The organism is Halobacillus massiliensis (assembly GCF_900166625.1).
GTDB classification, from domain to species: domain Bacteria; phylum Bacillota; class Bacilli; order Bacillales; family Halobacillaceae; genus Halobacillus_A; species Halobacillus_A massiliensis.
On sequence record NZ_LT800499.1, the window covers coordinates 3,036,209 to 3,091,216 of the forward strand.

The following is a 55,008-nucleotide window of genomic DNA, read 5'->3' on the forward strand; positions in this document are numbered from 1 at the left end:
CATTTATTTTATGCGATAGGAAATGCTATCAAAGAAAGGAGATGAACGAATGTTCTACGCATATTTAACTCCATTGCTATTATTACTTTTCTTTTTCTTATCGATATATTTTTTATTTGATGTCCTGGCTAAGATCATTTTAGTTGTCTATATTATTGTCGTTGTCTTCCTTCCTTTTGTGTTGATCCTGAAAGAAGAAAACAGAGATTCTTCAAAACCTGGACAAAAAAATTAGAAAGCACCCAGTCAGTAGGCTGGATGCTTTTCCACAAAGGGTTCACTTGCTATTACAGTGAGCTTATACTTTTCGGAACCATACCCTTGCTCTATGCTCCGATAAGGACTTCTTTCATTCACAGAAATATGAGAATTCCGTTCCATTTGCCTGAATAAAGAGAAACATAAGTAACCTGCTCCGTTTGCCTGAATATAGAGAACCGGGCCTGGGGAAAGACTCGCTTTCCATGGGCGAACGGTGAGCTTCCTCGGGCTTTTAGCCCTCCGGGATCTCACCCTGTTCTATCCTCCCATAGGAGTCTCGCCGTTTCCCCTGGCCCTTTATGTTTTTTTGAGTAACGGAACATTTAAGAAGATAGAATCGTTCTCATTAGAGTGCTTACTAAGATTACAGCGTTCCGTTTTCCCCATTAAATTTAAAGAGGCTGGGAAATGGTGAGACTCCTGCAGGGAGATAGAGCCATGGTGAGATCCGCGAGTGCAACGAGCTAGCTCACCGGCTCCCCGCGGAAAGCGAGCTATTTCCCAGCCGCTTTTCTCCACACTTGATAAACGGAACAGTCAGCTTTCTATGGAACAAGAGTATTAGCTACACTCCTGCCAGTGAAGCCAGTTTCTTCCAATCCGACTTTCTACAGACAAACTCTTTTTCAAGAATACTATGACACTCTTGAAAACAAGAAAAGACATCCTCTGTAAAACTTTTCAAAAAGAGAAAAAGCGTCCAGTCAATTGACTGGACGCTTTTAATAAAGCTCATTCGGGTCTGAACCTACTCGCATATTTTCATTTAGTTCGTCGATTCTTTCCATATCTTCCTCTGTTAATTGAAAATCAAAGATATCTGCATTTTCAAGCTGTCGGCTTTTGTGGACTGATTTAGGAATAGTGACCACACCGTGCTGAATATCCCAGCGGAGAATGACTTGAGCAGGTGTTTTTCCATATTTCTCCCCAGTATCTATTAACGTCTGATTATCCAGGTATCTTCCCCTCGCTAAAGGGGACCAGGCTTGCAGCTGAATGCGGTTTCTCTTGCAATAATCCTGAAGGTCATTTAAAAATAGTTTAGGATGAAACTCAATTTGGTTAATCATAGGAACTACGGAGGAGGTTTCCAAAAGAGACTCAAGGTGGCGCTTCATAAAATTACTCACTCCAATGGCCCGTACTCTTCCATCGGTATAAAGTTTCTCTAGAGCTTTCCAAGTTTCCTGGAAACCGGGGACCGGCCAGTGAATTAAGTAAAGGTCCACATATTCAAGCTGAAGCTTACTTAAGCTGCGGTCAAAGGCTGCTAAAGTCTTTTCATAGCCTTGCTCGTCATTCCATACTTTTGTGGTAATAAACAGGTCCTCACGGCTAATGCCGCTGTCTTTAATCGCATTACCAACTTCTATTTCATTATCATAGAAAGAAGCAGTATCGATATGTCGATAACCAGAACTGAGGGCAGTAGAAACTGTTTGATACGCTTCATTTCCTTTTTCCACTTTATATACCCCCAGTCCGAGCTGAGGAATCTTTACACCGTTATGTAGTTCCACTAAAGGGACTTCACACAAAGTAATCCTTCCTTTCTTATCGTTATTTAAATAGTTCCTTTTAGGTTAGTTGTCTTTTTTATTCTCAATAAATTTAGGAAGAGGGAGTTCAAAGATTATATAAGAGAGGAGCCTAAGAATGATTGGATATAAAGCTAACACGCCAATTATGTCCCCGATGGCCCCCAATGTCCCTGTTGTAAACATCCAAATGGATATTACCGCCATCACAATCACAACACCCGTACCGACAGACCCATTAACCGGGTTCCAAGTACCAGCTTTTGGCCGGGTATCCTGCTGTAGTAATTCAAAGCAGCGATAGTGAAAAGGACGAAGACGGAACCAGTTGGATGCAGTCACCAGCTCATCCCTGTCCCGAATATGTTTAAAGCAATAACGGCACATTTTACTCATACCAACGCCCCCGTTCTCGAGATTATTTACTTTTATTATAACTTAATTTGCACTTCAACGAATGGTAAAGACAGCTTAGTCTTATCCCCACGAACTAATATAGGCTGTCCTGCTTATCAGGACAGCCTTTTGTTTATCGATGATCGTCGTTTATTTCATACAGGCTTATTTTTCTGCTTGCTGAATAACTTGCATTACTTGCTCTTTCGCTTCTCTGTTTTCATATTTCTTCATATTCTCTAGCAGCTCCTCACGCTGCTCCATAAGCTGATGCACGGCCTTAACTAAAGATTCAGCATTTAATTCTTCTTCTTCCAGTTTATGAGCAAAGCCTTGTTTAACAAACGAGTTTGCATTTAAGATTTGATCGCCACGGCTCGCCTGTTTGGACAACGGGATAAGAAGCATTGGTTTTTTTAAAGCTAAAAATTCGAAAATAGCGTTTGAACCGGCACGTGAAATAATATAATTGCTAGCAGCTAAAAGATCTTTTAATTCATCATTAACATACTCAAACTGAATATAACCGGCGCGATCCAATTCAGGTTCTTTATGTCCTTTACCACAAATATGAATGATCTGCACCTTTTGCAGAAGAGCATCCAAATTACCGCGGATTGCATCATTGACCTTTTTCGACCCCATGCTTCCCCCCATAACAAGAACTACCGGTTTTGTATGATTGAAACTGCACATTTCCAATCCCTTTAATCGATTTCCTTCAAAGAGTTCTTCTCTAACGACTGCACCAATATATTTTCCTTTTGATTCTGGCAAATACTTCATCGTTTCCGGGAAAGTCGCAAGAACTTTCTCAGCAAAAGGAAAAGATAGCTTATTAGCAAGACCTGGCGTATAATCAGATTCGTGAATAATGGCAGGTACTTTTCTCAGCTTAGCGGCTGCCACAACAGGAACGGAGACAAACCCGCCTTTTGAAAAAATGACCTGCGGCTTTCTCTTGCCTATAATAGCAAAAGCCTGATAGAGCCCTTTCAGTACTTTAAAAGGGTCTTTTAGATTTTCTTTAGACATATAGCGGCGCAGTTTACCTGTGGATATCCCATGATAGGTGACCCCATTGAGAGGTTCTATTAGATTTCTTTCAATACCTTCATAGGAACCAATATAATCTATTTCATATCCTTGTTTTTGAAACTCAGGAATTAAGGCAAGATTAACAATCACATGTCCTGCCGTCCCGCCTCCAGTAAATAAAATTCGTTTATTGCTCAAGTCTATATCTTCCTTTCTCATCATACATAGCGTCCGTTATTAATTGCTGGCCTAAAATAAGAACATCAATGGTATATGTCCTAAAGGAATTGTATCAAAAAGGAGAACGTTTATGTACGAAACTCATACATTACGAGAAAAATTTAAATTATTTATGATCATTTTAGTCCCCATTTTAATCACTCAAATTGGTATGTATGCCATGAATTTTTTTGACACCATTATGGCAGGACAAGCTGGGCCAGATGAACTGGCGGGTGTAGCGATTGGATCTAACATATGGCTCCCAGTTTTTACAGGTCTTAATGGAATTATGATGGCGATCTCTCCCATTGTTTCACAGCTAAAAGGAGCGAGGAAGGAAAAAGACATATCTAAAAGTGTTAAACAAGGAGTTTATTTGTCTGTAGTTGTAGCTGTCTTTATTGGGACTACCGGCTACTTCCTGCTGAATCCCATCCTTGATCTATTTTCACTCGATGTCCGGGTTCGCTATGTGGCGGAATACTATTTAATTACACTGGGTACCGGTATAGTTCCTCTGTTTATCTTTAACTTGCTTCGCTCCTTTATAGATGCTCTCGGTCAGACGAAAATTTCAATGGCGATTATTTTGCTTACTCTGCCTACCAATGTTTTATTAAACTATTTGTTTATTTTTGGAAAGTGGGGGTTTCCGGAATTAGGTGGGATCGGGGCCGGCCTGGCAACATCGCTTACCTACTGGGCAGCCTGTCTAATGATCATTTTTGTTATTCATAAAGTGTATCCATTACGTCCATACAAAATTTTCACAGATTGGATCACTCCATCAGTTAAAAGCTGGACAGAGCAGTTAAAAATCGGGATTCCGATCGGCTTTGCCATATTTTTTGAAACGAGTATCTTTTCTGCAGTTACCTTTTTTATGACCGCTTATGATACATATACTCTGGCTGCCCACCAGGCAGCGATAAATTTCGCTTCTCTTCTTTACATGGTCCCTTTAAGCATTGCTTTTACTTTAACGATAGCGGTCGGTTTTGAAGCAGGGGCAGAGAGGTTTAAAGATGCCAAATCCTATTCCTACATGGGAATTGTCATGGCGATCGGTTCATCTCTGGCTGCCGGATTGATACTGTATGTTTTTAATGAATCAGTGGCCCGATTGTACAGCTCAAATGAACAGGTTATTGAACTAACGACAAAGTTTATCTTTTTTGCGATCTTTTTTCAGTTATCCGATGGCTTTGGAGCCCCTCTCCAAGGGATATTAAGGGGGTACAAAGATGTAAATATTACGCTGCTTATGGCTTTTATTTCTTATTGGGTGATCGGCCTTCCCAGTGGTTACCTTATGGCAAATTACACAGTTCTAGGTCCATACGGCTACTGGATGAGTCTTATTATCGGGCTCACTGCCGGTGCTCTCACACTGTTTTTAAGAATGATTTCACTACAAAAAAGAAACCTAAGCAAACATGAAAAAGCAAGGATTTAGCACAGCCCTTGCTTTTTCATGTTTAAACACAGATTAGAAACCCTATGCCGGACTTCCCTGTGCTTTCGTTTTAGATTCCTCTTTTTCTGGATGAATCATTTTCATAAATAGAAACAATAAAAGCAAAGATAAAACGCTGGCTGTGATGTAGCTCACATTTAAATAGTTTTTCATAACGAGCGACATCGCCGGCGGTCCTAAAGCCACCCCTATAAATCTCGATGAACTGTAGAAAGAGCTAATCGTTCCTCTTTCTTCTTTTTCGATACCTTCAGTAATCATCGCATCCAATATAGGCAGTACAATTCCTATGCCTATTCCTGTTACACTTGTTACGACGAGAAGAAGCCAAAGCTGTTCTTTAACAAACCCTGTGAACACAACACTTCCGGCAATTAATATGAGACTGATGATTGTCAGCTTCTTCATGAAAGTTAAGTTTCCTTTGATCAACTTTCCAGTAACAAAAGATGCGGTACATAAAGCAAAAAGCGGAATGGCTAATACAAAGCCTTTTTTAACCCCGTTTAGTTGGTGGGCTTTCTCTAAATTATCAGACAAGAAAAAGAGTACAGCAAACAAGATTAACATTAAGTAAACGCCTAGGAGGAATACGGTATAAAGCCATTTACCTTCATTCTTAAAAATCTTTTTCGTATGCTGAACAAATTCTTTAAATTTCAAAGGCTCTTCCTTATCTTTTGGTGCTTTTATAAAAAAGAACACGAGAACAATCGAGATTAAACTAAAGAAGGATATCGAAAAAAACGGGAGAAACCATAAAAAGGCAGCAAAAGCCGCACCGAGTATAGGACTCAATACTTTCCCAAATGTATTGGATGTTTCAATTATTCCTAAACACGAACTTGTTTTTTCATCATCATCTTTGTATAAATCTCCTACAAGCGGAAGGATAATCGGCGTGGCTCCAGCTGCTCCTATTCCTTGAAGGACACGACCAATCATGATCCAGTTAAACGGATCAGCTACTTTCCAGGAAGCATAGCCTGCAATTAAGCCGCCGATTAAAGCCAGAATTAAACTCGGTAGGATCACAATTTTTCGACCTAATCGGTCCGATAAGTAACCCGCCACTGGAATAAGGAAAATTGCGGCCAGAGAATAACTTGTTATGATCATACTTGATTGAAAAGAACTGATCCCAACCTTTTTTTCAAAAATGGGGAGAACAGGGATCAGCATCGAATTGCCAAGCGTCATCACTAAAGGAATAGAAGCCATACTTATCAGGCACCAGCGGCTTACTTTATTTTCAGAACTCTTATTCACAACTCTGCACCTCACTCAGTCTTTCTTCCGTTAGATTGTCCTATTTTTCGATAATTATTTAAATGGACCTTTCACAAAAGGCTACCAAAAATTTCAAACACAAAAAAACGCCTGAGGAATTTTTCCTCAGACGTTTTTACTCTTATAAAAATAGTCCAGCCATTGTTCCAGAAAGCATAGAAGCTAAAGTAGCACCAATTAAAAGTTTAAATCCAAATCCGGAAACTTTTGCCCCTTTATCAGCATCGATTCCCTGAACAGTACCGGCAATAATACCAATAGATGAGAAGTTAGCAAAGCTCGTTAAGAATACAGTAACGATACCGATCGTTTTTTCAGATACATTCTCAAGCATACCCTGGAATTCAAGCATGGCCACAAATTCGTTAGTTACGATTTTCGTTCCCATAATGGAACCGGCATCAAGCACTTCTGCTGTTGGAATACCCATTAGGATAGCAATTGGAGAAATGATATATCCAAGTGTTTCCTGAAGAGTTAAACCGTTAAAGAGACCTGCAAATATCGCGTTTACCAGCTCAAGTGATGCGATAAACGCAATCAGCATAGCGGCTACGATAAGGGCAATCTTACCGCCGTCAAGTGCACCATTTCCCATGGCTTCAAATAAGCTCTTAGAATTCGATACATCTTGAATATCAACACGGTCTTCTTCTTTAGGAACTCGTACAGGAGCAATAAGAGAAGCAACAATAAGAGCACTAAACATGTTTAATGGCAGGGCGACTAAAACATAATCTGCCGGAAGAATGCCGATATAGGCGCCTACAATTGATGCAGATACTGAACCCATTGCTGAGGCACTGACAATATACAACCGATTATTGTTGAGATGTTTAAACTGGGATTTAATCGCAATAATGGCTTCAGACTGTCCAAAGAAAATACTGTTGACTGCGTTAAACGATTCAACTTTTGGAAGTCGGGTAATATAAGATAATCCAAGCCCAACATATTTAATAATAAAAGGTAGAACTTTAATATAAGTAAGAACAGATAAAATCGTAGCAAAGAAAATAATTAACAGAAGGACGTTAAAGAAAAATACTCCTGCTCCACCTTCTTCAAATGCAAAACCACCTAAAACAAAGCCTACACCTTCAGAACCGAATTCAATAAGTTTATTAAAACCCCATGAAATTCCGTTAATAATTGTAGCGCCTACCGTTGTTTTAAACATAATGAACGTAGTGATCAACTGCGCAACAAGCATAACACCAATACCAAAATAATTGATATTTTTTTTGTCATTAGACATGACAAATGCAATACCGAGGATAACAACAACCGCCAAAAGGCCTAATAATATATCCACGCTTTATTTCCCCCTCTTAAAAGTTAAAAGTCGTCATCTGAAACCATTATGAAAATGCTTTCATTATGTCGTACTACTACGGATTTTATCAGGTTGTCAGACGTCTTGCAATATAATTTAGAAAGATCGAATTTTCAATTTAATCTGTTAATTTAGCAAGAAAGACTCAAAAAGTATTATACCTAATCTATTATCTTGATTTCAAGGAGGTATATAGCAAAAAAAAGACACCCTTCGGTGGTCAGACGAAGGGTGCTCTATACCTAAGGGGAGGTATATCGTTTGAAAACGCAGCCCATTTCAGGGTTGCCAGCTTTCTCATGAGAGCCTTTAAAGTGTGTGTTCACACTAACGCTTTAAAGCGCTCCTATTACTTAGACGATATACTTTTACCAGGGGTTTCATTTTTTTACACTTTTTTAGTTTACAATTCCATGCTGCTGAATAGTGACATCTACCTTTGTATTGAATTGGACCTCTTTATATTTTTCAGTCCAGTCTATTTTTTCCCACAGTTCTGGATGATAGCCCTTTATCCTTCTACCAACTCCAAATACATCACTGTTTGCTTCCTGAGTTTTAGCAAGGATTTCTTCTGAGTCTTTCGTAAGAACCTCTGTAAGCTTTTTACTTATGTCTTTAATTATTTTATCATTAACTAAATGATCGTGAGGATACTCAGTAATTCTGACATCCAGCTTTAATTTGAGGTCAACTTCAATATTCTCACCCTTAGGACGGACTTTCATTTTACGATCTTCCTTTATCACATTAATCGTGACGTAATCAAGAACCGGTTCACGGCCATAGTCGGAAACTTTTTTAGTCATTTGGGCTATTTTTCCTTTATACCCCAAAAGAAGCATCAACAAAGCCGCATCCTCTGATTCAATTTTTTCTCCTGTATAATGATCGTCATGTATGAGAGCCAGTCCATTATACGTTACTACTTCATTTTCCGTATCGACCTTTAATAATGGAATAGTAAAATCCTGTCCATCTTCTATTAATTCAGCACAAAGAAGCTGCAAATTCTCTCCCGTTGAGTGGGATACATTTGCCGAAGCTTCCACAATCCCGCTTATATAATCACTGATTGTCTTAATTCCTGTAGCTTTAAATTCAATCACTTCCCGGGCTTCCCCTTCTACAATGGCAAGCTGAGCATTGAGGTTACTGTTTGGATTACGATAGATAGCGTCCAGGACCGGATATACATCCTGCTTTGCAAGATCCTCTCCTAATAAATAAACTTTAATTTTAGCAGGATTAAGATTGTTTTCCACCATTCTGTCCATCTGGTCACTTGCCTGTAAAGGAGTATGAGCCTCGGTAGTTAAAGTCTGAATAAATTCCTGATGCCCCCCCATTTCTCCTCCCTTGACCGTTGGAATAGAAACCGTCTGAACAATCTTTTCATCTTCCCCAAGGTCGAATCCAGATGACAGGATAAGCTTTACATTTTTAAACTGCCGAGTATCCCAGCAGCCTGTTAAAAGGAGTAAGGAGCATAATAAAACTAATAAAACTTTTCTCATACCGCTCCCTCTTTTCTGTTTTTTTTTCTCAGTAGACTAACAATTAATATAAGGAAAGGGAATAAAACTGAAAAAAAATAACCGCCTTTCCCTACATATGTACTTAACTTATCAAGCTTTGTAAAATCGTAACCAATCAAAAGCGACATGATAAAAGAAAGAATAGCAATCGAAAACATAAAAAGTTTTGGTTTATTTTTCCCGATAAGACGTGTTGAGCCTAAAGTTGCCATGTATAAGTAAGTAGTATAAGAAGTGGCCACAAATACCATCCACATTGCAATAAAAAACAGATCCACTCGAGCAATGATAGGAAATTGATAAGCTTTCAGCATGTATAACACTGGTTCCGGTACGAGAGCAATTTCCTGTGTGCCAAAAACCGTAAAAGTAGCAAAAACGACAGCCAGATAAAATATAGTTACCGTCCAGTGTGCATAAATGATTGTCTTCAGCTTGTCTTTTGCATTTCCTTCTACTTTAGAATAAACAACAAGGGAAACGATAAAACCCAGCAAGGCAATCATCCCTTTATCTACGCCTGCAAGAATTGTTTTAAACCCTGCATGTCCCATTGGAAACAGATATATTAGTTGAGCTTCCTTTACAGCATAAAAGATAAATACAATCATAAATACCAATAAGATGGAAAACATCGTATAAATTCGGGCCAATACAATAAAACGGCAGCAGGCGATATATAAACTGACTAAGATCATCATTGCGGATAACACCCAAAAAGGAGTATTAGGCAGTACCCATAAGCTGATCATCCGACCGAACAGAATAAGAACTAATACACTCACAGAAATAAAATATAGGATATAAAAAAAAGAAAAGAATTTTCCTATCCATTTTGAGAGCACATTCTCCAGAATTTGAAAATAATCCAGCTCAGCATGCTGCTTGGCCAGTACCCAAAAGAAAATTAAAAGAATTTGAATAATAATCCCAGCCGCCAGTAAAGACATCCAGCCATCCTGCTTAGCTGCTGAATGCAGTTCATATGGCATCGTCATTACTCCCACCCCAATTTGGGTCTGAATAATAATGAAGAAGAACTGACGTCTGGACACTTTACTGTTTTGATTTTCCATTCTTCTTCCACTCCCTCGCCTTTTCAACAGCAATATCTGTCATCGGATGAGCATCTTTCGGCCGCTTTTTCATCAAAAAGACCGGAACCCTTACAAATGTGTCTTTTAAATCCCTGAAAGATAGCGGTGCTATAGGGGACAAATAAGGAACTCCAAAAGACTCCAACTTCGCCAGGTGGATCGAGATAAACATAAGTCCAAGAACTAATCCGACAAATCCGAGGGTACCTGATAATAGAATTAAAGGAAACGTCAGCATCCTGAGGGTGGTACTTAATTCATTTGAAGGCACTACAAACGAAGATATAGCGGTCAATGCAACTACGATAATCATTACGTTTGATACTAGCCCTGCCCGTACAACAGCATCCCCAATAACAAGTCCTCCAACAATACCAATAGTCTGCCCGACAGGAGATGGCAGCCGTATCCCCGCTTCTCTGATAAGCTCAATAATGACCACCATCACGAGTGCTTCAATCAGTGGGGGAAATGCAATTTCGTTAATGGAGGCTTTTACAGGAGTGACCAAATCGTCTGGAATCACTTCAAAATGAAAGCTGACGATTGCAATATAAACAGCTGGAAGTCCAACAGCGATTAAAAAGCTGGAAAATCGAATCAGCCGGACAAAGGTTCCGTTGTACCAGCGCATGTTGTAGTCATCCGGTGACTGATAGAACATAAAAAAAGTAGAAGGGGCGATTAGCGCTGTAGGGCTCCCTTCCGACATAAGCGCGATTCTTCCTTCCATCAGATTGGCAACCACCTTGTCCGGTCTTTCCGTATTCAGCATCTGGGGAAATGGTGATCGAGGAGAATCCTCAATAAATTCTTCCATGTATCCAGGGCTCTGAATTTTGTCGACCTTTACTCCTCTTATTCTATCTTCAATTTTCTGTATAATTTCAGGGTCTGCAATACCGTCCATATATATAACAGCTATATTTGTGTTAGTCTTTTTCCCTACTTTATAAAATTTCACGACGAGGTCTTTATGTTCAATACGCTTTCTAACAAGGTTAATATTAATCATGATATTTTCAATAAAACCATCGTGTGCTCCGCGGACAACCTTTTCGTTTTCAGGCTCTCTTGCCGTACGGTTAAAAGCGGAAGTTACATTAAACTGAGAAATCTCATCACTTCCATTTTCAATATAAATAGCATGCCCCATCAGCAGGCTGTCCATTGCTTCCTCTATATTAGTCGTAATCTTTGAGTTAGGTATACTCTTAATAGAATCTACATGTCCATTCTCAATTGGAGAAAAAATAATCTCCTGGATCTTTTCCTGTTCAGCCAGTGTTTCAATAAAAAGCAAAGCGGCCTCGCCTTTATTTAAAACACGGACCTTTAAGTCCTGGGTCCTTTTAAAGCTGTTAAGTATATAGTCAATGTTAGCCGACAATTTTTTTGAAGCAGGAACTTGAGGTTCCTCTGCACTCTCTATCGTCTGCCGGTCCTCTTTCTTATCATTCTGAAATAAATTTTTAAAGAATCCCATGTATATCACCCATACTTAGAGTGAGTCATTTCTGGTATTTTATGCATTTGTAAGAAGTTTTTTAAAGTATCATGCCTTCTAAGGTGTATCAGCAAACATAAAGAAAAGCTGTCGAGAACTTCTCGACAGCTTTTCTCATTTAATGACTAGGGAAGAATATCATTTGAATAACAAAAATTACGCCGAACAAGTAAAGAATCCAGTGTACTTCTTTCCCTTTCCCGCTGAATAATTTCATCAGCGGGTACGTAATAAAACCAAGCGCTATTCCTGTGGCTATACTCGAGGTTAATGGCATCGTCAATATAATGATAAAAGCCGGAAATGCTTCATCAAAGGCCTTCCAATTCACCTTCGCCAACCCTTCCATCATAAAACAGCCAACAATGATTAGAACGGGAGCAGTAATAGCCGGAAGGCCCGATACCGCACCCACAAGCGGTGAAAAGAAAATAGATAAGAAGAATAGCACGGCCACCACAACAGTAGTCAACCCTGTTCTCCCGCCTGCAGCAACACCGGAGGAAGACTCAATGTAAGCTGAAGATGGACTTGTTCCAAACATCGCACCGGCCGTAGTAGCGGTTGCGTCTGCCATTAGAGCTGCACGGGCTCTAGGCAGACTTCCGTCTTTACGTATAAAACCTGCCTGCTCAGCTACACCAATCATCGTTCCAGTTGTATCAAAAATAGTAACAAGTAAGAATGCGAAAATAACCGTGTATAATCCGTTGCTGAAAACCCCGGCAAGATCCATGTCCCAAAATACCGGAGCAGGAGGGGATGATACAACCCCATTCTCAAAGGAAAGCTGTCCAGTGAAGAGGCCGATTACCGCTGTAACGATCATTCCTAAAAATAACGCACCTGTTACATTTCGGGCGATTAATATTAATGTAACGAACAAACCGATAATTGTTAAAAAAGTTCCTGGAGCTGCCAGATCTCCAAGTGTTATCAAAGTAGCTTCGCTCGCAACAATGATACCGGACATTCTCAGTCCTAGAAAAGCGATAAATAAACCAATTCCTGCGGTTATCCCATATTTTAACGAGGGAGGAATTGCTGTAATCAGGATTTCCCGCAGCCTCGTTAAGCTTAAAATGACAAACAATATTCCAGCTAAAAATACAGTTCCCAGAATAACAGGGTAACTGACATCCTGCTGGACAACTTCTGTAACGAAATAGGCGTTCATTCCCATGCCTGGTGCAATGGCAATTGGATAGTTAGCTGCAAGGGCCATAATTAATGTACCAATGATAGCAGCAAGCACAGTTGCCATAAAGACCTGTTCAAACGGCAGTCCTGCTTCGGAAAGAATCGCCGGATTGACGACAACAATATATACCATCGTTAAAAATGTCGTAACTCCAGCAATGAGTTCTGTTCGGACATTTGTATGATTTTCATTTAGACGAAATCTATTTAGCAAAAGAAACACCTGTCTTTCCGATTGATTTAACCAACATTTACTATAATATTATTTTTACGAACAAATTACAACAGTTTGTTTCAAATGTTCGTGTTTCAACCAATATTACGAGCTTTTCCCCCCTTCATAGCAAAAAAACAGGATGCCTTAGTATGAATGGCATCCCGTTTAATTAGTATCTTTATTTTTAGAATGGCTGTACCATCGATAGATCTTAGTCATGTCTTCCTCATTTAAATAGAGAATACGAGCACTTTCTCCACCAATCCCTGATTTCAGCACCGAAACTAAAGAAGCTAGTTTTGCTCTTCTTTGAAATATCGTCTGGTCTTTTGTCAATGACTGAATTCTATGCTTTTTCATAATATATGTCCGCTTAACAAAAAACCTGGTAACGAACAGCAGCTGTCGGGTATTTAAATTCCACCCGGAATGACGGTAAGAAGCATATCCAAGAATCCCAAAAATGAGAACAGCCGCCGTTGAAAGCAAGCCGAGCGGATAAAATATAATACTGACAGGAATTGAAACTAGAATAAAAAACCATGTAAACCTTATTATATAGCGTATCATTGAACGTTTTGGCGGATGTTCCACAGGCACATCTACTTCATACCCGGAAATCATTGAACGAATGGATTCCTCTACTTTGTCTCTTTTTATTAAAGGCAGAACACGCATGGAATGCTCCTGACCGCCTTGAAGAGAACCGCCTGCACTAATAATTGTGACCGTAGCAAAGCCTAAAGGTTCCCGAATAATATTCTCATCGATTCTCAATCCCTGAATACGATTTAGAGGGATCGTCACCTGTTTTTTTTCCAAAAGGCCGCGTGTAATAATTAAATCTCCATTTTCTAAAAAGATGGAAAAGTTAGCATACCGCAGAATGGTGAGAATAACAGAGATGCTATAAGCAATCAGCAATACAAAAAGAATCCCTAAAGCTATCATAAGAAACCCAAATTGCAGCCAGCCGATCACTTCCTCATAAATCGCATCAACTGGAAGAAACTCAAGACCTTGCGATAAGAAGACGAGTACCCCGGAGATTACAACACCTGCTCCACCTGAAGTCACAGCCATTACTATAATGTCACGCATTCCCATCTGATAGACAAGCTTTCGATTAGAAGCAGGCTCAATATCTTCTTCCCCTGCAAAACCACGCTTATGCTGATCGATCAGACGTTCAAGGTTTCTTGCTTCGCTCATCTCAATCGCTGTCAATTCAGCTTCAGCTTTTTGCGGATCAGAAGACCCCGCTGTTTCAACGGTAACTTTTACTAATTTAAACGGACGGTGTAAAATGCCTTCAGAAAAATCCAGGCTCTGAATTCTTTCAATAGGAATATACCTTTTCTTTTTCAGAAGCAGCCCATGCTCAATCCGCAATTCTCCTTCTTCGATCCGATAGGTAAACCTCATCCACCGGATGATTCCAGAAATTAAGATAATGACAAGCAAGGTACCGCCGATAATGTAAGGAAGGAATCCAAGAAAACCTTCTTCTGGATTTCTATTAATAAATAACAAAGCAACTAATGGTAATATGGCATCTTTTAAACCCTTCAAAAAGTGAATGAATGCAGATACTGGATGAAGTCGTTTTGGCTCAAACATCTTCTTCCGCCACCCTTGCTAAAGAAGAAATCGAACGTCTTAATTCCTCTGCTTCCTGCTCATCAAGGGCCGGTACTTTATGGGTTGTTGCTGCAGTAGAGATGCTGATCGTGGCAAGCTTATACTTTCTTAGCAACGGGCCATGCTCAGTATCTACATGCTGGACCCTGATCATCGGAACGAGTGTCCTTTTCACAATAAACAATCCATACTGCAGTTCAATTTCCTGATCTCTTACTTCATACCTCCACCTCTTCCACCGGATGGACGGGATGACCCCAATGTTTATGATGGCTTCCAGAATAAGAAGAACAAATATAACAACAATTGGCCAAAGGGGCCAACTGAAGAAATATGTAAGCACACCAATACCAATCGTAAAGATGGCAAAGACCACAGAAGTGAGAATACCATAGACCCTCCAGAGAGAACGTGCGCGGACTGAGATTCTCTGTGCTGGCGCTTCCATTTGTCCCATGTTACTATTTTTTACCTTTCGATAACTCTTTCGCTCTCTCAGTACAAGCATTTACAGCCTGTATAACGGAGTTGCGCATTCCTGTCTGTTCCAATGCTGCGACCCCTGCTATTGTCGTACCTGCTGGTGTGCAGACCGCATCCTTTAATTCAGCTGGATGACTGCCTGTCTCAAGAACCATTTTGGCCGAGCCTTTTACCGTCTGTGCTGCAAGCTTATACGCCTTATCACGGGGAAGTCCTTGCTGAACAGCTCCGTCAGCCATTGCTTCAATGAACATATAAACAAATGCAGGAGCGGAACCACTTACCCCAGGAACTGCATCCATCAGCCCTTCGGCAAGTACTTCTGTTTCTCCAAAGCTCTCAAACAGTTCCTTAACGCTTGCCAGTTCATCCGCAGTAACAAACTCATTGGGACTCAGTACACTCATCCCTTCTCCGACTAAAGCTGGAGTGTTTGGCATTGAGCGAATCACCTTTACATTGAAACCAAAAGCGTTTTTTATAGTATCGATCGTAATCCCTGCAGCTATTGTCACAACAATCGTATTCTCGCGAACCGAGGATTTGATTTCAGCGACAACTCCTTGATATATATAAGGTTTAACAGCCAGGAATAAAATATCACTTTCTGCTGCCACCTTTTTATTATCATTTGTTATTTCAATTCCATATTCTTCAGCCACATAATCAATCGTATCGTCGGTCAGCGCTGTGGCCGAAATTTGATCCGCTTGAAGAACTTTTGCTTGGATCATTCCATGTATCATTGCCTGGCCCATCTGGCCGCATCCTATAAATCCAATTTTCTTTTTGTTCACCTGACCCAGCCCCTTTCTCATGTGTATTCAATTGTATATGATATTAGGGGGAACGACAATGCAGGGCCCGTAAACCTTTTCAAAATAATAAGTCCATCTAGTAAAAAACTCATGTTTTTGGGATAAAGCCTTTACAAATAAGCCTAGCTTATCTATAATTAACAGTGTATTCTTCATATCATAACGATTGACCACAAATATCATAGCTGCTATGAAAAAAGCCGAGCTGCCTCAAGCTCGGCTTTTTTCATTACTCTCCTTTTCTACTTCTACTTTTTGTTCAAGCAGTTTTTTTAATTGTTTTTTCACTCGTTTAGTAACCATAAGATAGAGGGTGTCTCCTGCCTGAATTCTGGATTGCCCAAAAGGCGTGATCACTTCTCCCTCGCGGACAATCGCACTAATTAGAGCTTTATCCGGAAGGTCCAATTCTTCAAGCGTATGGCCGGCAACAAAATTTTTCTCATTAACTTCGTATTCCATCATTTCTATATTAGTCTTCCCCATTGAAATTAGCTCCAAAGAATGAATAGGATTGGTTGTCTTTTCTAACGTAAGGCCTAAACGGTCAGCCGCCCAAGTGATTGTTGACCCCTGGACAACGGTTGAAACGAGTACGATAAAGAATACAACATTAAAAATCAGCGGGCTTTCTTCTATTCCAGAAAGCATTGGGAATATTGCTAATACGATGGGAACAGCACCGCGCAGTCCTGCCCAGGAAAGAAATGTTTTCTCTTTCCAGTTAAAATTAAAAAAGGTCAGGCTTAAACACGTAGCAATGGGACGTGCCAGCAAAATTAACACGGCCGAAATTAATAAGCCATCAATCATTACAGTTAACGTAAACACTTCCGAGGGATAAACAAATAATCCGAGTAAGATAAACATAAGAATTTGAGCCATCCAGGCAAATCCTTCATGGAACCTTACAATTGAATAACGATAAGCAAGGTCGGTATTCCCGATGATGACCGCAGCGACATAAACAGCCAACAGACCGCTTGCCTGAAATAATGAGCTTGCTCCATATGTTAAGAAGGCAAATCCAAGAGCAAATATCGGATATAGGCCACTGGAATCAAGATTGATCCGATTTAAGGAAAAACTTGCCCCATAGCCAAGAAGGATTCCAATGATCAGTCCTCCCCCCATTTGCCAAAAGAAACTTCCCACCATTCCTAAGACACTTGCTTCATTAGTTGTTATTACTTGAATAAAGCTGATTGTCAGAAAAACAGCCATAGGGTCATTGGTCCCTGACTCACCTTCCAAAGTAGCTTCAAGCTTGTTGCGAATATTTTTACCTTTGAGAACAGCAAATACAGCTGCTGCATCTGTAGAACCGACAATTGAACCTAAAAGAAAGGCCTCCAGCCAGGAGACCCCCAGAATAAATTTTGCAGCTATCCCGACAATTCCACTGGTTAATACGACCCCAAGTGTGGCAAGGGTAACAGAGGGACCAGCTACAGGACGAATCGAGCTCCATTTCGTCTGTATACCCCCTTCAAACAAAATAACGATTAACGCAAGAATACCAACCATTTGAGCGACTTCCGCGTTATTAAAAGATAAGAAATCAAGCCCATCACTGCCTACCAGCATGCCTACACCTATAAATAAAGCGAGGGAAGGAACTCCCAGCCGTGATGAAAATTTAGTAACAACCACACTCATGATAAGCAATAAAGCAATAAGTGTGATGAATTGGTTAGACTGAATCATCTCCTCAATCATTAACGATAACTCCTTCATGTAATTTTTCTTTTACATTACTTTCCCTCCACACGGCCATGATAAGCTTCGATTTTCCAAAAAATATTAATTATGATAAATAAAAACAACCCAGGGTCTCCCATGGGTTGTTTTTATTAAACCATTTGACTTTCTGTCTGCTCGCTGAAGAAATGCTTCATTGCAAAAAATACGTCCGCTTTTTTTCGTAAGACATGATACCTGAACTTAGGATGATCAATCGATTTGTAAGCCTGCATAAGACTGGAAGAACGATTGTACTGATTGACTTCGCCATACCCAAACATTTGAGATACTTCCATCAGCTGCTGGATTAAAGCCACACACCTCTTATTGTCAGAGGTTAAGTTATCACCATCTGAAAAGTGAAATGGATAAATATTATACCGCTCAGGTGAATACTTTTCATTAATTAAATCTAGCGCTTTTTTATAAGCAGATGAACAAATTGTTCCACCACTTTCCCCTTTTGAGAAAAAGTCGTGTTCTGATACGACCTTTGCCTGTGTGTGGTGTGCCACAAACTCAATATCAACCGTTTCATAATTTTTTTGAAGAAAACGATTCATCCAGAAGAAAAAACTTCGTGCCATATATTTTTCCCACTGGCCCATTGACCCGCTCGTATCCATCATTGCAATTACTACCGCTTTTGATTCCGGTTTCTCCCGATCCGTCCATGCTTTAAAACGAATATCTTCTGGATATATTGGAGAAAAAGAAGATTCTCCTCCTAAAGCATTACGTTTAAACGCTTCAAGCATCGTTCGTTTCTTATCAATGTTCCCAGTGAGTCCTGTTTTACGGATATCTGTAAACTCAATATCTTCATGAATGATTGCATCTCTTTCTTTTTCCGCCAAATTAGGAAGCGTCAGCTCCTTAAAGAGGGCTTCTTCTAATTCTGCGAGTGAAACCTCTGCTTCATAGTAATCTTCTCCAGCCTGGTCCCCAGCTCCTTCTCCCTGGCCCGGCTTTTTCTGGGCTTCTTGAGACTGGCCGACAACATCCCCCACTTGACTGTCTCCATCGCCTTGGCCGGCATGCTTGTTTTTCTCATAATTATACCTAATTTTATATTCATCAAGTGACCGAATGGGTATCTTCACAACACGTTTTCCATTGGACATCACAATATTTTCTTCTGTAATTAAGTCAGGAAGCTGTTTGTTCATAGCATCCTTCACTTTTTCCTGATGGCGCCTCTGATCATCATAGCCTTTTCGATGGAGGGACCAGTCGTCTTCAGCAATGACAAAATTCTTCTTTTCATTCATCACATGTTTCCCCCTCCTGCTTGTGGATTACTCTATCATATGCAGGACAAGTCTGATGGATGAGGCGAAATGGAATATGACTTGTATTTTTATTAAGAATTATTTGACTATTTATTAAAAAAAGGAGTGCTATCGCCTGTAAAGCTAGGTGAGTAGAGGTATTTTCCTATAAAGATTCTTTTAGAAATACTTTGGTGTGCGTGTGTTCCATTGTTCCGTTTGCCTTAATAAAGAGAACCGGGCCTGGGGAAACAACTCGCTTTCCATGGGTGAACGGTGAGCTTCCTCTTATACAGTAAACGGAACCGTCTTTCCACTCCCTAAAAAAAGGAAATGGCGAGACTCCTGCAGGGAGACAGAGCCAGGGGAGTTCCACGAGTGCAGTGAGCTAGCACACCGGCTCCTGCTTAAATGGAAACTGGCCCCATTTCAAACTGAAATAAAAATCCGACCAAAACAAAAACCCCTGCTAATAAATTAGCAAGGGCTCATCAATTAACCTTCTAATAGGAGATCATAAGGATCTTCAATCATTTCTTTAATACGACGAAGGAATTGGACAGCTTCTTTTCCGTCAACAATTCTGTGGTCGTAAGACAGAGCAATATACATCATTGGACGAGCCTGAATCGTATCGTCCGGCATAACTTTCGCACGTTTTTCAATGTTATGAAGTCCCAGAATACCAACTTGTGGAGAATTCAAGATCGGTGTAGACAACATAGATCCAAAAATACCGCCATTTGTAATCGTAAATGATCCGCCTTGCAGGTCATCTAAGGATAGCTCTTTATTTCTTGCTTTTTGAGCAACATCCATAATTCCTTTTTCAATTCCGGCAAAGTCCAGGCGGTCTGCATCACGTACAACAGGCACTACAAGGCCTTCATCGGTAGAAACAGCCATTCCGATATCATAGAATTTTTTCTGAATGATTTCATTGCCTTGAATTTCAGCATTGATTAATGGGAATTCTTTCAATGCGCCTACTGCTGCTTTTGTAAAGAAAGACATAAAGCCAAGCTTCACATCATGTTTCTTCTGGAACGATTCCTTACGCTCGCTTCGAAGCTTCATTACATTTGTCATATCTACTTCGTTAAAAGTAGTCAGCATCGCAGAACTTTGCTGTGCTTCAACTAAGCGCTTCGCAATGGTTTGACGGCGGCGGGACATTTTAATGCGCTCAACCGGCTTATCAAACTCCACTTTTTCCTGCTTGCTTTCTTTTTTCTCTTGTTTAGGAGCTTCTTTCTTCTCCTCTTTCTGACTTCCTTTAGCTGCAGATTCTACATCTTCTGGACGAATACGGCCTAAAGGATCTTTAGCAGAAATGTCGCTTAGGTCGATACCAAGTTCACGGGCACGTTTACGGGCTGCCGGTGTAGCGATGACCTCTCCTTTGCTTTCTTTTTGAGAAGAAGAACTTTTCTCTTCTTTCTCTTCTTTTTTATCTGTCTGCTTTTCTTCCGCTTTTTCAGCTGATTTCTCTTTTACTTTTTCTTCTTCTTGACTTTCCTCTTCCTGACTCTCTTCTTCTTCAGAAGCTCCGCCAGCTTGACCGTTTTCATCTACTTTAGCGATAACGTCCCCAACTTCTACATCGTCCCCAGCTTCTTTTATGATTTCTGCCAGCACACCGCTTGCATCCGCATTTACTTCTACGTTTACTTTATCAGTTTCAAGTTCAAGGATAGGGTCTCCTTTTTCTACTTGATCACCTTTTTTAACGAGCCATTCGGCTATCGTACCTTCTGTAATGGATTCAGCTAATTCAGGGACCTTAATTTCCTTCATTATTCATTTCCTCCTTTAGACAACTGTAGCGCTTCATTAATGATTCGTCTCTGCTCTGTTTTGTGGATATTTGGTTCACCAACTGAAGGAGAAGCGCGATGCGGTCTGCCGACGTAACGGTGAATTTGCCCTTTTTCTAACATTTTGTGAAGAATCCCCTCTACAAAATACCAGCTTCCCATATTTTGAGGTTCTTCCTGTATCCAGACAAGTTCTTCAAGGTTCGGATACTCACTTAGAATATCTTTAAGGTTCTGTGTAGGGAATGGATAGATTTGTTCAATGCGAACGGCATCAATCTTTTCAAATGATTGGTCTTCCGCTTTTTCAACCGCATCTTCAAGTTCAACCATAATCTTTCCGGATCCCAATAACAGTGAGGTAACTTTCTCACGTTCTTTTTTCGTTTTTTTCGTCAATCCAGGCTGTCTTACGATCGGCTGGAAGTTTAATTGACTGAAATGCTCGCCTGGAGCAGCCACTCTTTGATTTCTTAACAGGCTCTTAGGTGTCATTAATACAAGAGGTCTTGCTTCCTCTTCATTGCTGATTGCTGCCTGACGCCTTAATAGGTGGAAGTACTGAGCAGCTGACGTAACGTTTGCTACTGTCCAGTTGTTTTCAGCAGCAAGCTGGAGGAACCTCTCCAGACGTGCACTGGAGTGCTCTGGTCCTTGTCCTTCATAACCGTGTGGAAGCAAAAATACCATATTTGACTTCTCGCCCCATTTAGCACGGCCCGCAGCTACGAACTGATCAAAGATAACCTGTCCAGCATTCGCAAAATCACCAAACTGGGCTTCCCAGATCACTAAAGCTTCCGGTGCCTGCACACTGTACCCGTATTCAAAACCAAGAACCCCGGATTCAGAAAGCGGGCTGTTATAAATGTCAAAGGAAGCGTTAGCTTGTTCTATTCCATGTAAAGGACAATACGTCTCGCCTGTATCCACATCATGGAGGACTAGGTGACGATGAGCGAAAGTTCCGCGTTCTGTATCCTGACCGGTAATACGGATTGGTTTGCCGTCTTCGATAATAGAGGCAAAAGCTAAAGCTTCTGCTGTTGCCCAGTCGACTTTGTTGCCGTCATCAAGCATATTACTGCGTTTCTTAAGAATTTTTTCAAGCTTTTTAAAACCATTAAAGCTTTCAGGACGTTTTAATAATTCCTCGTTCAGCTTTTTCAAACGACCTAAATCAATAGCTGTCACGATTTCATCCAGCGGCCGCTCGACTGCACCAGGACGTTCTTTAACTTCAGCTTCTGTTGCTTCATTTTCATTCATATTGTTATAAATCTCGCGGAAATCAGACTCTACTTCTTCAAAAATTTTCTTAAGATCGCCTTCTTTTATTACGTTTTGTTCAAGCAGCTGCTTTTCAAAAACGTAAGGAGCTGTGTCATGAGCATCTATTTCTTTATAAAGCTTTGGCTGGGTCGCACGCGGCTCGTCCATTTCGTTATGGCCGTAGCGGCGGTAACCAACCAGGTCGATGACAAAATCTTTCTTGAATTTCTTCCTGTATTGGTAAGCTAGTGAGATCGCTGATAAACAGGCAATGGGATCATCCGCATTTACGTGCACAATTGGAATCTCATAGCCTTTTGCCAAGTCACTTGCATAACGAGTAGAACGTCCATCTTTGCGATTTGTCGTAAAACCGACTAAGTTATTGGCAATCAGGTGAATAATTCCTCCCGTACGATAGCCTGGAAGATCTTTCATATTTAAAGATTCCGCAACAACGCCTTCACCAATAAACGCAGCATCCCCATGTATTAAGATGCCAAATGCTTTTTCTTCATCAAGTTTCGAATATCCTGTTTCTGAACGATCATCCTGAGCCGCTCTTGTAAAACCTTGCACAACAGGGTTTACAAACTCAAGGTGTGATGGATTATGACTTAAGGTAATCTTTGTAGAATGTGCTTCTCCATTCCCGATTTCACGACGGGCACCAAAGTGATATTTCACATCACCTGTCCATCCGTAGTTAATACCTGTAGAGCCTTCAGATGGAACGAGCTCTTTATCCGGAGCATGGTGGAACTCAGAAAAAATCCGGTCATAAGGTTTGCCTAACACGTGGGCTAGCACGTTCAGCCTGCCTCTGTGAGCCATCCCCATCATAATGTGGCCGATGTGGTCAGATGATGCTTCCTGCACAATCTGATCAAGCATCGGAACCATTACATCTAGTCCTTCAATAGAGAAACGCTTTTGACCGACAAAGGTTCTGGCTAAGAAGTTTTCAAACCCTTCTACCTTTACAAGTCTTTTAAGTAAATCCTTTTTTTGTTCATTGCTTAATTCAACCTGAAACTCAGCATTATCAATTCTATTTTGAAGCCATTGTCTTTCATTTTCATGGCTTACGTGATCATATTCAAATGAGATCGTCCCTGCATACGTTTCTTTTAAATAGCGGACGACCTGAAGAGCATTTTTAAAATTATGTTGTTTATTTTCCCATACCCATTCGGCAGGGATTGATTCCAGATCGCTTTCTGTTAAGCCGTATCTGGAGATTTCCAGCATATTTGTAGGACCTCTTTCATTGCTTCCGACTGCATAAATTTTCGCATCCAGATGGCCATGACGACGAATAGCCTCAACAAGTTTCGATGCTGAGGTCACTTTCACTATATCGGCTGCTGAAGCCGCTTGGGCTTCTCCATTTACGGGAGCTGAAACAGACGTACTCATCCATTCAGGGGCTCCATGCTGGTCGAACACTTCTTTTAAAGTAGCATCGACGGACTCTGGATCTTTTTCATATAACTCATACTGTTCTTCAATGTAACCCATGTTAGGGCCGTGAAACTCTTCCCAAAATCTTTCGTTGGCACCTTGATTAGCCACGTGAAATACCTCCAAGTAGTTGTTTGTCTAATGCTGGAACGTAAACGTTTGCAAACACACTATCTATTATAGGGCTGTTACGCTCCGTAATTCAACATTTATCCCTTTTTTTCTTTTAAGCTCTAGTTCTATTTAATTATAACAAGAAAGACGTACCTATTGGTACGTCTTTTGTATTTTTCTAAAAATACTTATTCTTCATCCTCAAGTACCTGATATGCCAGTTCGAACAGCTTCATCTGACAATCTATTCCTTCCTCACACTCTGACTTTTCAATCTGTGTATAGACTCCCTTTTCGGTCAATACTCTGGCTTTCGTATTATCCGCCAGCATAAGCAGCAAAACGTCTGTCACGCGTCGTTTAATCTTAGAATCAAGGATGGGAAAGCACAGTTCTACCCGTTTCACCATATTTCTTGTCATTAAATCGGCTGAAGACAAATACAGTTTTTCTTCACCATTATGAAAAAAATAATATACCCTGCTGTGCTCAAGAAATCTTCCAACTATGCTGATTACTTTTATGTTTTCACTAATTCCTGGTATGCCGGGCCTTAAGCAGCATATCCCCCGAACAATCAGCTTTATGCTTACCCCTGCCTGAGAAGCTTCATAAAATTTTTTAATCAGATCCTTATCTGTAAGGGAATTCATCTTCGCAATGATCATTCCATTAGCAGACTTTTTATGAAACGCCATCTCTTCCTTAATTTTTTGAAGAAGATCAAATTTTAAACCTTCAGGAGCCATCGATAAAAAATGAAAATCTGGCTGTTCCGTATAGCCGCTCAAATAGTTAAAGAAATTAGTTGCATCCTCCCCGAATTCACTTCGTGTGGTCATCAGTCCCATGTCAGTGTAAAGTTTTGCTGTCTGATCATTATAATTTCCTGTTCCCAGATGGACGAAACGATCAATATGATTTTCTTTTTTTCTTACAATTAAGGTTATTTTGCTATGTGTCTTTAAACGTGTCATGCCATAAATTACATGACATCCCGCCTTCTCAAGCTTCCTTGCCCACTGCAAATTGTTTTCTTCATCAAAACGTGCTTTTAACTCCACTAATACTGTCACTTGCTTTCCGTTTTCAGCTGCTAGTTTCAAAGCGTTTATGATGGGAGAATCCCCGCTCACCCTGTAGAGTGTCTGTTTAATTGCGAGTACATCAGGATCCATTGCTGCTTCTGTCATCAATTCTATAAGAGGATCAAAAGATTCATAGGGATGATGAAGAAATACATCACGTTTTAGTATAGCATCAAAAATTTTTTCATCTTCACCAATATCCTGTGCAGGCTGGGGAATTAACGGAATATAGGCAAGCTCCTCTTTCAAAGGTACACTCTTTTCATAAAACTTATAGAGAAACGCAAGGTCAAGCGGCCCCTTTATTCTGTATACGTCCTCTTCAAAAATTTCCAGCTTTCTTAACAGAAATTGAACCATCTTCTCATCACAAAAACCCTCGCGGACTTCTAATCGTACAGCAGCCCCCCACTTTCGTTTCTTTAATTCTTTTTCAATTTCTCTTAATAGATCTCTTGCCCCTTCCTCATGAATGGTCATATCCGCATTCCTGGTAATGCGAAAATCCGTAATGGATTCTATCGAATGTCCTCTAAAAAGTTTCTCTGAAAATTGACTGACCACTTCTTCTAATAGTACGTATTGATTAGTATGGTTGATTTGAACAAAACGCGGAAGGACAGAGGGCACTTGAACAATGGCTATTTTTTCCGCCTCCCCCCGCAACCTAATCGCCAGGTTAATCGTCCGGCTTAAAAGGCTGGGAAAAGGTCGGTGAACATCAACTGCTAATGGGGTTAATACAGGAAAGATTTCATGTAAAAAATATCCTTCCAGCTGATGCAGCTGGTTTTTGGACAACTGTGAGAGAGAAAGGATAGATATATTTTCTTCATTTAATAGAGGCAGCATATCCTGGTACTCCTGATACTGCTTGTTTACCAGGTAGTGAGTTTTCTCAGCTATGAATCTTATCTGCTGTTTAGGGGTGAAGCCGGCTTTATTTTCAGGTTTATTATATCCTGCCTTTATTTGATCCTTCAGACCAGCTACACGGACCATAAAGAATTCATCAAGATTTGAAGAAAAAATCGCTAGATACTTCAGCCTCTCCAGCAGTGGGTTCCTTACATCACTTGCTTCTTCCAAAACTCTTTCGTTAAAAGCCAGCCAGCTCAGTTCTCTGTTAATGTAATACTCTGGAGAATCTAAAGAAAGGTTATGAGTCATTGGGCAGCCACTTCCTTCTGTCTTTTCAATAAAAGAAGTGCGAGCCCTGGGGGCTCTGCACTTCTCATTTTTCATTATCGATTTAACAGGCTTCCGACATATTTCAAGAGCTCATTGGCGGAAGTAGAATTGTAGCCATGCTCATCCACAAGCGTTGCGACAACTTCATTAATTTTCTTAAGCTGCTGTTCATCCGGCGTCTTCGTAGAGGTAGTAATTTTGACGATATCTTTTAGATCAGCAAACAGTTTCTTCTGGATTGCTTCTCTAAGACGCTCGTGGGACTGATAGTCGAATTTCTTACCTTTACGGGCATAGGCCGAAATCCTAATTAAAATTTCTTCACGGAAGGCCTTTTTCGCATTCTCCGAAACGCCGATCTGTTCTTCAATTGAACGCATGAGACGCTCATCCGGGTTCATCTCTTCCCCTGTTAATGGGTCGCGAAGCTTCGCCTTATTACAGTAGGCCTCTACGTTATCCAAATAGTTATCCATCAACGTACGGGCAGACTCTTCATATGAATACACAAATGCTTTTTGAACTTCCTTCTTCGCCAGGTCATCATACTGCTTCCTCGCGACAGAAATGAACTCCAGGTAGCTTTCCTTATCTTCTTTGGAAATGGAAGCATGACTGTCAAGTCCGTCTTTTAATGAACGCAGAACATCTAAAGCATTAATCGAACTCAATTCTTTTTTAATAATAGTCGAAGAAATTCGGTTAATCACATAACGAGGGTCGATACCACTCATTCCCTCATCCGAGAACTCTTTGCGGAGTTCCTCTACATCTACATCACTGAAACCTTCGACTTCTTGCCCATCATACAAATACATTTTCTTCAGAATATCGATAGACGCCTTCTTCGACTCCTTTAAACGGGTTAATATCGTAAACATAGCGGCTATTCTTAATGTATGCGGGGCGATGTGCACATCGCGGATGTCACTTTCCCGAATCATCTTTTCGTAGATTTTTTCTTCTTCTGTCACTTTTAAGTTGTATGGAATAGGCATGACTATCATCCGGGAGTGCAATGCCTCATTTTTCTTGTTTGCAATAAAAGAGCGGTATTCCGCTTCGTTTGTATGGGCAATAATCAATTCATCGGCTGAAATTAAGGCGAAACGTCCAGCTTTAAAGTTTCCTTCCTGTGTTAAACTCAATAAATGCCAGAGGAACTTCTCGTCACATTTTAAGATCTCCTGAAATTCCATAATCCCTCGGTTAGCTTTATTCAGTTCCCCATCAAAACGATATGCTCTTGGATCAGATTCCGATCCGAACTGAGCAATAGTTGAGAAGTCAATAGACCCCGTTAAGTCTGCTATATCTTGAGACTTAGGATCGGATGGACTGAATGTTCCAATACCTGTCCGTTTATCTTCTGAGAAAAACACTCGTTCTACCAATACATCTTCAATACGTCCGCCATACTCCTGCTCCAGCCTCATCGTATTCAGCGGTGATAAGCTTCCTTCGATACGAATACCGGAATCTTCCATAAATTCCTCACGAAGATGATGAGGTATTAAGTGCAGCGGGTCTTCATGCATTGGACACCCTTTAATGGCAAAGACGGCTCCTTTATCAGTCAGTGAATATTTCTCCAGCCCTCTCTTCAACAGGTTGACTAACGTCGATTTACCGCCGCTGACAGGTCCCATGAGGAGCAGAATTCTTTTTCTTACGTCTAAGCGTCGGGCAGCTGGATGAAAATACTCTTCGACTAAGCGTTCCATGGCTTCATCTAATCCATAAATATCGTCATCAAAAAAGGCATATTTCTTATGATGAGGACCTTCTTTTACCCCAGCTTCTGTGATCATACTATAAACACGAGAGTGAGCAGACTGTGCTAGGTAAGGCTTTTCTTTTAACAGGTCTAAATAATCCCTAAATGTTCCTTCCCACTTCAGTTCCTCTTCTTGTACCCGGTAGTCTTGAATTCTTCTAATAATATCCACTCAACGACCTCCCCGTCGTAATTCGCAAGTTTAATAAATCCTATGCGGACAGAATCCAAATCATTCTATATCTTTCGTGCGTACCAGGCAGCTGGATTGAAAAAGACTCTAAAAAGATTTGGTACATTTTAACTCCACTCACCCTTGCGGTACCACGCAAAAAGACGCAATTTTTGGATTAATCACCGAAAAATGTTCCTGACCCGCTTTGACAGGGTATACATCCCTTGTTAGAATTGTCTTGAATTTTAATTCGATAAAGGATTATAAATGGAAAGAAGGTCTAATTAATGGAAAGATGGTACTTTGTCGATTCAGGGCATTTAACACCAGCTTTGAACATGGCTCTGGATGAAGCTCTTATGAATTGGCATAGTGAAGGAAAGATTCCGCCTGTCCTGCGTTTTTACGGATGGCAGCCAGCTGGACTTTCCGTTGGATATTTTCAAAAAGTTAAAGGTAAAATTGACTTAGAAGCAGTAAATCATTATGGATATCAGCTTGTGCGCAGACAGACAGGAGGAAGAGCAGTTCTTCATGATGATGAATTAACTTACAGTGTCATCATTTCCGAGTCTCACCCTGACATGCCTCCTTCTGTCAAAGAAGCTTACCTTGTCCTCTCTAAAGGACTTCTTGAAGGGTTCAAAGAACTGAAGATCCCGGCTGACTTTGCCATCCCTGAAGAAAAATTAGGAACATCCGGTTCAGCCGTCTGTTTTGAGGAACCTTCCTGGTATGAGTTAATTGTTGATGGAAAAAAAGCAGCGGGAAGTGCGCAAACGCGAAAAAAAGGAGTCATCCTTCAGCACGGCTCCATCCCTATCAATGTTGACGAAGACAAGCTTTTTGATATGTTTATTTATAAAAATGAAAAAATAAAACAGCGGGCAAGGGAAGCCTTTGGTGATAAGGCTGTTTCCATTAACCATATTTTAGATACTCCTGTCAGCTTTAATGACACGAAGGCGGCTTTTAAAAAAGGATTTGAAAAAGGACTCGATCTAGAATTAGAGCCCTTCCAATTAACAGAAGAGCAGTGGTCAAAAGTAGAAGATTTGGCAAAAAATAAATATGCGACTGATGAGTGGAACCTTTCAAGATAAATATAAGGAGTGAGCGAATTGACTAAAAAAGATGAGTACATAAGAAAACCGGACTGGCTTAAAATTAAAATTAATACGAATAAATCCTACACAGGATTGAAGAAATTAATGCGTGAGAAGAAACTGAATACAGTATGCGAGGAAGCACGCTGTCCCAACATCCATGAGTGCTGGAGTGAAAGAAAAACAGCGACCTTTATGATTCTTGGAGATACTTGTACACGCGGATGCCGATTCTGCGCGGTTAAAACAGGGCTTCCGAACGAACTTGACTGGGGCGAGCCGGAGCGTGTGGCTGAGTCCGTAGAAATTATGGGCCTTAAACATGTGGTCGTTACAGCTGTAGCCCGTGACGATTTAAAGGATGGAGGAGCTGCTGTTTTTGGAGAAACGGTAAAAGCTATCCGCCGCCGCGTACCTGGATGTACCGTAGAAATTCTTCCTTCTGATATGAAGGGTGATTACGAAAGCCTTCATACACTAATGGGCGGAGAACCTGATATTTTCAACCATAACATCGAGACTGTCAGACGCTTAACGAAAAAAGTCCGTGCACGCGCTATGTATGATCGATCTTTAGAACTGCTGCGCCGGGTCAAAGAAATTCGTCCCAACACTCCGACAAAGTCAAGCATTATGGTGGGTCTTGGAGAAACAAAAGAAGAGATCATCCAGGCAATGGATGACCTTCTGGCTCATAACGTAGATATTATGACAATCGGACAGTACCTGCAGCCTACGAAAAAGCATTTAAACGTAGAGCGCTATTATCATCCCGATGAATTCGAAGAACTTAAAAAAATCGCCATGGAAAAAGGCTTCAAGCACTGTGAAGCAGGCCCAATGGTACGTTCTTCCTACCATGCGGATGAGCAGGTAAACACCACTTCTGCCCAGCGTCGTATAAAATACATGCAAGGATATGAGTCACAAGGCGAAAAGCTGGATAACGTTACATTTTAATACTAGAAAAAAGCCGCCGAGGAAGGCGGCTTTTTCATTTGAATATATCAAAAGGCAGCAAAAAATATAGAGATTTTAATTTTCCTCAGCATCTGTAACGTCCGGCTCCTCATTTTTTTCTCGTTCTGGTTCATGACCTTCTGGTTCACCGTCCATTTCCTCAAGGGCCTCTTCTTCAATCTCCTCATTGATTTCCGGTTGTTTATCCTCTTCTCGTTCTTCCTCTTCTTTTTCTTGATCAGGCTCTGCCGGAGGTTTAACGGAAGGTTTTTGTGGTTTTTCTACTGGCGTGTCTATTTTCTCTTGAACAGGCGGACTTTTAGCTGCAGGTGAACTTGAGGTTTCAGTATTTCTTGTCGTATGGGCGTTCGTGCTCGGTGAAGGTATCGAAACTGGCGACTCGTATGTATTTCCCTTGTCCGACTGACTGACGGTAGGCGGCCCTTCATTTTGGTGCTCAGTCCGTATGACTTCTTCAGGCAGATCTTCCTGCATGAGTTCCTCTTCATCAGACGGCTCTTTTTCCATCAGCATTAAAGATTGCTTCACATCGATAATTTGATGCTCCGGAATCTCTCCCTCAATTTTCTTATTTGTAATAAGCTCTGGCTTTTTTTCATCATCAATCTTTGCTTCACTTTGCTGCTGAATCGTGATTTTAATAGGCTCTGCCTCGGCTGCACTGCTGCCGCAGGCGGCTAGAAAAACAGTGAGTAATAGAATTATGAAAAGCGCCATTTGCCTCATATACCAACGCTCCTTTATCCCCAATCTTTTTTTATAATTTTGAATAAATATGTAAGATAGGATTATTATACCATAATCCATATACGGAAAAAGACCGCATGATGCGGTCTTTTCTTCTTACCAGTAATATCCATATGGGGGAAATCCGGGCGGACCATAAAAAGGCGCGGGATATCCGCCAAACCCTCCTGCTCCATATAAAAGAGGCGGAATTGAGCTTCCAATAAAACCACCGAGAAGTCCACCGACAAATGGGCCTCCGAAAAATCCTAAGAACCGATCTTCTCCATCATAGAGATACGGATCTGCACTGCGCATTTCTTCATCGAAACCAGGATAAGGACCGTATTGATAATGATCAGGTAGCACTTTGGTTCCCTCCGTTAATCAGACATGGGGTATTCACCTACATTTCAACATATGTGTGGACCTTCGGGAGGGTTTGGGCGAAAAACTCGTACATGCGCAAGTTTTAAAAAAGCGCTAACAAACATTCACATTACCTTCCAAATGCGGTATAATAACAACCAGCAATGCTTGTCTGTATGGATTACATAAAGGAGGCTGAAATTCCATGAAATTAACGTTAATCATTTTTGTATGCTTGACATACTTAGTTTCCATTTTCTCTGCTGGTTATAATACGAAAGCAGGACGACCTAGAAAAAATTAAAAAAAGCAAAATCGCACCTCGGTATAAGAGATGCGATTTTTTATTTGATCATATGAGGGTAGCCCTGCTGTTTAAGAACATCGTAGATAATGATGGATGCTGTATTCGATAGATTTAAGGACCTTACCTTATCCGTCATCGGAATACGCAGGCATCTGTCTTCCAGTCCTTCCAGCAGTTGTTTTGGAATACCATCTGTTTCTCTTCCAAACACAAAGAACCAGGATGCTTCCGTACTGCTGAAATCAAAATCCACATACGATTTCGTTCCAAAGTTTTCAATGTAAAAGAATTCTCCATCTGGATACTTTTCATACAGTTCATCGATGGAATCATGATAATGAATGGTTACATCATGCCAGTAATCCAGTCCTGCACGTCTCAACATTTTATCATCCGTAGAGAATCCAAGAGGACGAATGAGATGGAGCTCCGAATTTGTTGCTAAACATGTACGAGCAATATTCCCGGTATTGGCAGGAATTTCAGGTTGATAAAGGACAATATGGTTTGCCATGACCGTCACCTCAATTACTAATAGTCAACTTGACTATTATACCATACTTATCAACCACCGATTTTAAAAAATTTATACTTTATGTTAGGTGTATAGGCGGTTGAATCTTCATAGTTCCAGTATCGCTGACGGCTGTTTGTAGTGTGAGCGTTCACGAATGGTTCTCCCTCGCTGTCTTTACTGACGACAATCGTTGTATGATCATAACGCCCATCCCCTTCAAAGTCATAGCAAATGATATCACCCGGAGATAATTCTTTTGCCGATTGGACCTCACTTGCCATTAGTCCTTTCCTCGCTCCGCTTAAATACCAGCGCATAGCATTGGCTACGCTCCAGCTGTAGCTCCAAGTCTTCCCACCGTACCACCAGCCTTTACCTCTGTGCGGATGTCCCCAGACGGGAGCCCCTCCAGCTTTTAAACACTGTGAGATATAGTTCGTACAATTATTTTCAAAGTTCATATAGGCCGGGTTATACGTATCCCACCATTGTTCAGCGTAACGAACAGCTTCCCTGCGGTTATATTTAAAACGAAGCGGTTCCCTTTCACTTTCTTCATGAAATAAAAGCGGCTCCAAACTATTCTCCCCTGAAGCAGATTCTGTCACTGTTATGTTTTCAATCAGTTCGTTATTCGCAACACGACTGCTGCAGTTGTAAATGCCTTCTTCTACATAAGATTGAGATTTTCCTTTGACATAGAGACGAATCGCTAACAGGTAACGCCTTTCCTCAATGGCTTCATATGTAATTCGATGATAAGGAATAATGTAAAAAGTAGCCTGGTTCACATGGCTTCCTCTCGCTTTCATCCCTTCTATTTTCCGGGCAAGCCACTGTTCTTCCTGTTGCTGGGGCAGCTGATTTAAAATATTGTTCCAGTAAGTCGCAATAGTTTCCATATCATCTCCTCCTCCCTCCCACTATATGAAAAAAGAAGGAAATCCATACAAAAAACTCCCTCTTTTAGAGGGAGTTTACATATTTGATTTGATCAGTTGATGTTTGGACTCATGCTGTATAAGTTTTTGTTTACGTTCCAAGCCGCCTGCATAACCGACAAGCTTGCCATTGTTCCCAATCACACGGTGACAGGGTACAAGAATCATGAAGGGGTTGCTGTTAACAGCCCCACCCACAGCGCGGACCGATTTTTCCGCCTGTAAAGCTATGGCTATATCTTTATAAGACCTTGTCTCACCAATCGGTATGTGCTGTAACAGCGACCGCCACACTCTTTTCTGAAAAGGCGTCCCATAGCAAATAAGCGGGACAGAAAACGCTTCACGTTCTTGATAAAAATATTCGCGCAGCTCGGTGGCTGCCTGGTGAATAATGTGATGATCAGGCATTTGCTTGAATGAGCTTTTCATCATATACTTTCTGGTCCAATTCTGGTAAAAAGACAGATGCTCGTCAAAAGATCCGTAGTCTACCCGCAGAACCCCTTTGTCATTGGCTAGAATTGTCAGCTCGCCGACAGGTGTATCCACAACATCATAATAGAGTATTTGGCAGCTCATATTGAAACACCTACTTAACCTGTTTTTTCTATTATACAAAATCTAATATATTCAGAAAAGATCAATTTTGCTTATATTCCTTGAAAATTCAAACCTTTGTCCATTTCCTGCTGAACCTGTGCATCCTCTTCCTTGTCATACGCCTCGCGGATTGCCTCAAAACACTCTTTCGTACCGATCTTACCTAAGGAATAAGCCGCTGTCCCTCTAATGACGGGACGCGGATCTTTATTCATCAACCGGATAAGCTCATTGACAGCAGCTGTTTCTTTAAAATGACCAAGAGCCAGGATGGCATTACGCTGAATCGGCTTTTTCCCTCGCCATGAACCTGACATTTTTCCGTACGTTTCTTTAAATTCACGGTTAGATATCGACAGCAGAGGAATTAATTTAGGCTTCACACGATCAGGATCTGGTTCAAATGCTTCATGATTGTGAAAATCCTTCCCTTTATTTTTCGGACATACCGTCTGACACGTATCGCAGCCATATAATCGGTTCCCAATATTTGTGCGAAACTCTTCCGGAAGGAAATCCTTCGTCTGTGTTAAAAAAGCGATACAACGCTGGGCATTAAGCTGTCCTCCCTGAACTAAAGCGTCAGTCGGGCATGTATCCACACATAAGTTACATTCCCCGCAGCTATCCTCCACCGGATCGTCAGGAGCAAAAGGAATATTTGTCACAATTTCTCCTAAATAGACATAGGAGCCAAATTCAGGAGTTATAATGGCAGAATTTTTGCCGCTGAAACCAATACCGGCCCGCTCAGCGACTGCACGATCTGAAAGCTCACCTGTATCAACCATTGATTTAAGTTCTGCTTCCGGAAACTTCTCTTTTAGAAAGGCTCCAAGCAAATGGAGCTTTTCTCTTAAAACATCATGATAGTCCTGACCCCAGGAAGCCCGTGCAAACACTCCGCGCCGATCACCGCGTTTATTTTTAGGAGAGTTTTTCATTTTAGAAGGATAGGCAAGCGCAATGGCAATGATCGACTGTGCCTCCGGAAGCAAGCGGGAAGGTTCTGTTCGTTCTTCTACACTCCCTTTTTCAAAACCGGATTGATAGCCAAGGATCTGCTGGCGTTGAAGCCTCGCCTTTAATTCACTAAACACATCAGCTGATGCAAATCCTATTTTATCGATGCCGATTTCTTTACTGTAAGCGATGACTTCTTCTTTAAAATGATGAAGATCCACCTTGACTACCCCCTTTCCTTTATCGTATATCATCCACCTTTGCCGTTCGAATTCGGTTTAAGGCGGCTGCAATTTCAAATCTTCTCGGTCTTGCTAATTCACCCGGGTGCTGATTTTTAAATGGCGCAACGGAAGCAAGACCTTCTTTATCAAACTGTTCTTCGATTTCATCTAAAAGCATGGATAAAGGCTGGCGTTTTTTTAGCACTCCATTTTTGTGTAAATGCATCAAAAGGTCTGCAATCATTCTTGTCTGAGACGCATCCACCAGCTGTTCCACATCAGTGAGGCTGATTTCTGTCGTTCCCATCAAAATGGATGTACGGCTTTTCGCCTGAATCTTCTCTTTCTTTCCTTTATGCGGCTTAATCGAAGTATGGGTATAATACCTTGAAGGCAAATCCCCAAAACGTCCATCTAATTGCTTACGCTCACCTGGATAAGCTTGAGCGATATTTTTTGCTTTATTCGTAACATTAAAAGGAACGTAATGATCCATCATAATAACATCATCTGCTACTTGAAAGTAGTCACCGGATCCGCCCATCACGAGAATCGTGGAAACTTTTAATTCATCACGAAGACTGCTTATTTTATCGATAAACGGGGTGATTGGTTCTTTTTCCTGAACGACAAGCTCCTGCATTCGTTCATCGCGAATCATAAAGTTAGTAGCACTCGTATCTTCATCAATAAGCAGGGTGTTTGTTCCCGCTTCTAACGCTTCAATAACATTGGCAGCCTGGGAAGTACTTCCACTTGCATTTTCTGTCGAAAACCTCGTCGTATCCACACCGCCCGGGAGATTTTTAATAAAAGGAGAAATGTCCACATTCGTTACCTGACGACCATCCTCTGCTCTAACCTTTACAGCTGACGGATCTGTGATCACGTATTCCCGGCCGTCACCTTTAATATGAGGATACACGCCTCGCTCCATCGCATTCAACAGGGTACTTTTACCATGATAACCCCCTCCTACGATCAAGACAATTCCTCTTTTTATTCCCATGCCTGTCAAAGGCTGATCACGATGTGGCACATGAATGGTTATGCGATTTTCTTCTGGACTTTGAAAACGAACAGCATCTTTCATCGGACGGTCACTAATGCCGCTGGATCTTGGAAGAATCGAACCGTCCGCGATAAAGGAAATTAACTCCTCTTCCTTCATCTTAGCCAAAATAGCATCATGCTGATCCGCTAAATGGACAAACTCCCATATTTCCTGGTCTGTAATGGCAAACACAGACTCTTTGATCACATTTGGCAATACGGTGAAAAAAAGCTTGTCTGCTTCCTTTCCATTGATTCTTCTTCCATTAGCCGGGAGACCAACAGTCAGACAAACAGTCGTATTGCTTCCATCAATACTGACGGCTGTACGCTCAAGAATTTCCTGCTGCGGCCGGTCAATAGCCACCATGCCGCTTTTTCCTGATCCCTTAACGTCAGAACGCCCTTTATGAAGGACTTCTGCCACTTTTCTGGCAATCGCATCTTCACTATAGATCTTTCGCTTTTTCGTCTCCTTCCACTCGGGAAGGATGGTTTTTGCATCGTTTGGTACTAGTATTCTGATTTTAGATGGAGCAGCAAAAGGATCACCTTGGACATAGTCAATCTTTAACTGATAAGAAGAAAAGGAATAACTCCCTTGTATTTGTTTATATCCCTTATAGCTTTTTCCATCGATCTGCTGCAGTAATTGCTTTAGTTTTTTCATGGAATCCTGCTCCTTTCTTCTTTACCTTCATATTAAAAAACGCAATGCTCCGTTTATTATAAAACGAAACACTGCGTTGGATCACGTAGTAAGATATTAAGAATAAATAATAGAGCGGGTGAAGGGAATCGAACCCTCGTCATCAGCTTGGAAGGCTGAGGTTTTACCATTAAACTACACCCGCGTATATTAAATTTTATAGCCACGTTTTTACATACTTAAGCTTATTCAAGGAAGTGAATGCCTTCGAAGCAACTCGCAGTTGTTTCGGCAGAAGATTATGCTCTACGCTGTTGGTTTCCCGCGTTAATTAGGTTTCTCTTCTTAATGATATTTTCCATTATAACAACCCTATGTTGTACTGACAACCATAATTCGGGGATTTTCTACAAAAATCTATTTCTCGTTTGTAGTTGTACAGTATATGTAAGTCTTCCTGATTTTGCTACAAAAAAACCGACTCCCTTTTAAAAGAAGTCGGTTCCGGTTCTTATATAATAAGACTAGATAATCTTCATTATGCTAATTGTCGCTCATAAACCAATTCATTTGTTTTCATATCAAGAGCGTCTACTTTCATATTTAATACTCTGCCATCATTATTTTTGGACCCTGAAAGACGGATATAATTACTAGAATTATGATCCTTAAAAGAAACATGCACATTTCTTATTTTATCTTCTTCTCCATTTTCCCCTTGTTCCTCATGGATCAAACACTCTGTGAATTCCATGGTCTCTTTAGGCTGACTTAATATGTAATCGTGCATAATCTTCTCAAGTTCAGGAAAGGCAAGAGCTTTATTTTCAATACATTTCTCATAAAAATCATTACTGTCAGTAATATGTTCAATTAGTTCAGGTTCTCTCTTCATCATAAATCCTTCCCTTCAAAAATCAGTCTATCCTCCTTTTCCCCTAAAGGGTGGATAAGAAACACAACACTTTTAATAGTACAAGAAAAACGCGCTTCTTATAGAGCGCGTTTTTTCGGTCACTTTATCTTAAACCACTTTTTTCTTCTTCTCCTCTTCAAAATCAAGCTTTTCCCAAGTTTCTGTGCCATCAATACCAAGTCGGCTTGGTTCAAATACAGGCTCTTTGTTTTCTTTTCTCTGTGCCATATAATCATTCAAAACAGTGAAAGAAACTTTACTTAGCCGCAGCACAGCATATATATTTAAAATCGTCATAATACCCATAAAGACGTCTGCTAAAGACCAGACAACATCGAGAGTGGCTACGGCTCCGAACATCACCATGGCCAGTGTACCAAAACGGTAAATTAAAATAGCCTTGGGACTGTCTTTAATAAACTCAATATTCTTTTCTCCATAATAATAACTTCCGGCGATTGAACTAAAGGCAAATAAGAAAATAGCTAAAGATACAAAAAGGTTTGCCCATCCTCCAAGCTGTGAAGCAAGAGAATCCTGCAATAACGTAATACCTGCTTCAGTACCAAACTCAGCCTGTCCGGCACTTAAAATAATAAATGCAGTAGCCGAACAAACAACAAGCGTATCAAGAAATACTCCGGCTGCTTGAATAAACCCTTGTTTTACAGGATGGGATACGTGAGAAGAGGCTGCGGCATTAGGAGCACTCCCCATACCCGCTTCATTCGAAAATAATCCCCGGTTTACTCCATTCATAATGACTGCACCAATACCGCCCCCAATTACCTGCTCGAAACCAAGGGCACTGGATACGATAAGACTTAGAACTTCAGGAAGAGCACTAATATTCATTCCTACTACAATTAAGGCAATGACAATATAAATAACCGCCATAATTGGAACAACAATACTTGTGAAATTCGCAATACGGTGGACACCGCCAAAGATAACGATCGCAGATAATACGACAAGACCGATACCTACCACTGAAGTTGGGATATCAAACGTTGAATTAATTGAAGCAGCGATAGTATTACTTTGTACGGAATTAAATATGAGTCCAAATGTAAAAGCAATAAGAATCGCAAAAACAATACCAACCTTACGCTGCTTCAATCCTTTTTCCATATAGTAAGCAGGACCGCCTCGAAAAGCATCCTTACCATCGCGTGCTTTATAAACCTGAGCCAATGTACTTTCCATAAACGCAGTAGCTCCTCCCACGAGTGCTACAATCCACATCCAAAATACGGCACCTGGTCCCCCTAAAGTAATCGCAACAGCTACACCAGCAAGGTTTCCTGTTCCAATCCTTGTAGCTGAGCCAATACAGAATGATTTAAAAGCAGAAATTTCCTTGCCATTATCCCCGGGCGTTTTCTCAAATAAGATGCGAAGCGTTTCTTTTAAATACCTAAACTGTACAAACCGGGAGAATAAAGTAAGAAATAGTCCTGTTCCCAATAAAATAGGAACTGTAAGATAGGTAGATAAATAATTGTTAATCTGACCCAGTATTTCCATAATAAAATCCATTTTTCCACCCCTTGGAAATTTTTTAGATTATTCAGAATAATCTCAATCCAATGAATACGCTATCATAATTCGACAAACGCTTCAACTTTTTATTGGATGTTTAATAAAACTATCCTCAACAGTAGAACTAATGTAATGATTTCTCCATGATCTGCAGGTAAATTGTCATGTGAAAAAGAGGATCTTTATCATTCAGAAATAAATTGACAGAACAAAGCCCTTCACTTACTATGTAAGCGGCAACAATTAATTGAATATGGAAGGAAGTTTTTATGGTAAATAGAAAAGAAATTATAGATTCCCCTACTGCATCTCTACATTCTGGAGAATATTACAGAGAACAGGTTATTACGTTAAAATCTAATATATCGGGAACTCAACTTTATTACACCACTGATGGTACACTTCCTTCGAAAAACAGCATTATGTATGGTAATTCGATCAAAGTAAAAGAAAATCTAACAATTAAAGCGATCGCTATCCATGAGGAGAGCAATGTTCAAAGTGAAGTATCCACTTTCACATATAAAATTACAACTAGACAAGACATCGCCCAGCGATTTATGGATTTGAACTATAACAATATGCCTTACCGCCTTTATGTACCAGAGAATTATGATCCATCCCATTCTTATCCTTTAGTTTTATTTCTTCATGGAGGTGGAGAACGCGGCACAGATAACGTGAAACAGCTGCTTGCAAATGATGGGGCGATTATATGGGCAGCTCCTGAAAACCAAAAGAAAAATCCAGCTTTCATTTTGGCTCCACAGGCAAGGGATCAACCGGATGGAGGCTTCGCGATTACGAGAAATGCTGATAACATCGTAGATCCTGAAAGAGCTTTTGAGTTTTCAAGCGACCTTGCTGCGGCTTATGATATCCTTCAAATGGTAATGACACAGTACAACATTAATCAGAACCGCGTATATTCTACAGGCTTGTCACAAGGAGGATTTGGAACATTCAACTTAAATATTAAGTATCCAAATCTTTTTGCCGCCCTGGTCCCAATTGCAGGGGGAGGAGACCCGGAGAAAGTACATATTATTAAAAACAAACCTCTGTGGGCCTTTCATGCGGAGGATGATGAGATTATCCCCGTTTCGTCTACGAGAAATGCTATCCAAGCCATTAGATCTGCGGGTGGAACGCCAATTTATACAGAGTATCCTGCAAACTTGGGACATAACCATGAATCGTGGAATCCTGCTTATGAAAATCAAGAAATGATAGCTTGGATGTTTAGTCAGAGAAAGGATTTAAAATAAGGATGAACTGTCGCCACTATCTATAAGGAGATGGAGCGGTTCTTTTGGCTGGACTTCTAAGACTACAAAAAAGAATATAAAAACGTCTTTCCACTTGCCATGGAAAGACGCATAAATAATCACTTACGCAATTAAAGCTTCAAGAAAAACCAATAGGACTTATTCATACTGGCTGGCAATAAATAGTCCTTACTCTAATAATGAATTAATCTCACCTAACAATGGCTCTAATACTCCTAAGAGTTGATCTAATATACCACCCAGAAAGCCATCACTATCAAGAAGACCAGCTACCGCACAAAGTAAATTCCCAAGAAGGTTACCAGCACCAGGAATAGCTGTAAGGTCGAGGTTTATTTCCGAAAGATCTAGCTGTAAGCCCAGCAAATCCAAGGAAATTGGACCAAGGTCAAGGTTTAAGAGCTCACACTCCTGCTGAGCAAGAGCAGCAGAGTTCATCATGTCTCCTCCGCTTTCATTTAAAGTGGCTGGTATGTTTTCAAAGTTTTCTTTTACATTTGTAGAAGAACCATCCTCTGAAACGGCCTTCCCTTTAACAGAACCACTCATTAAGAGCCCTTCCGCTTCATCATAAGATAGGTTATCAATATTCAACATTCCATCAAACGAGCCTCCATCTTCTAGAACACCCGTAACTTTTATGTTTTTTAGCAGCTTAGATCCAGTAGTAGAAGGTGAAGCAGCCAGGGAATGAATAGGGGCAAGAACAAGGGAACTTACTAATGCAATTACTAACATTGAGACGAGAGACTTACTTTTCATGAATCGTCCTCCTTTAAAATTTTAATAAAGCGCTTACATGTGCCAGCCATGTAATGTGTTCCCTATCTCTTCCATGTAAAACAAATTATGTCGATTTTTAGTGAAAATGATTACTTTAAACTATCTTTATTTAATACAAATCAAGAAATGGAAACAGAAGGTCCTGCGCCATTAGTTGCATTTATATAGCTTTAATGCGTTTATGAATGACAATATTTATTTGCTATAGTTATATTAGGATCTGACGAAATATCCAAATAAGTATATATAATGGGCTTCGAAGGTCTAAGTTTGTGCGAAACCTATAATTACAAAATTAACTGCGGGCCTATTCCCCGGTCCATTTGGCAATATAAAAGTTTGGAGGGCAAATGATAAAATGAGTTCTACTGTTAAAAAATGAATTTTTTTAAAATGATGCTTGGTAATCTTAGACGACTGAGTTGGCAGGTATTATGAAAGGGTAATGTATAAAGAGGAGTTGATTCTGTGAGAGGTTTTCTTGATGCAATTATTGTTTTTGCTTTTTGGTATGTAGCAATTGCCATTTTTATCGGATATAAATCTGTGGGACATGCTCTAATTTTTGCTATGATATTAATTGTTTTTGCTTATTTTACTAGGGATAAAGAAAGACCTAAAAAACTCATGTATATTCAGTTAGTGATAGTAATACCCGTTTTAATTTTTTCTATTGCTTTCTTTACTTCAATAGAAATTTCAAAAGAATCCGTGGTGAAATTTACTATTGGAATTTTATTATGTTCTATCTTTTTTGGCGCTTTAAAAATACGAAAGGTTAGGCAAACTAAACGTTTATCCAAATAAAAAAAAGACCTCAACATTACTGTTGAAGTCTTGTATCTGTTACATTTTATAGTACCGGTGGTCGGGGTCGAACCGACACTCCCGAAGGAACACGATTTTGAGTCGTGCGCGTCTGCCAATTCCGCCACACCGGCATAATATGGAGGCGGCAACCGGAATCGAACCGGTGATAAAGGAGTTGCAGTCCTCTGCCTTACCGCTTGGCTATGCCGCCACTTATTATATAATAAAGTATATTCTGCGATGCAGCAATTATGAATCTTCTAGAGCGAGAGACGGGATTCGAACCCGCGACCCCCACCTTGGCAAGGTGGTGTTCTACCACTGAACTACTCTCGCAAATGGCTGGGCCAGCTGGATTCGAACCAGCGCATGACGGTACCAAAAACCGTTGCCTTACCGCTTGGCTATGGCCCAATAAACAAAAAAATGGGGCGGCTGATGGGAATCGAACCCACGAATGCCGGAACCACAATCCGGTGCGTTAACCACTTCGCCACAACCGCCGTTATAAAAGCAGGGGTAGTAGGAATCGAACCCACATTGACGGTTTTGGAGACCGTAGTTTTACCGTTAAACTATACCCCTATTTGAATGATAAAAAATAAAATGGTGGAGGGAGTAGGACTCGAACCTACGAACCCGATGGGAGCGGATTTACAGTCCGCCGCGTTTGGCCAACTTCGCTATCCCTCCACGTTATAAGTGGTGCCGGCCAGAGGACTTGAACCCCCAACCTACTGATTACAAGTCAGTTGCTCTACCAATTGAGCTAGGCCGGCTAGTCTCAAAAGATGGTGGCTCGGGACGGAATCGAACCGCCGACACACGGATTTTCAGTCCGTTGCTCTACCGACTGAGCTACCGAGCCTTATAAATTAATTTATATGTATGAAAATAATCAATGGCGGTCCGGACGGGACTCGAACCCGCGACCTCCTGCGTGACAGGCAGGCATTCTAACCAACTGAACTACCGGACCATTTTGGTTGCGGGGGCAGGATTTGAACCTGCGACCTCCGGGTTATGAGCCCGACGAGCTACCGAACTGCTCTACCCCGCGATAATGTGGGAGACCTTTATGATCATTCCCATTATAATAGAATCAAAGTTTCAATGGTGGAGGATGCAGGGCTCGAACCTGCGACCCCTTGCTTGTAAGGCAAGTGCTCTCCCAGCTGAGCTAATCCTCCAAGTAGTGGTGACCCGTACGGGATTCGAACCCGTGTTACCGCCGTGAAAGGGCGGTGTCTTAACCGCTTGACCAACGGGCCATATATAATGTAGTTAATGGCGGAGAGCGAGGGATTCGAACCCTCGAAACCGCGTGAACGGTTTACACGAATTCCAATCGTGCTCCTTCGGCCAGCTCGGACAGCTCTCCATAAAGTGGCTCCACAGGTAGGATTCGAACCTACGACCGATCGGTTAACAGCCGATTGCTCTACCACTGAGCTACTGTGGAATAATTTCAACCTGGCGGCGTCCTACTCTCACGGGGATAAACCCGACTACCATCGGCGCTGAAGAGCTTAACTGCTGTGTTCGGCATGGGAACAGGTGTGACCTCTTCGCTATCGCCACCAGATCTCTTTCTTTTTTAGGGACAAGATATATTATATTGTCCTTTTAAGAAAATATCAAGGTTTTTTAAAAACTTTTTAAATAAACCCTCAAAACTGGATAAGACTGCTTTCTATCAAACCACGAAAGAATTAAAAGATAAGTCATCGATTGATTAGTATCTGTCAGCTCCACGTGTCACCACGCGTCCACTTCAGACCTATCGACCTCATCGTCTCTGAGGAATCTTACTAACTTATAGTTAGGGGAAATCTCATCTCAAGGGGGGCTTCATGCTTAGATGCTTTCAGCACTTATCCCGTCCACACGTAGCTACCCAGCGATGCTCCTGGCGGAACAACTGGTACACCAGCGGTGTGTCCATCCCGGTCCTCTCGTACTAAGGACAGCTCCTTTCAGATTTCCAACGCCCACGACGGATAGGGACCGAACTGTCTCACGACGTTCTGAACCCAGCTCGCGTACCGCTTTAATGGGCGAACAGCCCAACCCTTGGGACCGACTACAGCCCCAGGATGCGATGAGCCGACATCGAGGTGCCAAACCTCCCCGTCGATGTGGACTCTTGGGGGAGATAAGCCTGTTATCCCCGGGGTAGCTTTTATCCGTTGAGCGACGGCCCTTCCATACGGTACCGCCGGATCACTAAGCCCGACTTTCGTCCCTGCTCGACTTGTAGGTCTCGCAGTCAAGCTCCCTTGTGCCTTTACACTCTGCGAATGATTTCCAACCATTCTGAGGGAACCTTTGGGCGCCTCCGTTACTCTTTGGGAGGCGACCGCCCCAGTCAAACTGCCCACCTGACACTGTCTCCGGACCGGATCACGGTCCTGGGTTAGAATGTCCGTACAGCCAGGGTGGTATCCCACCAGCGCCTCCACCGAAGCTAGCGCTCCGGCTTCTCAGGCTCCCACCTATCCTGTACAAGCTGTACCAACATTCAATATCAGGCTACAGTAAAGCTCCACGGGGTCTTTCCGTCCTGTCGCGGGTAATGCGCATCTTCACGCATAGTATAATTTCACCGGGTCTCTCGTTGAGACAGTGCCCAAGTCGTTGCACCTTTCGTGCGGGTCGGAACTTACCCGACAAGGAATTTCGCTACCTTAGGACCGTTATAGTTACGGCCGCCGTTTACTGGGGCTTCGGTTCAACGCTTCGCCTTACGGCTAACGCATCCCCTTAACCTTCCAGCACCGGGCAGGTGTCAGCCCCTATACTTCGCCTTACGGCTTCGCAGAGACCTGTGTTTTTGGTAAACAGTCGCTTGGGCCTTTTCACTGCGGCTCCTCGGCAGAGGAGCACCCCTTCTCCCGAAGTTACGGGGTCATTTTGCCGAGTTCCTTAACGAGAGTTCTCCCGCTCACCTTAGGATTCTCTCCTCGCCTACCTGTGTTGGTTTGCGGTACGGGCGCCATCCTTCCTCGCTAGAGGCTTTTCTTGGCAGTGTGAAATCCGGAGCTTCGGTACTCAATTTCCCTCCCCATCACAGCTCGACGTTGCCGGACGGATTTTCCTATTCCGACCGTCTTGCTGCTTGGACGCACGCTTCCAATGGTGCGCTCTCCTTATCCTCCTGCGTCCCCCCATCACTCAAATGGAAGGAAGGCGGTACAGGAATATCCACCTGTTGTCCATCGCCTACGCCTTTCGGCCTCGGCTTAGGTCCCGACTAACCCTGAGAGGACGAGCCTTCCTCAGGAAACCTTAGGCTTTCGGTGAAAGAGATTCTCACTCTTTTTTCGCTACTCATACCGGCATTCTCACTTCTAAGCGCTCCACCAGTCCTTACGGTCTGACTTCACAGCCCTTAGAACGCTCTCCTACCATTGATCCATCCGGATCAATCCGCAGCTTCGGTGGTGTGTTTAGCCCCGGTATATTTTCGGCGCGGAGTCACTCGACCAGTGAGCTATTACGCACTCTTTGAATGGTGGCTGCTTCTAAGCCAACATCCTGGTTGTCTAAGCAACTCCACATCCTTTTCCACTTAACACACACTTAGGGACCTTAGCTGGCGGTCTGGGCTGTTTCCCTCTCGACCATGAACCTTATCACCCATGGTCTGACTCCCAGAACAAAGTCTCTGGCATTCGGAGTTTGACTGAATTCGGTAACCCGGTAGGGGCCCCTCGTCCAATCAGTGCTCTACCTCCAGGACTTTCTATTCTGAGGCTAGCCCTAAAGCTATTTCGGAGAGAACCAGCTATCTCCGTGTTCGATTGGCATTTCACCCCTACCCACACCTCATCCCCGCAATTTTCAACTTGCGTGGGTTCGGGCCTCCAGTCAGTGTTACCTGACCTTCACCCTGGACATGGGTAGATCACACGGTTTCGGGTCTACGACCGCATACTATATTCGCCCTATTCAGACTCGCTTTCGCTGCGGCTCCGCTTCTCATCAGCTTAACCTTGCATACGGTCGTAACTCGCCGGTTCATTCTACAAAAGGCACGCCGTCACCCATCAATGGGCTCCGACTACTTGTAGGCACACGGTTTCAGGATCTCTTTCACTCCCCTTCCGGGGTGCTTTTCACCTTTCCCTCACGGTACTGGTTCGCTATCGGTCACTAGGGAGTATTTAGCCTTGGGAGATGGTCCTCCCGGATTCCGACGGAATTCCTCGTGTTCCGCCGTACTCAGGATCCACTCCGGAGAAGAAAGGATGTCGATTACGGGGCTGTTACCCTCTCTGGCGGATCTTTCCAGATCGCTTCGTCTATCCTCTCTCTTTGTAACTCCAAAGGAGTGTCCTACAACCCCAGAAAGCAAGCTTTCTGGTTTGGGCTGATTCCGTTTCGCTCGCCGCTACTTGGGAAATCGCATTTGCTTTCTCTTCCTCCGGGTAATGAGATGTTTCAGTTCCCCGGGTCTGCCGTCCAACGCCTATGTATTCAGCGAAGGATGCTGTTCCATTACGAACAGCGGGTTTCCCCATTCGGAAATCCTGGGATCCAAGCTTACTTACAGCTCCCCCAGGCATATCGGTGTTAGTCCCGTCCTTCATCGGCTCCTAGTGCCAAGGCATCCACCGTGCGCCCTTATTCACTTAACTTTCATCTTCGTGAAAAGACTTTTTCTTACGTTGGTTTGATGTCTTGTCATATCTTATCCAGTTTTCAAGGTTCACAAGTTTGAGAGTTTGATCTCTCAAAACTGAACAACCAATCCAGTACGTTTTCCGAAGGAAACGGCGCAAACGCCGCTCCTTATATCCTTAGAAAGGAGGTGATCCAGCCGCACCTTCCGATACGGCTACCTTGTTACGACTTCACCCCAATCATTGGCCCCACCTTCGGCGGCTGGCTCCATAAAGGTTACCTCACCGACTTCGGGTGTTGCCAACTCTCGTGGTGTGACGGGCGGTGTGTACAAGGCCCGGGAACGTATTCACCGCGGCATTCTGATCCGCGATTACTAGCGATTCCGGCTTCATGCAGGCGAGTTGCAGCCTGCAATCCGAACTGAGAATGGTTTTATGGGATTTGCTACACCTCGCGGCTTCGCTGCCCTTTGTACCATCCATTGTAGCACGTGTGTAGCCCAGGTCATAAGGGGCATGATGATTTGACGTCATCCCCGCCTTCCTCCGGTTTGTCACCGGCAGTCACCTTAGAGTGCCCAACTGAATGCTGGCAACTAAGATTAGGGGTTGCGCTCGTTGCGGGACTTAACCCAACATCTCACGACACGAGCTGACGACAACCATGCACCACCTGTCACTTGGTCCCCGAAGGGAAGACCCTATCTCTAGGGCGGTCCAAGGATGTCAAGACCTGGTAAGGTTCTTCGCGTTGCTTCGAATTAAACCACATGCTCCACCGCTTGTGCGGGCCCCCGTCAATTCCTTTGAGTTTCAGCCTTGCGGCCGTACTCCCCAGGCGGAGTGCTTAATGCGTTAACTTCAGCACTAAGGGGTGGAAGCCCCCTAACACCTAGCACTCATCGTTTACGGCGTGGACTACCAGGGTATCTAATCCTGTTTGCTACCCACGCTTTCGCACCTCAGCGTCAGAAACAGACCAGAGAGTCGCCTTCGCCACTGGTGTTCCTCCACATATCTACGCATTTCACCGCTACACGTGGAATTCCACTCTCCTCTTCTGTCCTCAAGTTCCCCAGTTTCCAATGACCCTCCACGGTTGAGCCGTGGGCTTTCACATCAGACTTAAGGAACCGCCTGCGCGCGCTTTACGCCCAATAATTCCGGACAACGCTTGCCCCCTACGTATTACCGCGGCTGCTGGCACGTAGTTAGCCGGGGCTTTCTCGTGAGGTACCGTCAAGGTACCGCTCTATTCGCACGGTACTTGTTCTTCCCTCACAACAGAACTTTACGATCCGAAAACCTTCATCGTTCACGCGGCGTTGCTCCGTCAGACTTTCGTCCATTGCGGAAGATTCCCTACTGCTGCCTCCCGTAGGAGTCTGGGCCGTGTCTCAGTCCCAGTGTGGCCGATCACCCTCTCAGGTCGGCTACGCATCGTCGCCTTGGTGAGCCGTTACCTCACCAACTAGCTAATGCGCCGCGGGCCCATCTGTAAGTGATAGCCAAAGGCCATCTTTTACTCTTTCCTCATGAGAGAGAAGAGGTTATCCGGCATTAGCCCCGGTTTCCCGGGGTTATTCCGGTCTTACAGGCAGGTTGCCCACGTGTTACTCACCCGTCCGCCGCTCATTCCACTAACGTCACCCCCGAAGGGGATCGGTTAGCTTCCTGCGCTCGACTTGCATGTATTAGGCACGCCGCCAGCGTTCGTCCTGAGCCAGGATCAAACTCTCCAAAAAGTAGTTTGACTTGCTCATTTGCACACCGAATGTGCTTCTTAAAAAATTCGATCTATATAATATAGAAAGAAATGTTTTGACGTACTGGTTGGTTCGTTCAGTTTTCAAAGATCAAATATTGTTCCGCCTAAAAACAGCGACTCAATTAATATATCACGATAGTTTGTTTTAGTCAACAACTTTTTTCGTTTTTTTAATTGAGTAATGGGCCGCTCTTGATGCGACGCTTATTAATATACCACGGGTTAAAACAGATCGTCAATAGATTTTTCAAATAAAATACCCTTTCTTTTAAAAAACGAAGAAAGGGACAGATTACTGCTATTATCTTTTCTATATATTGGCCAGCTTATACATACGATGATAAATAAATGCCCCTTTAGTATCCTGCAGCATAACTTCCACTAATTCTTTCTCTACTAAGTATTCGATCATAGAGGATAAATCAAGGGCATATTCCTGAATTTCAGGATGTGTCTTTAACTCTGCAAACGACCAGGACTCTTTTCGTTCTCCCATTAAATCAAGCAGGTGTTTAGCACTGGAGGCTGCACGGATACTGATCGCATGCTCAACAGCTAAGGTCATGAGCTGAACTCTCTTTTCAGTTGTTTCCTTACTCATTATCAGCTCTTCATATAGCTTATAAACTTCGGGTTCTATTTTTTTCACTTGATTCCATACCGTGACTTCCGGGTGAAATCCTTTTTCAATAATCGCTAACCTGGCTAAATAATGAAGGGAATGAACCATTCGGCTGAATGCGTCCAAGTGCTGCCCTGCTTCGAACAAATCTTTTGATTCGGTATAGCTGCGAATTAATTTAGCAAACTCTATGGCCTTCTTTAAATCGCGTGTAGGTGTGGGAAATGTTCTAAGCTCTTCCTTTAGATCGCTGACGTAATCGTTTCGCTCAAATACAATCGCTCCATTAATAACCCACTCTACCGCTCTGCGGTAAGAACTCGTCTCAATCCAATGCTGCAGCTGTTTTTCCGAAACGACATGCATAGCTGCTGACTTATTTTCGAATTCATAATGTTTCACATACCAAGGATCTTCAGCCTGCTTAACTATAATGAATAAAATGACATCAAAATTATCAGTTACCGGACTAATCGGTTTTATTTTCTCTATAATTAGAATTCCAAGCGTATTTGCCTGACTGGCCCGTTCCTGATATATAGGCCTCAGTAGATCTTCCATTGTAGTTCCCCCATCTGTTATTCGCTTCAATACTGTAATTCGATATAATCTTTTAAAATCCTTTTTTCAATTATATTTTTACCACAAAAAATGCTATACTTACGTGTGTAAGCTTCATAGGAGGGAATATGTTTGGAAATACAATATAAGAGCAAGATCAATAAAATTCGTTCCTTCGCATTCTGGCTGATTTTTCTTGGAATCGGTGTCATGTACATCGGTCTTTTATTTAAAGATACAGCCTGGGCTATGGCATTATTTATGATTCTTGGAATGGGTTTTGTAGGATTAAGTACAGTTGTTTATTTCTGGATCGGCATGTTATCCACGAAAACTATTCAGATTATTTGCCCTTCGTGTGAAAAACCCACTAAAATGCTTGGCCGGGTAGATGCTTGCATGCACTGTAAACAGCCTTTAACACTTGATAAGACACTTGAAGGCGAAGAATTTGATGAAAAGTACAACTCTAAGCGCTATCAAAAACAAGAAGCGAAGCAGAGCACAAAAAAAGGCCTTAGCTGAACGAGCAGCAGGCCTTTTTCTATGGAAAAAAATAAAAACAGAAAGCTTTCCGCTTCCTGTTTAATGAGCAGCATTTAATTTACATTGTGAGCATGTTCCGTATACTTCCATGCGATGATGACTAACAGTAAATCCAGTCACCTGCTCAGCTAATGATTCCACTTCATTTAAGCTTGGATAGTGAAAATCTACAATCTTGCCGCATGATTCACAAATCGCATGATAATGCTCTGTCGTATTGCAATCAAAACGGCTGGAAGAATCACCGTAAGTGAGTTCCCTGACTAACCCAATATCTTTAAAGACACGCAGGTTATTATAAACCGTGGCTACGCTCATGTTAGGAAACTTACTTTCCAGTGCCTTGTAAATATCATCAGCTGTCGGGTGTGTCATTGCATTTAGTAGGTATTCAAGCACCGCATGACGCTGTGGTGTAATCCGAACCCCAGAATCTTTTAACGTATCTATGGCTTCTTGAAGTCGATGATCTGACACCGCCATGCACCTCGCTTTCCTATAAACTAATCTTTGATTTAGAATATTATTAAATTAGAATCCTTATAATTAGTTTAACCTGTATTTAAAGAAATTGTCAATCCTCTACCAAAGACTTATACATCAGGATGCAGGGGCCATTCTTCACCACCGAGCTGATGGTTAACATATCGGGCAGCGACAAATAGTAAATCTGACAAGCGGTTTAAATAAGAAATGACAAGCGGGTTCACTTCCCCCTCCAGTGTGACCGCACACCGTTCGGCTCTCCTGACAATAGTTCGTGCCATATGGAAACCTGCTGAAGCTTTATGACCGGTTGGGAGGATAAAGTTTTTCAGCGGCGTTAAGTTCTCATCCCACTGATCAATAAAACCTTCCATTTCATCAATGTGCTCTTTTTTCAGCTGCCAGGCTACATCTTTACCTTTAGGTGTAGCTAATTCCGCTCCAACGTGAAATAAAATCGTCTGGATTTTCTGCATGGCTAAAAGGAAAGCTTCCTTTCCTTCCCAGTCTTCCTTTAGTACATGACTTAAGGCCACTCCAATAGAAGAGTTTGCTTCGTCACAAGTCCCATATGCTTCCACCCTGATATCATTTTTAGGTACTCGCGTTCCATAAATTAATGACGTCTCGCCTTTATCTCCAGACCTTGTGTAAATTCTCATCTTTTCTAATACCCCCTTTTTGGATCAATAACGTTTTCCAAGCTTTCGTTTGAAAAATAAGCCTTTAAGTTCCTTTCAAAGACTTCAAAGGCCCGCGGTAAATATTGCGGGGAAATACCTGATATGTGAGGTGTAACCGTAATTCTTTCCTCGTCCCAAAACGGATGATCTTCTGGAAGAGGCTCCTGTTCAAATACATCGAGTACGGCATGGGCAATTTTTTCTTCTCTTACAGCTTCCAGAACAACCTCCGTTTTCACCAAATCCCCACGGCCCATATTCAAAAATACGGCATGCTCCGGCATTTTATGAAAATGGTCTTTTTCCATCATAAACTGTGTTTCAAGCGTACTAGGAAGAACGGCCACACAATAATCTGCGGACTTCAAAGCATCATCCATATCTTCGACTTTAAACACCTTTTCAAAATATGGCTGATCACTTCCTGATCTTGATACACCGATAGTGTTCATCCGGAAGCTTTGGGCAAGTCTGGCTGTTTCCTGAGCAATTGCACCGGTTCCCAAGCAGACAAGTGTCTTCCCATTAATTTCAGTCATCGGAACCCGCCGATCCCATTTATGATTATGCTCCCGCTCCCAAAGTTTTTTCGCATTACGCGACACTTGAAGCAGCATTGAAATGGCATATTCGGCCATCGGTTTCGCATGGATCCCCCTCACATTTGTGACGAGTATATTTCTTTCTTCTATTTTCTTAAAAGGCATCCTGTCCATCCCTGCGGACAGAACCATGATCCAGCGTAGGTTAGCCGCTTTTTCGATGCGCTCGTTATTTAAATCCTCTCCATATGTAAGAAACACATCGGCTTTTTCCAAGTGCTGCTCCGCTTCTTTAATTCCATGGCAGAAATTAAAGTCAACAGACTCAAAGTTTTTTCGCAGCCTTTCTTTTATATCTTCAGGTACACGCTTAATTGCTGAGAGTATATACATGTGCTCCCCCCTATTCATTTTCTTTTATTATGGGTGGAAGCCTCACTAAATGGCAAGGCGAAATCCTTAGTGAGCTATTCCCTAAAAAAATAAATAAAAAACCGCGGCAGGATGTTTACCGCGGATCAAACTTAAGATAAGTTTTCTCGAATATATTCCAAGGCTGATTCTACATGTCCATCTACTTTTACTTTACGGTAATCTTCTGCAAGGTTTCCATTCTTATCAATTATAAAAGTGGAACGTTCAATACCGTAATATTCCTTCCCGAAGTTTTTCTTAAGTTTCCAAACATCATATTCTTCAGCTACTTTGTGATCTTCGTCTGCCAGGAGAAGGAATGGCAGATCATGCTTATTTATAAATTTCTCATGGCTTTCCACCGGGTCAGGGCTGACTCCCAGAATGACAGCATCCAGGTCTTCAAAGCTTTCATGATGATCACGGAAGTCACACGCTTCTGTCGTGCATCCCGGTGTCATATCTTTCGGATAAAAATAGAGGACAACATTCTTCCCTTGATAATCGGAAAGCTTTACGGTTTCTCCATTATTGGCTTTTAGTTCAAATTCTGGTGCTTTCTTTCCTACTTCTACTGTCATACTAAAAATCCCTCCTAAATAAGTATCTAACCTCTAGGTTACCTTATCTAAAAGGAAACTTCCAATAGCAGCTATTTAGAACTCTGCCACACTTTGGCAACAAGAGCTGCCGGGATCGTGTAGCCGATCACAGCTTCAGCGAGAGCAATCCAGCGGCCAATCCCTATAGGCATCATGTCTCCGTAGCCTACTGTAAAAAGGGTCACCCCGCTAAAATATATTCCTCTTTCCACTTCTTGAAACCATGTAGAAGATTCATGATAGAGTGTTCTTGCAAATACTTCAATTCCCTGCATCGAAAGTGTGGCAAAAATGAGGCCAAAACCGATCATTACAACCGTATAAAGAAGAACAAGCGTTATAAAAATCTGATATGAAAACATGTGGTGATCAATCTCTAAAGAAGTAAACAGCTGTCTTATACTTCCTATTATTAAAGCGATTATAATAAATGCCGCCGAAAGACTTATCATAGTAAGCACGCCCTTTTTCAAAAGTAGACAGGCATCTATTTCTTTTTATGCGGCTGTATCATGATTTATTCTTTTCCTCATCTCGGCACCAGTGATTAAAAGAGAGTTTGATAGTCCCTCGTACCGTCAAAATGCTACAATAAGAGTTGAATGTTTGTTTAGGAGGAATTTTGCATTGAATTTTTCACAGTCTGAAATACTATATGATGAAGCACAAAAACATATCGTAGGTGGGGTGAATTCCCCTTCCAGAGCCTATAAGGGTGTCGGCGGCGGCACACCAGTTTATATGGAAAGAGGAAAAGGAGCTTATTTCTACGATGTGGATGGACAGAAATATATTGATTATCTAGGGGCTTACGGACCGATCATCACCGGTCACGCCCATCCCCACATTACAGAAGCTATTACGAAAGCAGCTCAAAATGGTGTTCTGTATGGAACACCGACATCCCTTGAGAATCGCTTTGCGAAAATGCTGAAAGATGCAATTCCTTCACTTGATAAAGTGAGATTTGTTAATTCCGGTACAGAAGCAGTTATGACAACAATCCGTGTCGCCCGGGCCTATACAGGAAGAAATAAAATCATTAAATTTGCCGGCTGTTATCACGGCCATTCAGATTTAGTTCTCGTTGCGGCAGGTTCTGGTCCTTCCACTTTAGGTACGCCTGACTCTGCGGGGGTCCCAGCATCCATTGCTCAGGATGTCATTACTGTGCCATTTAACGACATTGAACCTTTTAAAGAAGCACTTCGCCGCTATGGCGATGAGATTGCCGGAGTCCTCGTTGAACCTATTGTCGGCAACTTCGGGATCGTTGAACCGAAAGAAGGTTTTCTCCAGCAGGTGAATGACTTAGCTCACGAAGCCGGAGCCCTCGTCATTTATGATGAAGTTATTACTGCCTTCAGGTTCACTTACGGAAGTGCTCAACAGCTGCTTGGAATTGAACCCGATATGACGGCTATGGGCAAAATAATAGGCGGCGGCCTGCCAATAGGAGCTTACGGCGGGCGTGCGGACATTATGGAGCAAGTGGCTCCCCTCGGACCTGCCTATCAAGCCGGAACTATGGCTGGTAACCCCGCCTCTATGTCTGCAGGCATTGCCTGTCTGGAAGTCTTGCAGAAGGAAGGCGTTTATGATGAGATGGACCGGCTTGGCGCAATGCTTGAAGAAGGCATTCTAAATTCGGCTGAAAAGCATGAAGTAGCCGTAACTGTTAACCGCCTTAAAGGGGCTTTAACCGTATATTTCACAGATGAGAAAGTGGAAAATTACGAACAGGCTGAGAATACAAACGGCGAACAATTCGCAAGCTTCTTTAAGCTCATGCTCAACCAGGGAATTAATCTGGCTCCTTCTAAATATGAAGCCTGGTTCCTGACCACCGCCCATTCTAAAGAAGATATTGTCCAGACTCTGGAAGCCGTTGATCAATCTTTCAAAGAACTATCCAAAAAATAATTAAAATAGGAAATCCTCAGCTATTGACCAGGCTGAGGATTTTTAGAAATAAAAACGGAAAAAATAAGGAAAGCAGGAACTAAGACAAGAATTTATTGTTAAAAAGGATGATTTGTTATGAAACTTGGTGCCCGGATGATGAAAACGGGACTTGCCGCAGCCGTTGCTCTCTACATAGCAAGTCTGTTTGGATTTTTCAGCCCGCTTCTGGCCGCAATTGCCGCCGTCTTTTCCATTCAACCTTCTATTTATAGGTCTTACCAATCAATCGTGGAGCAAATTCAAGGAAATCTAATCGGAGCTGTCATTGCTGTCATTGCTGTTTTCACCTTAGGGAATGACCCTTTTATCGTCGCTTTAGCCATTATCATTGTTATCGGTGTCACAATGAATTTAAAAATGAACGAAAACACAATTTCGCTGGCGGCCGTTGCTGTCATTGCGTTGATGGACTCCACAGACCAGACCTTTATCCATTTC

At 42.0% G+C, this 55,008-nt stretch carries 43 protein-coding genes, 16 tRNA genes and 3 rRNA genes; 9 read left to right on the top strand and 53 right to left on the bottom strand.

Annotated elements, in window-relative coordinates; all coding sequences use genetic code 11:
• Window positions 1-49: 49 nt before the first annotated feature.
• Complete coding sequence (locus B7E06_RS15090) at window positions 50-235, top strand: hypothetical protein (protein ID WP_082234785.1); 186 nt, start codon at window positions 50-52, stop codon at window positions 233-235.
• Between the two features lie 748 nt (window positions 236-983).
• Here the strand turns inward: B7E06_RS15090 and B7E06_RS15100 are convergent.
• From B7E06_RS15100 to B7E06_RS15110, 3 genes are all read right to left on the bottom strand, one after another.
• The gene (locus B7E06_RS15100; RefSeq protein ID WP_082234787.1) at window positions 984-1,802 is read right to left on the bottom strand and encodes an aldo/keto reductase; all 819 of its coding nucleotides are present in this window, start codon (window positions 1,800-1,802) and stop codon (window positions 984-986) included.
• Between the two features lie 45 nt (window positions 1,803-1,847).
• On the bottom strand, window positions 1,848-2,198 hold the full coding sequence (locus tag B7E06_RS15105; RefSeq protein WP_082234788.1) for a hypothetical protein: 351 nt from the start codon (window positions 2,196-2,198) through the stop codon (window positions 1,848-1,850).
• Between the two features lie 165 nt (window positions 2,199-2,363).
• Window positions 2,364-3,434, bottom strand: a complete 1,071-nt coding sequence (locus B7E06_RS15110; RefSeq protein ID WP_082234789.1) for an undecaprenyldiphospho-muramoylpentapeptide beta-N-acetylglucosaminyltransferase — start codon at window positions 3,432-3,434, stop codon at window positions 2,364-2,366.
• 112 nt (window positions 3,435-3,546) lie between these two features.
• On the opposite strand from B7E06_RS15110, the gene B7E06_RS15115 reads away from it, so the two are divergent.
• Window positions 3,547-4,914, top strand: a complete 1,368-nt coding sequence (locus B7E06_RS15115) for an MATE family efflux transporter (RefSeq protein WP_082234790.1) — start codon at window positions 3,547-3,549, stop codon at window positions 4,912-4,914.
• A 42-nt stretch (window positions 4,915-4,956) separates the two neighbouring features.
• On the opposite strand, the gene B7E06_RS15120 is transcribed toward B7E06_RS15115, so the two are convergent.
• The 15 genes from B7E06_RS15120 to B7E06_RS15190 all read right to left on the bottom strand — a co-directional run bounded on the left by B7E06_RS15120 (window position 4,957) and on the right by B7E06_RS15190 (window position 27,971).
• On the bottom strand, window positions 4,957-6,156 hold the full coding sequence (locus B7E06_RS15120) for an MFS transporter (protein ID WP_082236027.1): 1,200 nt from the start codon (window positions 6,154-6,156) through the stop codon (window positions 4,957-4,959).
• Window positions 6,157-6,346: 190 nt separating this feature from the next.
• Window positions 6,347-7,540 (bottom strand): NupC/NupG family nucleoside CNT transporter, encoded by a 1,194-nt coding sequence (locus B7E06_RS15125; protein ID WP_082234791.1) that lies wholly within the window; start codon window positions 7,538-7,540, stop codon window positions 6,347-6,349.
• A gap of 419 nt (window positions 7,541-7,959) precedes the next feature.
• A complete protein-coding gene (locus tag B7E06_RS15130) occupies window positions 7,960-9,078 on the bottom strand; it encodes a Ger(x)C family spore germination protein (protein ID WP_082234792.1) in 1,119 nt (372 codons plus the stop codon).
• Window positions 9,075-10,175: a GerAB/ArcD/ProY family transporter gene (locus tag B7E06_RS15135; RefSeq protein ID WP_082234793.1), complete on the bottom strand. Its 1,101-nt coding sequence runs from the start codon at window positions 10,173-10,175 to the stop codon at window positions 9,075-9,077. The genes B7E06_RS15130 and B7E06_RS15135 overlap by 4 nt, the downstream gene beginning before the upstream one ends.
• Entirely contained in the window at window positions 10,156-11,682 is a 1,527-nt protein-coding gene (locus B7E06_RS15140; RefSeq protein WP_082234794.1) for a spore germination protein, read from the bottom strand. The genes B7E06_RS15135 and B7E06_RS15140 overlap by 20 nt, the downstream gene beginning before the upstream one ends.
• Before the next feature lie 139 nt (window positions 11,683-11,821).
• On the bottom strand, window positions 11,822-13,117 hold the full coding sequence (locus B7E06_RS15145) for an NCS2 family permease (protein WP_143414505.1): 1,296 nt from the start codon (window positions 13,115-13,117) through the stop codon (window positions 11,822-11,824).
• A 168-nt stretch (window positions 13,118-13,285) separates the two neighbouring features.
• Window positions 13,286-14,740: a PH domain-containing protein gene (locus B7E06_RS15150; protein ID WP_082234796.1), complete on the bottom strand. Its 1,455-nt coding sequence runs from the start codon at window positions 14,738-14,740 to the stop codon at window positions 13,286-13,288.
• On the bottom strand, window positions 14,733-15,218 hold the full coding sequence (locus tag B7E06_RS15155) for a PH domain-containing protein (protein ID WP_082234797.1): 486 nt from the start codon (window positions 15,216-15,218) through the stop codon (window positions 14,733-14,735). Before B7E06_RS15155 ends, B7E06_RS15150 begins: the two co-directional genes overlap by 8 nt.
• Window positions 15,219-15,222: 4 nt before the next feature.
• On the bottom strand, window positions 15,223-16,041 hold the full coding sequence (gene proC / locus B7E06_RS15160; protein WP_281249104.1) for a pyrroline-5-carboxylate reductase: 819 nt from the start codon (window positions 16,039-16,041) through the stop codon (window positions 15,223-15,225).
• A 231-nt stretch (window positions 16,042-16,272) separates the two neighbouring features.
• Window positions 16,273-17,781: a potassium/proton antiporter gene (locus tag B7E06_RS15165; RefSeq protein ID WP_082234799.1), complete on the bottom strand. Its 1,509-nt coding sequence runs from the start codon at window positions 17,779-17,781 to the stop codon at window positions 16,273-16,275.
• A gap of 134 nt (window positions 17,782-17,915) precedes the next feature.
• Entirely contained in the window at window positions 17,916-19,076 is a 1,161-nt protein-coding gene (yhbH, locus tag B7E06_RS15170; RefSeq protein ID WP_082234800.1) for a sporulation protein YhbH, read from the bottom strand.
• 495 nt (window positions 19,077-19,571) lie between these two features.
• A complete protein-coding gene (gene odhB, locus B7E06_RS15175; protein WP_082234801.1) occupies window positions 19,572-20,873 on the bottom strand; it encodes a 2-oxoglutarate dehydrogenase complex dihydrolipoyllysine-residue succinyltransferase in 1,302 nt (433 codons plus the stop codon).
• The gene (locus B7E06_RS15180) at window positions 20,873-23,686 is read right to left on the bottom strand and encodes a 2-oxoglutarate dehydrogenase E1 component (protein WP_245807817.1); all 2,814 of its coding nucleotides are present in this window, start codon (window positions 23,684-23,686) and stop codon (window positions 20,873-20,875) included. The genes odhB and B7E06_RS15180 overlap by 1 nt, the downstream gene beginning before the upstream one ends.
• Window positions 23,687-23,931: 245 nt before the next feature.
• Window positions 23,932-26,001, bottom strand: a complete 2,070-nt coding sequence (locus B7E06_RS15185; protein ID WP_082234803.1) for an RNA degradosome polyphosphate kinase — start codon at window positions 25,999-26,001, stop codon at window positions 23,932-23,934.
• A gap of 74 nt (window positions 26,002-26,075) precedes the next feature.
• Window positions 26,076-27,971: a PrkA family serine protein kinase gene (locus B7E06_RS15190; protein WP_082234804.1), complete on the bottom strand. Its 1,896-nt coding sequence runs from the start codon at window positions 27,969-27,971 to the stop codon at window positions 26,076-26,078.
• A 290-nt stretch (window positions 27,972-28,261) separates the two neighbouring features.
• Here B7E06_RS15190 and B7E06_RS15195 point away from each other — a divergent pair, with 290 nt between their 5' ends.
• The gene (locus tag B7E06_RS15195; protein WP_082234805.1) at window positions 28,262-29,077 is read left to right on the top strand and encodes a lipoate--protein ligase family protein; all 816 of its coding nucleotides are present in this window, start codon (window positions 28,262-28,264) and stop codon (window positions 29,075-29,077) included.
• An 18-nt stretch (window positions 29,078-29,095) separates the two neighbouring features.
• Window positions 29,096-30,040 carry a lipoyl synthase gene (lipA, locus tag B7E06_RS15200; RefSeq protein ID WP_082234806.1) on the top strand — a complete coding sequence of 315 codons (945 nt, stop codon included), beginning with the start codon at window positions 29,096-29,098 and terminating at the stop codon, window positions 30,038-30,040.
• Window positions 30,041-30,115: 75 nt separating this feature from the next.
• Here the strand turns inward: lipA and B7E06_RS15205 are convergent, their stop codons facing one another.
• The 10 genes from B7E06_RS15205 to B7E06_RS15250 form a co-directional block, all read right to left on the bottom strand.
• Window positions 30,116-30,787 (bottom strand): hypothetical protein, encoded by a 672-nt coding sequence (locus B7E06_RS15205; RefSeq protein ID WP_082234807.1) that lies wholly within the window; start codon window positions 30,785-30,787, stop codon window positions 30,116-30,118.
• A gap of 117 nt (window positions 30,788-30,904) precedes the next feature.
• Window positions 30,905-31,156 carry a hypothetical protein gene (locus B7E06_RS15210; RefSeq protein ID WP_245807749.1) on the bottom strand — a complete coding sequence of 84 codons (252 nt, stop codon included), beginning with the start codon at window positions 31,154-31,156 and terminating at the stop codon, window positions 30,905-30,907.
• Window positions 31,157-31,500: 344 nt separating this feature from the next.
• Window positions 31,501-31,977, bottom strand: coding sequence for a tRNA (uridine(34)/cytosine(34)/5-carboxymethylaminomethyluridine(34)-2'-O)-methyltransferase TrmL (trmL, locus tag B7E06_RS15215; protein WP_082234808.1), 477 nt, complete (start codon window positions 31,975-31,977; stop codon window positions 31,501-31,503).
• Window positions 31,978-32,027: 50 nt separating this feature from the next.
• Entirely contained in the window at window positions 32,028-32,882 is an 855-nt protein-coding gene (locus tag B7E06_RS15220; protein WP_245807750.1) for an amidase domain-containing protein, read from the bottom strand.
• Between the two features lie 75 nt (window positions 32,883-32,957).
• On the bottom strand, window positions 32,958-33,503 hold the full coding sequence (locus B7E06_RS15225; RefSeq protein WP_082234809.1) for a methylated-DNA--[protein]-cysteine S-methyltransferase: 546 nt from the start codon (window positions 33,501-33,503) through the stop codon (window positions 32,958-32,960).
• Between the two features lie 71 nt (window positions 33,504-33,574).
• The gene (queG, locus tag B7E06_RS15230) at window positions 33,575-34,708 is read right to left on the bottom strand and encodes a tRNA epoxyqueuosine(34) reductase QueG (RefSeq protein ID WP_245807751.1); all 1,134 of its coding nucleotides are present in this window, start codon (window positions 34,706-34,708) and stop codon (window positions 33,575-33,577) included.
• 19 nt (window positions 34,709-34,727) lie between these two features.
• Complete coding sequence (locus B7E06_RS15235) at window positions 34,728-36,434, bottom strand: ABC-ATPase domain-containing protein (protein WP_082234811.1); 1,707 nt, start codon at window positions 36,432-36,434, stop codon at window positions 34,728-34,730.
• Window positions 36,435-36,547: 113 nt separating this feature from the next.
• Window positions 36,548-36,618: transfer RNA gene (locus tag B7E06_RS15240), tRNA-Gly, on the bottom strand.
• Between the two features lie 333 nt (window positions 36,619-36,951).
• Entirely contained in the window at window positions 36,952-37,311 is a 360-nt protein-coding gene (locus tag B7E06_RS15245; RefSeq protein WP_245807752.1) for a hypothetical protein, read from the bottom strand.
• A gap of 126 nt (window positions 37,312-37,437) precedes the next feature.
• Window positions 37,438-38,868: an alanine/glycine:cation symporter family protein gene (locus B7E06_RS15250; RefSeq protein ID WP_082234812.1), complete on the bottom strand. Its 1,431-nt coding sequence runs from the start codon at window positions 38,866-38,868 to the stop codon at window positions 37,438-37,440.
• A 272-nt stretch (window positions 38,869-39,140) separates the two neighbouring features.
• Here B7E06_RS15250 and B7E06_RS15255 point away from each other — a divergent pair, with 272 nt between their 5' ends.
• Complete coding sequence (locus B7E06_RS15255) at window positions 39,141-40,139, top strand: chitobiase/beta-hexosaminidase C-terminal domain-containing protein (RefSeq protein ID WP_082234813.1); 999 nt, start codon at window positions 39,141-39,143, stop codon at window positions 40,137-40,139.
• Between the two features lie 189 nt (window positions 40,140-40,328).
• On the opposite strand, the gene B7E06_RS15260 is transcribed toward B7E06_RS15255, so the two are convergent.
• Window positions 40,329-40,922: a hypothetical protein gene (locus B7E06_RS15260; RefSeq protein WP_082234814.1), complete on the bottom strand. Its 594-nt coding sequence runs from the start codon at window positions 40,920-40,922 to the stop codon at window positions 40,329-40,331.
• A gap of 489 nt (window positions 40,923-41,411) precedes the next feature.
• On the opposite strand from B7E06_RS15260, the gene B7E06_RS15265 reads away from it, so the two are divergent.
• Window positions 41,412-41,750 carry a hypothetical protein gene (locus B7E06_RS15265; RefSeq protein WP_082234815.1) on the top strand — a complete coding sequence of 113 codons (339 nt, stop codon included), beginning with the start codon at window positions 41,412-41,414 and terminating at the stop codon, window positions 41,748-41,750.
• 52 nt (window positions 41,751-41,802) lie between these two features.
• Here B7E06_RS15265 and B7E06_RS15270 read toward each other — a convergent pair.
• The 19 genes from B7E06_RS15270 to B7E06_RS15360 all read right to left on the bottom strand — a co-directional run bounded on the left by B7E06_RS15270 (window position 41,803) and on the right by B7E06_RS15360 (window position 49,332).
• Window positions 41,803-41,884: transfer RNA gene (locus B7E06_RS15270), tRNA-Leu, on the bottom strand.
• 6 nt (window positions 41,885-41,890) lie between these two features.
• Window positions 41,891-41,964: transfer RNA gene (locus B7E06_RS15275), tRNA-Cys, on the bottom strand.
• Between the two features lie 53 nt (window positions 41,965-42,017).
• Window positions 42,018-42,089 (bottom strand) — tRNA-Gly (locus tag B7E06_RS15280).
• A gap of 3 nt (window positions 42,090-42,092) precedes the next feature.
• A tRNA-Gln gene (locus tag B7E06_RS15285) sits at window positions 42,093-42,167 on the bottom strand.
• 13 nt (window positions 42,168-42,180) lie between these two features.
• Window positions 42,181-42,256: transfer RNA gene (locus B7E06_RS15290), tRNA-His, on the bottom strand.
• A gap of 11 nt (window positions 42,257-42,267) precedes the next feature.
• A tRNA-Trp gene (locus B7E06_RS15295) sits at window positions 42,268-42,338 on the bottom strand.
• Between the two features lie 22 nt (window positions 42,339-42,360).
• A tRNA-Tyr gene (locus B7E06_RS15300) sits at window positions 42,361-42,446 on the bottom strand.
• A gap of 10 nt (window positions 42,447-42,456) precedes the next feature.
• A tRNA-Thr gene (locus tag B7E06_RS15305) sits at window positions 42,457-42,532 on the bottom strand.
• A gap of 13 nt (window positions 42,533-42,545) precedes the next feature.
• A tRNA-Phe gene (locus B7E06_RS15310) sits at window positions 42,546-42,621 on the bottom strand.
• Between the two features lie 34 nt (window positions 42,622-42,655).
• Window positions 42,656-42,732, bottom strand: a tRNA-Asp gene (locus tag B7E06_RS15315).
• Between the two features lie 4 nt (window positions 42,733-42,736).
• Window positions 42,737-42,813: transfer RNA gene (locus B7E06_RS15320), tRNA-Met, on the bottom strand.
• A 54-nt stretch (window positions 42,814-42,867) separates the two neighbouring features.
• Window positions 42,868-42,943: transfer RNA gene (locus B7E06_RS15325), tRNA-Val, on the bottom strand.
• A 6-nt stretch (window positions 42,944-42,949) separates the two neighbouring features.
• Window positions 42,950-43,024: transfer RNA gene (locus B7E06_RS15330), tRNA-Glu, on the bottom strand.
• Between the two features lie 17 nt (window positions 43,025-43,041).
• A tRNA-Ser gene (locus B7E06_RS15335) sits at window positions 43,042-43,134 on the bottom strand.
• A gap of 6 nt (window positions 43,135-43,140) precedes the next feature.
• A tRNA-Asn gene (locus B7E06_RS15340) sits at window positions 43,141-43,215 on the bottom strand.
• Between the two features lie 9 nt (window positions 43,216-43,224).
• A 5S ribosomal RNA gene (gene rrf, locus B7E06_RS15345) occupies window positions 43,225-43,338 on the bottom strand.
• A 130-nt stretch (window positions 43,339-43,468) separates the two neighbouring features.
• Window positions 43,469-46,393, bottom strand: a 23S ribosomal RNA gene (locus B7E06_RS15350).
• A gap of 166 nt (window positions 46,394-46,559) precedes the next feature.
• Window positions 46,560-48,126, bottom strand: a 16S ribosomal RNA gene (locus B7E06_RS15355).
• The 16S, 23S and 5S rRNA genes sit together here with 15 tRNA genes alongside, the layout of an rRNA operon.
• Before the next feature lie 333 nt (window positions 48,127-48,459).
• Window positions 48,460-49,332 carry a nucleotidyltransferase-like protein gene (locus tag B7E06_RS15360; protein ID WP_082234816.1) on the bottom strand — a complete coding sequence of 291 codons (873 nt, stop codon included), beginning with the start codon at window positions 49,330-49,332 and terminating at the stop codon, window positions 48,460-48,462.
• A 132-nt stretch (window positions 49,333-49,464) separates the two neighbouring features.
• Here B7E06_RS15360 and B7E06_RS15365 point away from each other — a divergent pair, with 132 nt between their 5' ends.
• On the top strand, window positions 49,465-49,857 hold the full coding sequence (locus B7E06_RS15365; RefSeq protein WP_082234817.1) for a YgzB family protein: 393 nt from the start codon (window positions 49,465-49,467) through the stop codon (window positions 49,855-49,857).
• Window positions 49,858-49,917: 60 nt separating this feature from the next.
• Here B7E06_RS15365 and perR read toward each other — a convergent pair whose 3' ends face one another.
• The 5 genes from perR to B7E06_RS15390 all read right to left on the bottom strand — a co-directional run bounded on the left by perR (window position 49,918) and on the right by B7E06_RS15390 (window position 53,057).
• A complete protein-coding gene (gene perR / locus B7E06_RS15370; protein WP_082234818.1) occupies window positions 49,918-50,361 on the bottom strand; it encodes a peroxide-responsive transcriptional repressor PerR in 444 nt (147 codons plus the stop codon).
• A gap of 110 nt (window positions 50,362-50,471) precedes the next feature.
• Window positions 50,472-51,026: a cob(I)yrinic acid a,c-diamide adenosyltransferase gene (locus B7E06_RS15375; RefSeq protein WP_082234819.1), complete on the bottom strand. Its 555-nt coding sequence runs from the start codon at window positions 51,024-51,026 to the stop codon at window positions 50,472-50,474.
• 5 nt (window positions 51,027-51,031) lie between these two features.
• Window positions 51,032-51,982, bottom strand: coding sequence for a D-2-hydroxyacid dehydrogenase (locus tag B7E06_RS15380; protein WP_082234820.1), 951 nt, complete (start codon window positions 51,980-51,982; stop codon window positions 51,032-51,034).
• Window positions 51,983-52,113: 131 nt separating this feature from the next.
• A complete protein-coding gene (gene bcp, locus B7E06_RS15385) occupies window positions 52,114-52,584 on the bottom strand; it encodes a thioredoxin-dependent thiol peroxidase (protein ID WP_082234821.1) in 471 nt (156 codons plus the stop codon).
• Window positions 52,585-52,655: 71 nt separating this feature from the next.
• On the bottom strand, window positions 52,656-53,057 hold the full coding sequence (locus tag B7E06_RS15390; protein ID WP_082234822.1) for an ion channel: 402 nt from the start codon (window positions 53,055-53,057) through the stop codon (window positions 52,656-52,658).
• 175 nt (window positions 53,058-53,232) lie between these two features.
• Here B7E06_RS15390 and B7E06_RS15395 point away from each other — a divergent pair, with 175 nt between their 5' ends.
• A complete protein-coding gene (locus B7E06_RS15395; RefSeq protein WP_082234823.1) occupies window positions 53,233-54,528 on the top strand; it encodes a glutamate-1-semialdehyde 2,1-aminomutase in 1,296 nt (431 codons plus the stop codon).
• A gap of 117 nt (window positions 54,529-54,645) precedes the next feature.
• A partial coding sequence (locus B7E06_RS15400; RefSeq protein ID WP_179134065.1) for an aromatic acid exporter family protein occupies window positions 54,646-55,008 on the top strand: 363 nt, incomplete at its 3' end.

Excerpts from the sequence above, each read along its gene's own strand:
- B7E06_RS15090 (WP_082234785.1), top strand. The coding sequence starts at position 50 with ATGTTCTACGCATATTTAACTCCATTGCTATTATTACTTTTCTTTTTC.
- B7E06_RS15105 (WP_082234788.1), bottom strand. The coding sequence starts at position 2,198 with ATGAGTAAAATGTGCCGTTATTGCTTTAAACATATTCGGGACAGGGAT.
- B7E06_RS15115 (WP_082234790.1), top strand. The coding sequence starts at position 3,547 with ATGTACGAAACTCATACATTACGAGAAAAATTTAAATTATTTATGATC.
- B7E06_RS15120 (WP_082236027.1), bottom strand. The coding sequence starts at position 6,156 with ATGGCTTCTATTCCTTTAGTGATGACGCTTGGCAATTCGATGCTGATC.
- B7E06_RS15130 (WP_082234792.1), bottom strand. The coding sequence starts at position 9,078 with ATGAGAAAAGTTTTATTAGTTTTATTATGCTCCTTACTCCTTTTAACA.
- B7E06_RS15135 (WP_082234793.1), bottom strand. The coding sequence starts at position 10,175 with ATGGAAAATCAAAACAGTAAAGTGTCCAGACGTCAGTTCTTCTTCATT.
- B7E06_RS15140 (WP_082234794.1), bottom strand. The coding sequence starts at position 11,682 with ATGGGATTCTTTAAAAATTTATTTCAGAATGATAAGAAAGAGGACCGG.
- B7E06_RS15150 (WP_082234796.1), bottom strand. The coding sequence starts at position 14,740 with ATGTTTGAGCCAAAACGACTTCATCCAGTATCTGCATTCATTCACTTT.
- B7E06_RS15155 (WP_082234797.1), bottom strand. The coding sequence starts at position 15,218 with ATGGGACAAATGGAAGCGCCAGCACAGAGAATCTCAGTCCGCGCACGT.
- B7E06_RS15165 (WP_082234799.1), bottom strand. The coding sequence starts at position 17,781 with ATGATTGAGGAGATGATTCAGTCTAACCAATTCATCACACTTATTGCT.
- yhbH (WP_082234800.1), bottom strand. The coding sequence starts at position 19,076 with ATGAATGAAAAGAAGAATTTTGTCATTGCTGAAGACGACTGGTCCCTC.
- odhB (WP_082234801.1), bottom strand. The coding sequence starts at position 20,873 with ATGAAGGAAATTAAGGTCCCTGAATTAGCTGAATCCATTACAGAAGGT.
- B7E06_RS15180 (WP_245807817.1), bottom strand. The coding sequence starts at position 23,686 with ATGGGTTACATTGAAGAACAGTATGAGTTATATGAAAAAGATCCAGAG.
- B7E06_RS15185 (WP_082234803.1), bottom strand. The coding sequence starts at position 26,001 with ATGACTCATAACCTTTCTTTAGATTCTCCAGAGTATTACATTAACAGA.
- B7E06_RS15195 (WP_082234805.1), top strand. The coding sequence starts at position 28,262 with ATGGAAAGATGGTACTTTGTCGATTCAGGGCATTTAACACCAGCTTTG.
- B7E06_RS15205 (WP_082234807.1), bottom strand. The coding sequence starts at position 30,787 with ATGAGGCAAATGGCGCTTTTCATAATTCTATTACTCACTGTTTTTCTA.
- trmL (WP_082234808.1), bottom strand. The coding sequence starts at position 31,977 with ATGGCAAACCATATTGTCCTTTATCAACCTGAAATTCCTGCCAATACC.
- B7E06_RS15220 (WP_245807750.1), bottom strand. The coding sequence starts at position 32,882 with ATGGAAACTATTGCGACTTACTGGAACAATATTTTAAATCAGCTGCCC.
- B7E06_RS15225 (WP_082234809.1), bottom strand. The coding sequence starts at position 33,503 with ATGAGCTGCCAAATACTCTATTATGATGTTGTGGATACACCTGTCGGC.
- B7E06_RS15235 (WP_082234811.1), bottom strand. The coding sequence starts at position 36,434 with ATGAAAAAACTAAAGCAATTACTGCAGCAGATCGATGGAAAAAGCTAT.
- B7E06_RS15245 (WP_245807752.1), bottom strand. The coding sequence starts at position 37,311 with ATGATGAAGAGAGAACCTGAACTAATTGAACATATTACTGACAGTAAT.
- B7E06_RS15250 (WP_082234812.1), bottom strand. The coding sequence starts at position 38,868 with ATGGATTTTATTATGGAAATACTGGGTCAGATTAACAATTATTTATCT.
- B7E06_RS15255 (WP_082234813.1), top strand. The coding sequence starts at position 39,141 with ATGGTAAATAGAAAAGAAATTATAGATTCCCCTACTGCATCTCTACAT.
- B7E06_RS15260 (WP_082234814.1), bottom strand. The coding sequence starts at position 40,922 with ATGAAAAGTAAGTCTCTCGTCTCAATGTTAGTAATTGCATTAGTAAGT.
- B7E06_RS15360 (WP_082234816.1), bottom strand. The coding sequence starts at position 49,332 with ATGGAAGATCTACTGAGGCCTATATATCAGGAACGGGCCAGTCAGGCA.
- perR (WP_082234818.1), bottom strand. The coding sequence starts at position 50,361 with ATGGCGGTGTCAGATCATCGACTTCAAGAAGCCATAGATACGTTAAAA.
- B7E06_RS15375 (WP_082234819.1), bottom strand. The coding sequence starts at position 51,026 with ATGAGAATTTACACAAGGTCTGGAGATAAAGGCGAGACGTCATTAATT.
- B7E06_RS15380 (WP_082234820.1), bottom strand. The coding sequence starts at position 51,982 with ATGTATATACTCTCAGCAATTAAGCGTGTACCTGAAGATATAAAAGAA.
- bcp (WP_082234821.1), bottom strand. The coding sequence starts at position 52,584 with ATGACAGTAGAAGTAGGAAAGAAAGCACCAGAATTTGAACTAAAAGCC.
- B7E06_RS15390 (WP_082234822.1), bottom strand. The coding sequence starts at position 53,057 with ATGATAAGTCTTTCGGCGGCATTTATTATAATCGCTTTAATAATAGGA.